Here is a 46942-nt window from a genome sequence, read left to right as displayed (position 1 = left end):
GTCATAAAGCCCGTCAAGGCAATATGATTCAGGCCCTTAGCGCGAAAAAAACATCCGTTGCGGCCTTGAAATCCTCGAAACGCTTGGCCCTGCGCTGCTCGGCTTCTTCGTCGCTTCCCCAATGCTCGATGGTCCAGTCCTCATCGAGATGGGCGAGCGACCAGGCTTCGTCTGGCGTGATCCGCTCTTCGGCAATCGCAAGCGCCAGAAGCGCCGAACCGGTTAGCGTCGTCATCGTGTGGAGAGCGGCGAGCGTGAGTGCGCTGTCATGCCGGCGCAGCGCCGAACCGAAGGCGGCGATCGCCTCGCGCGGCTGCTCGTGATGCATCACACCTTCGACGAGGATGAAGCGCGCACCGAATTCGGCGGCTGCCCAGTCGAGCACCGGATCCCAGCGCTCCGTCTGTCGCTCGACCAGCTTTTGCGGGTCGTCGGCGCGGTAGCAGAGCAGGTCGCTCGATGAAAAGCGCAGAATATCCTCGAAGACGGCCTGCGTGTCGGTCGCAACGCCGTCGATCGCCGTGTTGACAAGACGCGTCATCGGCATCAGCGAGGGATCGATGACCTCACTCTGTGCGTCCCATTCGGCAGCGACGAGCTTTGCCAGCGCTTCGCTCGGCACTGCCAGTATCTGGCGGGCCGGCGTGCGCACGAGTTTGCCGTCCAGCTCGATCGCGAAACCATCTTCGTGTGGTGCAGTGGAAACCGCCTGATAGAAGCGCTTCGGCAGCGGCTTCTTCATCTGGATCTGCGCACGGCGGATCGGATCGGGATGGCTCAGGTCTTCGGAAAGGTCGTTCAGCAGGTCGCGCATGGGCTCACCTCAGGAAAAATGGCGCAAAATCTCATTCGGATGATAGGCGATCGCATCGGCGCCATTGGCGATCAGTTCATCCACGCTGGCATAGCCCCAGGCAACACCGATCGCCTTGGCGCCGGCAGCCTTTGCCATCTGCATATCGTAAATCGCATCACCGATGACAATGGTGTCGGCGGCAACGATGCCGGTTTCATCGCAGCATTCGCTCACCATGGCCGGATGCGGCTTGGAGGGGCAATCGTCGGCGGTGCGCGATACGATGAAGTTGAAACCATGCGTTTCCGCCACAAGCTTTAGCCCGCGCCGGGACTTGCCGGTGACGGCGCCGATCAGCAGATCCTCGCGCCCACTGATCGCATCGATCATCTCTCGAATGCCGGCAAACAGCGGCTCCCGGTAGTCGAGATCCTGCCGCACCACCGAGAACAGCGATTTGTAATGCGCCGTCATGTCGATGTCTTGCTGCTCGACATGCTGCTTGCCCTGCATGCGGGCAATGGCGATATCCAGCGACAGGCCGATAATCGCCTTGGTATCCTCAAAGCGCGGCTCTGCCTTGCCGAATTTTTCGAAGGTGCGGCGCATGGTTTCGTGGATCAGCCCGGCGCTGTCGACCAGCGTGCCGTCGCAATCAAAAAGCGCGAGTTTCATTCGTCGTCTCTCTCAGCGCCGGCAAGGTCGAGACCGAGAAGGTTCCAGGTCTGCACCATATGCGGCGGCAGCGGTGCGCTGACGCGCAGGCGCCCGCCGGCGGGATGCGGGATATCGATATGGCGTGCGTGCAGATGCAGCTTCTTCTGGATGCCTCCGGGGAAAGGCCAGTTTATATCGTCGTCGAAATATTTCGGATCGCCGATGATCGGATGGCCGATATGCAGCGCATGGACGCGCAACTGGTGAGTACGCCCCGTATAGGGTTCCATCTCCAGCCATGCGAGATTCTGCGCCGCCGTCTCCAGCACGCGGTAGAAGGAAATCGCATGATCGGCGCCGTCTTCGCCGTGCTTGGCGATGCGCATGCGGTCGCCGTCGGCCGTCGGCTCCTTGACGAGCCAGGTCGAGATTCTGTCCTCGTGCTTGCGCGGTACACCCTTGACCAGCGCCCAGTAGGTCTTCTTGGTGTCGCGTTCGCGGAAGGCGGCGGTCAGCTTCTGGGCAGCACCCCGCGTGCGGGCAATGACGAGCACGCCTGATGTATCGCGGTCGAGGCGATGCACGAGGCGCGGCTTCTCGCCCTTCGGGCTGGTCCAGGCTTCGAGCATCTGGTCGATATGTCTTGCAACACCCGAGCCGCCCTGCACCGCAAGCCCTGGCGGCTTGTTGAGGACGATGACCTTCTCGTCCTCATGTAGCACCATGCGGGATAAAAGCTCGAAATCGCTCGAATGCTTGAGATCCTTGCCGGCGATCGGCCCCTTCAGCTTGGCATCGACATCGAGCGGCGGGATGCGCACCATCTGGCCGGGCTGCACACGGGCATCCGATTTGACGCGGCCGCCGTCGACGCGCACCTGGCCGGAGCGCAGCAGCTTCTGCAGTGGGCCGAAGCCAAGCCCCGGATAATGGATCTTGAACCAGCGGTCGAGCCGCATGCCCGCTTCATCGGGCTCCACCTTGATGTGTTCTATGCCTGCCATGGATATCTTTCGGAAAATACGGGCGCGATCGAAGCCGGCGCCTCTCTTGCCGCTGCCTTTAGAGCATTTTTCACAAAACGGAAATCGGAATCGAAATCAGAGCAGTACGCGCATCAGGCCGAGGCCGGCCATGACGGCCATCATCGAAAGCCCGACGCTTGCTGCGATATAGATGCCGCCGGCAAAAACCTCGCCGCGCTCGAAGAGGGAGATCGCATCCAGCGAGAAGGCGGAGAACGTGGTGAAGCCGCCGAGGAAGCCCGTGATCAGCAGGAGACGCAGCTCCACCGATGCGTTGAAACGGCGCGCAATCATCTCGGCAAAGACACCGATGATGAAGCAGCCGACGACGTTCACGACAAGCGTTCCCCAGGGAAAGCCAGGCCCCATGAGCCGCAGGGAGCCCAGGCCGACATAATATCTCAGAAGTGAACCGATTGCGCCGCCGACGGCGACGAGCAGAGCCTGGAACATGCCCCGGTTTATTGCGATTCCGTCCTGATTCCAATCGCATCTGCAGAATTCTTACCATCCGGTAAAATGCGAATGATTTTCTTAAGCCGAACGCGAAGATCGTCCCGGTATGACAGGCGCATGACACAGCTTGTTTCCATATCCGCGAACACCGCTGCCTTCGCTTTCGATTCCCTGCGCATCCCGCAGCGAGTGGCGACGGGCACGGCCGCGCGCGAAGCTCGCAAGATTGCGGAACGCCAGCTCAGTCCGAGCGGCGACGATCGGGAAGAATCTACCAATATCATCCAGAATACCGAAGTTGCGCTCGATCTGATGACCAAGGGGTATCGCCAGCCGCAGGCCGGCTTGCAGCAGGCCCTGCAGTCTTATGAGGATGTCTGAGATTTAAGTTTTGCTGGGAGGAGCAAAGCCCGCGCATTGTCGCGGGCTTTTTTGTTTTTCACCGCTTATTTGCCCTGTGCCGACAGCACGTTCAGCACCAGGTCGACCTTGCCGGCCTTTTCGAAGGTCAGGGTAACAGGCACTTTGTCGCCCTGCCTGAAGGGCGTCTTCACCTTCTGGAACATTAGATGCAGGTTGCCGGGCGCAAGCTCGACGGTCTGGCCGGCGGGAATGGCGATTCCGTCCTTCAGTTCACGCATCCTCATGACATTGTCTTTCATGGCCATCTCGTGAAGCTGCACCTCGCCGGCATTGGGCGACGTGACCGAGACGAGACGGTCATCGGCAGAGCCATTATTCTTCACGGTGAAGAAGCCGCCGCCGACAGGCTGGCCGGGCAGCATCGCCTTGGCAAAACCGCCGGAGACTTCGAGATCGCCAGCCTTCACCACGTCACCACCTGTAGACATGCTCATGGAGCCCATGCTGCCCATATCCATGCCCTTCATGTCATGATGATCCTGTGCGAGTGCTGATCCGGCGAAGCCGCAAGCGCAAAGGAAAGCTGTAAAACCAAACGTCCTGACAATGTTCATCGAATATCTCCTCGCTTTGCGTCGCGTTAGCCAATTTTGCCCGCAAATGCAAAAGCCCATTTGCCACGCATCGCAACCGGCTTCTTTGAGCCGCGACAAAAATTTGTGCAGCTACGACATTTCGCTTGCCAAGGCCCGCCGCCCCCGGATAATTGCCGCAACCTTGTTGGGAGAAGCCGGTACGTGATGCCGGTGCCGAAGGAGCAACCGCCCCGGAAACTCTCAGGCAAAAGGACCACAAGGGGCAGACGGAACTCTGGAGAGAGGCGTTCTCGAAACGCCCGCCGAAGGGATAACAATCTCAGGCACAGGGACAGAGGGGGCTCAAGGAGACAAGGCGCAACCGCGCCTTCAGTTTTGAGCCCGCGCCCGGAATATCCGGCGCAAACCCCGGAGGCGTCGTTTGGACGATACTGCTGCCCTTAAGAAAACCCCGCTTCACGCGCTGCACCTGTCGCTCGGCGCCCGCATGGTGCCCTTCGCAGGTTATGACATGCCGGTGCAATATACTGCCGGCGTCATGAAGGAGCATCTGCAGACCCGTACTGCCGCCGGCCTCTTCGATGTCTCTCACATGGGCCAGGTCATCATCAAGGCGAAGTCCGGCACGTATGAGGATGCGGCGCTTGCGCTCGAAAGCCTCGTGCCCGTCGATATCCTCGGCCTCGCCGAGGGACGCCAGCGTTACGGCTTCTTCACCGATGAGAACGGCGGCATCCTCGACGACCTGATGATTACACATCTCGACGACCACCTCTTCGTCGTCGTCAACGCTGCCTGTAAGGAAGCCGATCTCGCGCACCTGCAGAAGCATCTCTCCGATACCTGCGAGATCACCGTCCTCGACCGCGCCTTGATCGCCCTGCAGGGCCCACGCGCCGTCGACGTGCTCGCCGAACTCTGGGCCGATGTCGCCGCCATGAAATTCATGGACGTACGCCACTGCCGCCTGCACGACGTTTCCTGTCTCGTCTCGCGCTCGGGCTATTCCGGCGAGGACGGTTTCGAAATCTCCATTCCCGCCGACAAGGCCGAGGATGTCACCAACCGGTTGCTCGAGCATCCCGATGTCGAGCTGATCGGCCTTGGAGCGCGCGACAGCCTGCGCCTCGAAGCCGGCCTCTGCCTCTATGGCAACGATATCGACACGACCACGTCGCCTGTCGAAGCCGCCATCGAGTGGGGAATGCAGAAGGCTCGCCGTACGGGCGGCGCCCGCGCCGGCGGTTTCCCCGGTGCTGAGCGCATTCTCGGCGAACTCGACAATGGCGTTTCCCGCAAGCGCGTCGGCCTGAAGCCCGAGGGCAAGGCGCCTGTGCGCGGCCATGCCAAGCTCTATGCCGATGCCGAAGGCAAGACCGAGATCGGCGAAGTCACCTCGGGTGGTTTCGGCCCTTCCGTCGAAGGCCCCGTCGCCATGGGCTACCTGCCGGTTTCCCACGCTGCAGCGGGCACGCAGGTCTATGCCGAAGTGCGCGGCAAGTACCTGCCCGTCACAGTCTCTGCCCTTCCCTTCATCACGCCGACCTACAAACGCTGACCCTTATTGCGAGAGGATTTTTCCATGCTGAAATTTACTGCTGAACATGAATGGCTGAAGCTCGAAGGCGATGTCGCGACCGTTGGCATCACCACCTATGCTGTCGAGCAGCTCGGCGACCTCGTTTTCGTGGAATTGCCTGAAGTCGGCGCTACCTTCTCCAAGGATGGCAATGCTGCGACAGTCGAATCCGTCAAGGCTGCTTCGGATGTCTATTGTCCGCTCGATGGCGAGATCGTCGAAGTCAATCCGGCCATTGTCGCCGACCCGTCGCTCGTCAATTCCGATCCTCAAGGGTCTGGCTGGTTCTTCAAGCTCAAGCTCAAGAACCTCTCCGATGCCGATGGCCTGCTCGACGAAGCAGCCTATAAGGAGCTGACTGCGTAATGACGACGCCTACCGAATTCCAGTTCACCGACTATCAGCCTTATGACTTCGCCAACCGTCGTCATATCGGCCCCTCGCCGTCTGAAATGTCGGATATGCTCGGCGTCATCGGCTACAAGAGCCTCGATGCGCTGATCGACGCAACCGTGCCGCCCGCCATCCGCCAGAAGGCGCCGCTCCTCTGGGGCGCACCGATGACGGAGCGCGAGGCGCTCGACAAGCTGCGCGAAACCGCCAACAAGAACAAGGTTCTGACCTCGCTGATCGGCCAGGGCTATTACGGCACCATCACGCCGCCGGTCATCCAGCGCAACATCCTGGAAAACCCGGCCTGGTACACGGCTTACACGCCATACCAGCCGGAAATCTCGCAAGGCCGCCTCGAAGCGCTCCTGAACTACCAGACGATGATCTGCGACCTGACCGGCCTCGATGTCGCCAACGCTTCGTTGCTCGACGAAGCGACGGCTGCTGCCGAAGGCATGGCCATGGCCGAACGCGTCTCCAAGTCGAAGGCCAAGGCATTCTTCGTCGATGCCGACTGCCACCCGCAGACGATCGAGCTGATCAAGACCCGTGCTGAGCCGCTCGGCTGGAGCGTCATCGTCGGCGACCCCTTCAAGGATCTCGATCCTGTCGATGTCTTCGGCGCGATCTTCCAGTATCCGGGCACCCATGGTCATGTGCGCGATTTCACCGGCCTGATCTCCCGCTTGCACCAGACGGGCGCCATCGCCGTCGTCGCCGCCGATATCCTGTCGCTGACGCTTCTGAAGTCACCGGGTGAAATGGGTGCCGATATCGCCATCGGCTCCTCGCAGCGCTTCGGCGTTCCGGTCGGTTACGGCGGCCCGCATGCCGCCTACATGTCGGTCAAGGATGCCATCAAGCGCTCCATGCCCGGCCGTCTCGTCGGCGTGTCCGTCGATGCCCGCGGCAACCGCGCCTACCGCCTGTCGCTGCAGACACGCGAACAGCATATCCGCCGTGAAAAGGCGACGTCGAACATCTGCACCGCGCAGGTTCTGCTCGCCGTCATGGCCTCGATGTACGCCGTCTTCCACGGCCCGAAGGGCATCAAGGCAATTGCCCAGCAGGTCCATCAGAAGGCCGTGCTGATGGCCAAGGGTCTGGAAAAGCTCGGCTACAAGGTTGAACCGGAAACCTTCTTCGACACGATCACCGTCGATGTCGGCCACATGCAGGGCCTCATCCTGCGCGCGGCCGTCGCCGAAGGCGTCAACCTGCGCAAGGTCGGCCAGACGAAGATCGGCATGTCGCTCGACGAGCGCACGCGTCCGGCAACGCTTGAGGCTGTCTGGCGTGCCTTCGGCGGCAATTTCCAGATCGCCGATTTCGAGCCGTCCTATCGCCTGCCGAAAGATCTGCTGCGCACGAGCGAATACCTGACGCATCCGATCTTCCACATGAACCGCGCCGAGAGCGAAATGACCCGCTACATCCGCCGGCTCTCCGACCGCGATCTGGCGTTGGACCGCTCGATGATCCCGCTCGGCTCCTGCACGATGAAGCTGAATGCGACAGCGGAAATGCTGCCGATCACCTGGCCGGAATTTTCCGACATCCATCCTTTCGTGCCGGCCGACCAGGCGCTGGGCTACCGCGAAATGATCGATGACCTGACGGAAAAGCTCTGCGCCGTCACCGGCTACGACGCTTTCTCCATGCAGCCGAATTCCGGCGCACAGGGCGAATATGCAGGCTTGCTGACCATCCGCAATTACCACATCGCGAACAGCCAGGGTCACCGCGACGTCTGCCTTATCCCGACCTCGGCGCATGGCACCAACCCGGCCTCGGCCCAGATGGTCGGCATGAAGGTGGTCGTCGTCAAGGTTCGCGAAAACGGCGATATCGACCTCGACGATTTCCGCGCCAAGGCCGAGCAGTATGCGGACAATCTGTCCTGCTGCATGATCACCTATCCGTCGACGCACGGCGTGTTCGAGGAAACCGTCAAGGAAATCTGCGATCTCGTGCATCAGCATGGCGGCCAGGTCTATCTTGACGGCGCCAACATGAACGCCATGGTCGGCCTGTCCCGTCCCGGTGACATTGGCTCTGACGTCTCGCACCTCAACCTGCACAAGACCTTCTGCATCCCGCATGGCGGCGGCGGTCCCGGTATGGGCCCGATCGGCGTCAAGTCTCATCTGGCGCCCCACCTGCCGGGTCATCCGGAAACGGACGGTCGTTCGGGCGCGGTTTCGGCAGCAGCCTTCGGTTCGGCCTCCATCCTGCCGATCTCCTGGAGCTACTGCCTGATGATGGGCGGCGAAGGCCTGACGCAGGCAACCAAGGTGGCGATCCTCAACGCCAACTATATCGCGGCTCGCCTGAAGGGCGCTTACGACGTGCTCTATAAGTCGGCTGCCGGCCGCGTGGCGCATGAATGCATTATCGATACCCGTCCGCTGGTCGACAGCTGCGGCGTGACCGTCGATGACGTCGCCAAGCGCCTCATCGACTGCGGCTTCCACGCGCCGACCATGAGCTGGCCGGTTGCCGGCACGCTGATGATCGAGCCGACGGAATCCGAGACCAAGGCCGAACTCGACCGCTTCTGCGAAGCGATGCTGGCGATTCGTCAGGAAGCCCGCGACATCGAAGAGGGACGTTCGGACAAGCTCAACAACCCGCTGAAGAACGCCCCGCATACGGTGGAAGACCTCGTCGGCGAATGGGATCGCCCCTATTCGCGCGAACAGGCCTGCTTCCCGCCCGGCGCCTTCCGCGTGGACAAGTACTGGTCCCCGGTCAACCGCGTCGACAACGTCTATGGCGATCGCAACCTGATCTGCACTTGCCCGCCGGTCGAGGCTTACGCCGAGGCTGCTGAGTAAAGCTCAGGCCGGACGCCCGAAGCGCAAGCAAAGGGCTGGACAATCAAAGCCCCTTCCTTCACGGGAGGGGCTTTCCTAATTCTGATAGAAATACACGAAGGAGGTCACACCATGTCTCAGGATCAAAGCGAAGCAAGAATGCAGGCGCCCTGGTCGAAGCCTGTGCTCGTCGCCCTCGAAGAGCCCGGCCAATATGAGACCATCGACAATACCCAGGCGGCTTCCTGGGCGATGATCGAGGACTGGCCGACGGAAGATGGTGCCGCACTCGACCAGGCACTGCTGGTCTGCGCCGATGTCATCAAGGGCAAGCGTACCGGTGAGGATGCGCGCAAGGCATTCATCGCCGCTGCAGTCGAAGCGGGCCTCGATATCAAGGCGTGAATTGCGGCTGTTGGCCGAGAGCCGCAGATGGATAATACGCGACGACGCATTCCCGACGATGAAAGAAAGCCGCCAGACTTTTCGGAATTTTCATTGGGAACGGTGAACCAATTTCGGTTCGCTGCGTAATCATCTTTGCTGGATACTGCAAAACCAGCAGGAGAAGGGTTGCCTGCCCCTGTACCGGGCGCCCTTCTCCTTTGTCAGTCTCATAGCAACGAGTTTGCGAACGTCATATCCGGCATAGGGAAAAGACGCTCCTGGCGCGACATGCTTTAGAAGCGCTCGCCGACCATATCCTCGCTTTTGGCCCACAATGCCCTGGCCGTCTCGAGATCGAGCGCGTAGGAACGCACGCCTTCGGAAATCGGGCTGATCGCGGCATCCGTCACTTCGGAAACGTGGCAATTCTCGCAATATCTGCCGCCGACCACATCAGCCGGAGCGACGAAACCTGCCCAGACGGAGGTAGCCGCACCCTGCGGGATCGTCTTCCACTGGAAGGGCGGCTTGCCCTCGGCGGCGAGTGCTGCATTGATCTGCGCCATCATGCCTTCGATCATGCCGGGGTCAAGGTGACGTCCGAGTTCGGTGCTGATGCCGCCGGGATGCAGCGCCACAGCACGGATGCCGCGCTCGCCGAGACGCCGGTCGAGTTCCACAGCAAAAAGAATGTTAGCCGTCTTCGACTGCGCATAGGCCGCCCAGGGTTCATAAGCCCTGTTCTCGAAATTGAGGTCGTCGAGGCTGAAGGGCGCCATGCGATGGCCTGACGATGCAACGATCACAACACGGCCGCCCGATTTGACGAGCGGTGCGATGCGGTTGACCAGCACGAAATGGCCGAGATGGTTGGTGCCGAACTGCGTTTCGAAACCGTCGGCGGTACGGCCGAAGGGGGCCGCCATCACGCCGGCATTGGCAATGACGACATCGAATGGACGGCCGTCCTTGATAAGCGCATCGGCACAGGCCCGCACGCTTGCGAGCGAAGCAAGATCGAGCTCGATGATATCAAGGCTGCCGCCATCGGCCGCATCGGCACGCACGACATCCGTGGCCGCCCTCGCCTTTTCGAGGTCGCGGGCCGTCCCCACCACCTGTGCTCCGTGGGCTGCCAGTACCCGCGCGGTCTCGACGCCGAGGCCGGCCGAAACACCGGTTACCAGAACACGCTTGCCCTTGAGATCGACGCCGGCGAGCACCTCATCCGTAGTCGATTTCGCGCCAAAAACTCCACTCATGATTATCTCCTAGATCAATGGACGCACCGCTCCGGGCTGGTGGACCATTGCCCACCGGCCTCTAATGGAATAAAAGGAGGATGCCTCCAGATAAATACGGAGGGCACCTCCGTTTATCAAGGGGACTTCTCGGAAATGGCCGGAAAAAGTGACGGGTCCACCGTCCGAAAGCCGCGTGCGGATGCCGAACGCAATCGTCTTTTGCTGATGGAAACCGCAAAGACCGTGTTTGCCGGCAAGGGTTCCGGCGCCAGTCTGGAGGAAATTGCCCGCGCAGCCGGCGTTGGCATCGGAACGCTTTATCGCCACTTTCCGACGCGCGATGCGCTGGTTTCCGCCGTCTATCGCAACGAGACGACGCAGCTTGCCGCTGCGGCCAGGAGCCTGTCTGAAACGCATCCACCTGTTGAAGCGCTCCGCCTGTGGCTGGTGCAGTTCGTTGATTATGTCGTGACGAAACACGGCATGTCCGAGCTGCTGGATTCGCTTGTTGGAGGCACGTCCGAGCTCTATGCTGATTCTGTTACCCCGATCACCGACGCCATCCATCTGCTTATCGACCGCGCTACATCAGCCGGCGAAATCCGCCTGACGATGGACCCGCTCGATCTTCTGCGGGCACTTGCCGGTGGCGCGAGCATCAGCTGTGGCCCGGCTTGGCGGGTTGCGGCACGGCAGCTTATCGATATCCTGATTGCAGGTATGAGGCCCGGTCGATGAGGCATACGTGCCGTTCCGGTACAGCCGCCGCAGGCCCCCTCGCCTTTCGCTAACCGAAACCGTTCAGCTTTCCCTAAACCCTTGCCGGTAAAACCGTGGAGGTCCGGAAACAGGGAAACGGTCGATGAGCATTTCTGCAGTCACGCATACGGCTCTTTCGGGAATGCTGGCGCAGACGACGCGCGCAAGCGCGATCGCCAACAACGTCGCCAATGCAAGCACGCCGGGCTATGGCCGCCTGAACACCAGCTTTCAGTCCGTCGAACCCTCGGGCGTTCGGGCAAGCGTTAGCGCGACGGATCAGGGCGTGGATTTTGCGACCGAGCTCACCGACCTGATCGAGACCGAACAGAGCTACAAGGCGAATGCCGCGGTCTTCGAGACCGGTGCCGATCTCTGGGACGTGCTGATGAGCATCAAGCGCGACTGATCGCACCTCACCTTTTCAAACGATCGAATAAGCCACCGAACCGAGCGCCACCGCGCCGAAGGCGATCAGCATATAGCTCGTCGCGCGGCCGACCTTGGCCGCGAAATCGGCCGACAGCCGCTCCCTCGCGAGACTGACGGCACCGCTCAAGCAGAACCACCAGAGCAGCGATCCCATGAAAACGCCCGACACGATGGCAGCCGAGCTGAAGCGCCGTGTCTCCTCGGTCAGGCCAAGCCCGGCAAACAGCGCCCCGAAGGAGAGGATTGTCGCCGGATTGGAAATGGTCAGCAGAAAGGTCGAGACGGTCGTGTGCAGGAAGTCGGCCGCATCGATCTTCGCCGCCTTCATCTTCCCTTTGTTCTTCAGTCCCCGAAAGCCGAGCCACAACAACATCAGCCCGCCGCCAAGTGCCAGCGGAATGGTGGCCATCGACATGGTTTCGGAGAAGACCGCAATCCCCGTCACTGCGACCAGTGCATAACTCGCGTCTCCCAATGCCGTCCCCAGCCCGCCGGAAAAGCCGAACCAGAAGCCCTTCTCGAGACTTCTGTTGATGCAGAGCGTTCCGATAGGCCCAAGCGGCGCTGTGATGATGACGCCCAGCAGGGCGCCTTTCAGGAACAGAAGGAGCATTGTCCGCTTTTCTTCTTCTTGGTCGCTTGTCGGTCTTTGGACAGGCTCGTCTAAATCAAAAGGCCGCCAACTATGGCGGCCATCAGGCATATTCAACGAAAAGCGGTTAGTGCTGTGCCGGCACCACGGCATCGCCGCGCGCGGCCAGCGCTGCCAGATCGGCAGGCTTCAGCTCGACAGACTCACCGCAGCCGCAGGATGAAGTCTGGTTCGGATTGGTGAAAATGAAGCCGGAGCGAAGTGTCGTTGTCTCGAAGCCGAGTTCGGTGCCGAGCAGGTAGAGAACGGCCGATGGCTCAATCCAGACTTTCGCGCCGTCGCGCTCCATCAGGTCGTCCTTGGCATTGGGCTCCGTCACCATGTCGATGGTATATTCCATCCCGGCGCAACCACCCTTCTTGATGCCGACGCGAATGCCCTTGGCATCCGGGCCGCCGTTGCTGACGAGCGCCTTCACGCGCTCTGCGGCGGCTTCCGTCATGCTCATTACTGCAAAGCCCATGGGCTCAATCTCCTTCCACAACCGGGGTCAAGATCCGGCGCTTCATGAATCAATGTAAGGTGATCACCTTAATCGATCAATACCAGCCGGTCAGTACCAGCCAACTGCGACCTGCGCCTCCTCGGACATACGTTCCGGCGTCCACGGCGGATCGAAGGTCATTGAAACCTCGACGCCCAAAACGCCTTCGACAGCGCCGACGGCATTTTCCACCCAGCCCGGCATTTCGCCGGCAACCGGGCAGCCGGGTGCGGTCAGCGTCATCATGATCTTTACCATCCGGTCGTCTTCGATATCGATCTTGTAGATGAGGCCGAGCTCGAAGATGTCAGCCGGAATCTCCGGATCGTAGACGGTCTTGAGAGCGCCGATCACGTCGTCGCTGAGACGCGCCAGCTCCTCTTGGGGAATGCTGGAATGCACGATGCCTTCGCGCACGTCGATCTTCTCTTCATTCAGGCTCATGGCTTCTTCCTCAAGCAAAGAACTTGCGCGCATAGTCGAGCGCATCTGCAAGCGCATCCACCTCGGCGCGGGTATTATACATGCCGAAGGATGCACGGCATGTGGAGGTCACGCCGAAGCGTTTCAAGAGCGGCATGGCGCAATGCGTGCCGGCCCGCACGGCAACGCCCTGGCGATCGATCACCATCGAGACGTCATGGGCGTGAATACCGGCCAATTCGAAGGAGAAGATGGCGCCCTTGCCGGGAGCATTGCCGAAGACGCGCAGCGAATTGACCGCCTTCAGCCGCTCTTCTGCGTAAGCCGTCAGATCCGCCTCATGGGCTGCGATATTCTCGCGGCCGATCTTGTCCATATAGTCGAGCGCATAACCGAGCCCGATCGCCTGCACGATCGGCGGCGTGCCGGCCTCGAAACGATGTGGCGGATCATTATAGGTGACGATATCCTCGCTCACTTCGAAGATCATTTCGCCACCGCCCTGGAACGGCCGCATCTCCTTCAGCCGGTCCTTCTTGCCGTAGAGCACGCCGATGCCCGACGGGCCATAGAGTTTGTGACCGGTCATGACGTACCAGTCGCAATCGATATCCTGCACGTCGACGGGCAGATGCACGGCACCCTGCGAACCGTCGATCAGAACGGGAATGCCGCGCTCATGGGCGATGCGGCAGACTTCCTTGACCGGAACGATGGTGCCGAGCGCATTCGACATATGGGTGATGGCGACGAGCTTGGTCTTGTCGGTCAGGCTCTTTTCGAAATCCTCGATATGGAAGGCGCCTTCGTCATCGACGGGCACCCAGACAAGCTTGGCACCCTGTCTCTCGCGAATGAAATGCCAGGGCACGATATTGGAGTGATGCTCCATGATCGTCAGCACGATCTCGTCGCCTTCGCCGATCTTGGGCATGCCCCAACCGTAGGCAACTGTGTTGATCGCCTCGGTGGAATTCTTGGTGAAGACGATATCATCAACCGAAGGTGCGTTCAGGAAACGGCGAACCTTTTCGCGCGACGCTTCATAGGCTTCCGTGGCCGCATTGGAGAGGTAGTGAAGGCCGCGATGCACATTGGCATATTCATGGCTGTAGGCATGCGAGATCGCGTCGATCACCGCTTGCGGCTTCTGGGCGGAGGCGCCGTTGTCCAGATAGACCAGCGGCTTACCGTGCACCTTCTCCGCAAGGATCGGGAAATCCCTGCGGATGGCTTCGACATCATAGGTGGTTGCCGGCACGATCTTGTCCATGGCGCTATCCGATCAGGCGTGCTTTTCCAGCCAGGCCGAAATGACGCCTTCCAGCGCCTCGACCAGGGCTTCGTCTTCCATTTCCTCAACGATCTCGGCAACGAAGGCGTTGACGAGCATGGCGCGCGCCTTGTTCTCCGGAATGCCGCGAGCCATCAGGTAATAGAGATGGTTGTGGTCGATATCGGCGACCGTCGCACCATGGCCGCACTGCACGTCGTCGGCGAAGATTTCGAGCTCAGGCTTGACCGAGAATTCGGCATCGTCGGACATCAGCAGCGTGTTGCAGGCCATCTTGGCATCGGTCTTCTGGGCATCGGGCGCAACCCGGATCATGCCCTGGAAGACGCCTCTGGCGCGATCGAAGACGACGTTGCGGATCACTTCCGTCGAGCCGGTATGCGGCACGTCATGGCCGAGCACCATCGTCACATCGGTATGTGTCTCGCCGCCGAGCAGGTTGATGCCGCGCAGCGTCAGATCGGCGCCCTCGCCCGTTACCTTGATATTCAGCTCCTGGCGCACCAGCTTGCCGCCGGCATTGATGACGAAGAGCTTCAGCTTGGCGTCAGCGCCGAGATCGATGCGGATCTGGCCGAGATGCGTATCTTCGCCACCCTGCTGCTGCAGAATGATCCAGGTGAGCTCCGTGCCCTCACCCACCGTGATGTCGCTGACATGCGACACGAGCGCGGCGTCACCCGTCACCGACTGGTGACGCTCGATGACGACACCCTTCACATTGGCGCCGAAGGTTACAGGCAGGCGGGTATGAATGTCGCCGCCGGCATGCACGAACTGGATTTCCAGTGGCTCTTCGAGCTCCGTGCCATCGGGCACGTCGACGACATAGCCATCCTTGACGAAGCTGCCATTGATGCGGCCGACAGCGTCGTCGCGACCGAGCGCATCGAGATTGGCAGCGGCCGAACCGTCGGTCAGCTTTTCGGAATAGACCGAAACCGAGAGATCTCCGATTGCGGCCTTGTTGGCGGCCCTGCCCTGAATGACGGCAAGCACCGGAGAACCCTCAACCAGCGGCGGCAGCGCTTCCGAGCCGGCGTCACCCGCCTGCGCCGGAACGCTGCGCAGCAGGTTCTTGAGATCGGTATAGTGCCAGGCCTCGACGCGGCGCGTCGGCAGGCCTTCCTTCTTCAGGTCGTCGAGCAGCCGGTCGCGCAACGCGGTGACCGCGCCATTGCCCGGCAATTCGCCGATCTGGTGGTTGAACGCTTCAATCAGCGCCGATTCGGCCGCGGTCAGGCGGCTCGTCGTTTGCATGTTCATGGACGTCGTCCTTTCCGCCACGCTCAGGCTGCGGCGCCGATGATATCGGCGTAACCGTTGGCTTCCAGCTCATGGGCGAGCGTCTTGTCGCCGGACTTGATGACCTGGCCCTTGTAGAGAACGTGGACCGTATCCGGCACGATGTAATCGAGCAGGCGCTGGTAATGGGTGATGACGACGACGGCACGATCGGGCGACCGCAGCGCGTTGACGCCGTCGGCCACGATCTTCAGCGCGTCGATGTCGAGGCCGGAATCGGTTTCGTCGAGCACGCAGAGCTTCGGCTCGAGCAGCGCCATCTGCAGGATTTCGGCACGCTTCTTCTCGCCGCCGGAGAAACCAACGTTCAGCGGGCGCTTCAGCATCTCGGTGTTGATCTGCAGCTTGCCCGCAGCGTCCTTGACGCGGCGCATGAAGTCGGGCGTCGTCAGTTCGGCTTCGCCGCGTGCCTTGCGCTGCTCGTTCATCGCCACCTTCAGGAACTGCATGGTCGCAACGCCGGGGATCTCGACAGGGTACTGGAAGGCCAGGAAGATACCCTTGGTGGCGCGCTCGGCAGCGTCGAGCTCGAGGATGCTCTCGCCGTTGTAGAGGATATCGCCCTCGGTCACTTCGTAATCTTCGCGGCCGGAGAGGATGTAGGAGAGTGTCGACTTGCCGGAGCCGTTCGGGCCCATGATGGCGGCAACTTCGCCAGCCTTCACGGTGAGGTTCAGGCCACGGATGATTTCGGTGCCGTCTTCGGCGATGCGGGCATGGAGGTTCTTGATTTCAAGCATCTTTGGTTCCTGCGTTTTCTCTGCGTAGCTCATCGGAGCCTCGCGTAATTTCTAAGGGCATTGACACGTTGTGCTCTGTGCTATGGCCAGAAGAAACGAATGACACGGACAAACGCGACCACGATGAGCCAAGGCCATTTGAGAAATTCCGGGATATCCGGAAACATCTTTGCCGATTTTTCCATGCGCTGCCGGAGAAACACATAGGGCTGCTCCGGCGGCATCTCCGTCTCGTATCTTTGCTCGCGGGGGCCTATCTTCGACAGGATCTCTCCGCGCATATTCGTCAGGCGTTCAAGAATTCGCTTCTTGTCCGCCTCGCTCATGTCAGCCGACTGAGCCTTCCAGCGAGATGCTGATCAGCTTCTGCGCCTCGACGGCGAATTCCATCGGCAGCTCCTGCAGCACTTCCTTGACGAAGCCGTTGACGATCAGCGCGATCGCCGCCTCGGTCGGAATGCCACGCTGCAGGCAGTAGAACAGCTGGTCTTCGGAAATCTTCGAGGTGGTCGCTTCGTGTTCAAATTGCGCCGTCGAATTCTTCGCTTCGATGTAAGGCACCGTATGGGCGCCGCACTTGTCGCCGATCAGCAGCGAGTCGCACTGCGTGAAGTTGCGGGCGTTGGACGCCTTGCGGTGGGCCGAGACCTGGCCACGATAGGTGTTCTGCGAAACGCCGGCGGCAATGCCCTTGGAGACGATGCGGCTCGACGTGTTCTTGCCGAGATGGATCATCTTGGTGCCGCTGTCGATCTGCTGATGGCCGTTGGAAACGGCGATTGAGTAGAACTCGCCGCGGCTATCATCACCGCGCAGGATGCAGGACGGGTACTTCCAGGTGATGGCAGAGCCCGTTTCGACCTGCGTCCAGGAGATCTTCGAACGGTCGCCACGGCAATCGCCGCGCTTGGTAACGAAGTTGTAAATGCCGCCCTTGCCGTTCTTGTCGCCCGGATACCAGTTCTGGACCGTCGAATATTTGATTTCGGCATCGTCGAGGGCAACGAGCTCGACCACGGCGGCGTGCAGCTGGTTTTCATCGCGCTGCGGTGCGGTGCAGCCTTCGAGGTAGGAGACGTAAGCGCCTTCCTCGGCGATGATCAGGGTGCGCTCGAACTGGCCGGTATTCTTCTCGTTGATGCGGAAATAGGTGGAAAGCTCCATCGGGCATCGCACGCCCTTCGGCACGAAGACGAAGGAACCGTCGGTAAAGACAGCGGAGTTCAGCGTCGCATAATAGTTGTCGGTGGTCGGAACGACCGAGCCGAGGTATTTCTGTACCAGCTCGGGATATTCGCGGATCGCTTCCGAGATCGACATGAAGATCACGCCGGCCTTTTTCAGCTCTTCCTTGAAGGTCGTGACGACGGAAACGGAATCGAACACCGCATCGACCGCGATCTTCGGCTTCTGCACGCCGGCCAGGATTTCCTGCTCCTTCAGCGGAATGCCGAGCTTCTCGTAGACCTTGAGGATTTCAGGATCGACGTCTTCGATCGACTTCGGACCCGGCGTGCTCTTCGGCGCCGCGTAATAGTGGATCGCGTTGAAATCGATCTTCGGATAGTCGACGCGGGCCCAGGTGGGCTCGTCCATCGTCAGCCAGCGCTTGTAGGCTTCGAGGCGCCATTCGAGCATCCATTCCGGTTCCTGCTTCTTGGAGGAGATCAGGCGGATGATGTCTTCGGAAAGGCCCTTGGGTGCCTTGTCCATCTCGATGACTGTTTCGAAGCCGTATTTATACTGGTCCACGTCGATCTGGCGGACGCGATCGACGGTTTCCTGGACAGCAGGCATGTCGTTCTCCAATCTTGCCGGAGAAAAGGTCCGGCAGCTTGTCGTGCGGGCAATTTTCTTTTGCCCCTGATATAAGCGGCCAAAAGGGACTTTTCAGCCCTGTTGGCAAGTAGAAATTTGCGTTTCCGCAAGTTTGTGAGGCGGTCAGGCCGCCTCGCCCGCCAGCTTTCGCCGGGAGGCAATTTTCGTAAAGGTGGCAATCGCCCTGTCCACGTCATCAGCCGTCGTCGAAAACCCGAGCGAGATGCGCAGAGCGCCGAGCTTCGGATCGCGGCCCATCGCCGTCAGCACATGGCTTTCACCGACCCGGCCTGAAGAACAAGCCGAGCCCGCTGAAAGGGCTAAGCCTTCGAGATCGAAGGCGATCTGCCCGGTCTCCGCCTTCATGCAAGGCAGGGTGAAGAAGATGGTATTGGCGACGCGCGGGCCACCGGCGCCGTGGATGATGACATCGGGCGCCGCAACGCGCATGCCGGCTTCCAGCCTGTCGCGCAGCACGGCAATGCCGGCATTGCGTTCCTCAAGATTCTGCAGCACGGCTTCCGCCGCCGCCCCGAAGCCGATCAATGCCAGCGAGTTCTGTGTCCCCGAGCGGTGACCCTTCTCTTGGCCGCCGCCGCGGATCAGCGCCTTCGGCATCAGCGCTTCGCCACGGGCAATCAGTGCGCCCGCACCCTTCGGCCCACCGATCTTGTGCGACGAAATGATCATGAAATCCGCGCCGATCCGATCGATCTCGGTCGGCAGGCGGCCGGCCGCCTGGACGGCATCGACGACGAAGAGCCCGCCATGGGCGCGCACGATCCTGCCCGCCTCTTCGACCGGCTGGACGATGCCCGTCTCGTTGTTGACGAACATGATCGCCACCATCGGCAGGCCTGTCGCCTTGTCGTGGGCATCGAGAAGTTCGGAGAGCGCCTTCAGATCGACGATGCCGGCATCGGTCACCGGGATCTCGGTCGTCTTGTCTTTCGGGAAGCGGCCGCCCTCGCGGACCGCCAGATGCTCGACGGCGGAATGATACAGACGGCCAAGCTTCATCGGCGTGCGGCCCATGCTGAATTCCGCCGTCAGTACCATATTGGCAGCTTCCGTGGCGCCACTGGTAAAGATAACATTGGAGGGATCGGCACCGGTCAGCAGTGCGATCTTGCGGCGCGCGCCCTCGATGGCCGCACGGGCAGCACGGCCTTCGCCGTGAACGGAATTAGGATTGCCGAAGATGTCCATGGCGCGCATGATCGCTTCACGCGCTGCAGGGTGCATCGGCGATGTTGCGTTCCAATCGAGATAAAGGCGTGGCGGCGCCATTGTCTTCGGTCCTGCGCTTGACGAGCTTGCTCAGGCGCGGCGGCGCATTTTTCTTGAAATTTCCGCCGGGCTTGCCTTATGACACATTCCACGCTGCGTGGATCGCCATGCAAGTTTCGAATTGTTCTAAACTGCGTTTTAGAAAAGCTGACAACAATCGTCAAGTCATGTTGTCACCAAACGTAGCGTGAACGCGAAATAAAACCCGGAGTACCGATGCCCGAAGTTATTTTCAACGGCCCAGCCGGCCGTCTTGAAGGCCGCTACCAGCCCTCCAAGGAAAAAAGCGCACCGATCGCCGTCATTCTGCACCCGCATCCGCAGTTTGGTGGCACGATGAACAACCAGATCGTCTACCAGCTCTTCTACATGTTCCAGAAGCGCGGTTTTACGACACTGCGCTTCAATTTCCGGGGCATCGGCCGCAGCCAGGGCGAATTCGACCATGGCGCGGGTGAGCTTTCGGATGCGGCTTCCGCGCTCGACTGGGTGCAGAGCCTCCATCCCGATTCGAAGACCTGTTGGGTCGCCGGTTACTCCTTCGGCTCCTGGATAGGCATGCAGCTTCTGATGCGCCGCCCGGAAATCGAAGGCTTCATGTCGATCGCGCCGCAGCCGAACACCTACGACTTCTCTTTCCTTGCCCCCTGCCCGTCCTCCGGCCTGATCATCAATGGCGAGGCGGACAAGGTGGCACCTGAAAAGGACGTCAACGGTCTCGTCGAGAAGCTCAAGACCCAGAAGGGCATTCTCATCACCCACCGCACCGTGCCGGGCGCCAACCACTTCTTCAACGGTCAGGTCGACACGCTGATGGCCGAGTGCGAGGATTATCTCGACCGCCGCCTCAACGGCGAGCTGGTGCCGGAACCGGCAGCCAAGCGGATCAGGTAACGGCCTGCCGCACGGCGGCCGTCATCTCGAATTCAACGCCCTTGATACCTTCGATAAAGATCGGCCCGCGCACCCGCATGCCGATCTTTTTCAATACGTGCTGCGAGGCGAGATTGTCCGGGTGCGTGAAGGCGATGAAATGCGGCGGAAAATCCCTGGAAAAGAACCAGTCGGCAAGGCTTCCGGCAATTTCCGTCGCATATCCCTTGCCCCATTCGCGAGCGTAAAGGGCATAGCCCATCTCATATTCGCCGGTGTGGTAGAGCGAGATCCCGGCACGGCCGATGAAGCGGCCATCCTCGCGGCCGACGATCTTGTATTTCGTCGTGCCGTCGCGCCCCTGCTCGGCAAGATATGTCGCCAACCGCTCTTCGCATTTTTCTCGCGACCAAGGGGCGGCGCCAGACATGTATCGCGTCGTTTCGATCGTCGAATGCAGGTCGAAAATCAGGCCCGCATCACCGTCGTCCCACATTTTCGCGATGAGGCGCGGCGTTTCGAAGATAATCCCGTCCGTCATCTCGCCGGCTCCGCCAACACGCCGCCGGTCACTGGCTGGCTGACGCCCGTCGTGCCGGGATAGGTGAGCGGTAGCCCCTCCAGCGAGCGTACCGCCAGATAGGCCCACGCCTCTGCCTCCATCGCATCGCCATCGAAACCCGCCTGTTCGGCGCTCATGACTGCCGAGCCCCTCTCGCCGGCCATGTCGGCGAATTCCGCCATGATGGTGCCGTTCAGCCGGCCGCCGCCGCAGACGATATAGACGGAGGGGCTTTCCGGCAGATAGCCGGCCGATTTGACGATCGAGGCGGCGGCGACATGCGCAAGCGTGCGCGCGCCGTCCTCAAGGCTCGCCTCGCCATCGACAAGCGGCTTGAAATCGCCGCGGTCGAGCGAGCGGCGGATATTGCCTTGGAAGAAAGGGCTGCCGAGATAACGGGCGGCGATATCAGCCACCACCTGCCCGCGCCCGGCGATCTCTCCGCCGGGATCGTAAGTCTTGCCGGTTTGCATCTCAACCCACTGGTCGATCAGCGTATTGCCGGGGCCGCTGTCGAAGGCTGCGATGCGCCCATCCACGCCGATATAGGTGAGGTTCGAAATGCCGCCGATATTGACGAAGCAGACCGTCTGTCCCTCTTGCTGGAAGCGGCCGGCAAGGGCTGCATGATAGGCCGGCACCAGCGGCGCACCCTGCCCGCCATGCACCATATCGTTGGCGCGCATGTCGTAGACGACGGGAATGCCGGTGCGTTCCGCCAGCAACTCTCCATCGCCGATCTGGATCGTCAGCGCATCGCCTGGTCGGTGCAGCACGGTCTGGCCGTGGAAGCCGAGCACGTCGATATCGCCGCTAGCGAGCCCGAATTTCTGGAGAAATGCCGTAACGGCATCTTCATTACGTAGGGTGAGTTCAATTTCGATCTCACGAAGTTCATTGGGCCGTGCGCTGCGATCGCTCAGCGGCCGCGCCAGGTCGAGCGCACGCTTCAGCCGCTCGCGAAAACCGGCATCATAGGCCACACCCAGGAACGGACCGCGCTCGATGAAGCCTCGCCCGTCGGTTCTGAGCAGTGCCACATCGATGCCGTCCATCGAGGTGCCGCTCATCAAGCCGATCGCAGTCCTGACGATATCCATTGCGCCGCGCGCCTTTCATGCGATTCCCGGATGCACTTTTGGAAAAACAGTGCTAAACGCGCCGCGACGGTTCAACAAGCGTCAATCCCATTCCTGTTCGACGTTCAAGAGACGAAGCCCATGCCCGAGTTCAAGTCCGATTTCCTCCGCACGCTACAAGAGCGCGGCTTCATTCATCAGATTTCCGATGAAAGCGGCCTCGACGATCTCTTCGCCAAGGAAACCGTGACGGCTTATATCGGCTTCGATCCGACCGCACCCAGCCTGCACGCCGGATCGCTCATCCAGATCATGATGCTGCACTGGATGCAGAAGACCGGCCATCGCGCCATCTCGCTGATGGGCGGCGGCACCGGCATGGTCGGCGACCCCTCCTTCAAGGAAGAGGCCCGCCAGCTGATGACCGTCGATACGATCGAAGGCAACATCGCCTCCATCAAGCGCGTCTTCTCGAACTACCTTGATTACGGCGACGGTCCGAAGGACGCGCTGATGATCAACAATGCCGAATGGCTGCGCTCGCTGAACTACCTCGAGTTCCTGCGCGATGTCGGCAGGCATTTCTCGGTCAACCGCATGCTGGCCTTCGACAGCGTCAAGACCCGCCTCGACCGTGAGCAGTCGCTCTCCTTCCTGGAATTCAACTACATGATCCTCCAGGCCTATGACTTCGTCGAGCTTGCCAAGCGCTACGATTGCCGCCTGCAGATGGGCGGTTCGGACCAGTGGGGCAACATCGTCAACGGCATCGACCTCGGTCACCGCATGGGGACGAAGCAGCTCTATGCGCTGACCTCGCCGCTGTTGACCACATCTTCGGGCGCCAAGATGGGCAAGTCTGCGACCGGCGCGATCTGGCTGAACGCCGACATGCTCTCGGCCTATGATTTCTGGCAGTACTGGCGCAACACCGAGGACGCCGACGTCGAGCGCTTCCTCAAGCTCTACACGACGCTGCCGATGGACGAGATCGCCCGCCTTTCCGCACTCGGCGGCTCCGAGATCAACGAGGTCAAGAAGATCCTGGCGACCGAGGTCACCGCGATCCTGCACGGCCGCGAAGCTGCCGAACAGGCAGCCGAGACGGCACGCAAGACCTTCGAGGAAGGCGGCCTCTCCGACAACCTGCCGTCCGTCGAGGTTCCCGCCTCCGAGCTCGACGCCGGCATCGGCCTTCTGTCGTTGATCGTCCGTGCCGGCCTCGCCGCGTCGAACGGTGAAGCCCGCCGTCACGTGCAGGGTGGCGCCGTGCGCATCAACGACCAGGCCGTCAGTGACGAGCGCCGGATGATCGGCAGCGGGGAAATCACCGCCGATGGCGTCATCAAGCTGTCGCTCGGCAAGAAGAAGCACATCCTGATCCGCCGTGCAGCGTAAACCGCGCAAGCGATAGGATCCAAAAAGCCGGCTTTCGCGCCGGCTTTTTCTTTGCAGACAAACTTCGTCTTTTCCTCAGCAGATCCTCGGGACAAGCCCGAGCATGACGAAAGAGGAGTTGGCCGATCTTGTCAGCAGTTTGAAGCGGGCGCCTGTCTCGGCTTTCCAATTCCTTACTGGAATTCGAAGATCTGGCGGAAGACCCCGGGCGCAATCACCGACAGTGGGTTAATCTGCAGGTTCGGCTGGTCGAACTTACCGGTCAGCTTGAAGGTAATGCCGATCAGGCCGCGGTCCGAGCCGTTGCCGAGGATGATGCCGATCAGCGGCAACTCGGCAAAGAGACGGTTGAGGCCATAGGCCGGCATGAAGGTGCCGGTCATGTCCATGTTGCCCTTGGCATTGCGCACCACGCCCTGGAAGGTCGCGCCGATCTGGTCGCCGCGCAGCACGCCGTTTTCGATGGAGATCGCCCCGCCGCGCGAGACGACACGGGCAAAGCCGCGCTGGAAGCGCTGCGAGGAGGTATCGATATCGCGTTTGACGGCTTCGTTCAGCGTGCGCTGGTCCGAACCGACAGGTGTGGAAACGATCGAGCGCAGGCGCTGCTCGTTGACGATCGAGAAACGGCGTACATCGACCGAACCATCCCAGCCGCCGCCTGCATTGAGGCGGACCGCCAGATTGAGCAGGCCGCCCTGCATATGCTGGTAGAGATCGGCAAAGCGCGACACCGAGCCGGCATCGCCGCTGGTGACGTTGATGACGCCGCCACCCTGCATCTGGCTGACGACAGCCTCGCCGCTGTCGGTGATCCCGGAGAAATTCAATGATTGCAGCCGGCTGCCGCTCAAGCCGATCTGCGCCTGGAAATTACTGATTTTCTCGTCGTTGAAGCCGATGATGTTCTGCAGCTTCGCCCGCACGCTCACGCCAGTGGCATCGCCGCCGTCACCATCGCCCCCGGAGTCCGATTTCAGCCGGTCGATGATCGGCCGCACGTCGGCGCTGGCGCCGGAGACGGAGATATCGTAGCTGCCCTTCCCGCGCTTCAGCGACAGCGCGAAATCATCGACGGAGGAAAGCTTCACGCTGTCGAAATCCGCCGACATCAGGCCGCTTTTGCCGATCACGAGTGCGCCCGTTGCCCCGAAGCCATCACCCTTCAGGCGGAAATTCCTGACTTGCGTATTGTCAGGCGGGCCGGAAACCTCGAATTCGGCATTGGCGGGAATGCCGCTGCCCTTCGACCAGCCGATCCAGGGCAGTTCGAGCGATGCCTTGCCGAGATCGAGCTGCACGTCCTGACGATCCTCGTCGAGGCGCGTCAGGACCAGCTTGACGCTGCCGCCAAGGATGCCGGACAGGCCAGGCAACAGCCTGTCGCGCTGGTCGCCGTTCAGTGTTGCCGTAATCACGCGCTGCGGCTCGATGCCGGAAGATTTGTCGACGGGCTCCAGCATATCGATATCGGCGGATACGCCGTCGATGTCGGCCTTGCCCTTGACCTTCACCTGCTGCGGATCGGCGTCGAGCGTACCGTCGAGATTGGTGATGATGCGTCCCGAGAACGGTTTGGCAAGCGCAATGTCGGTGAGCTTCATCTGCGCCGTCCACTCAGGCGGCAGCGGATTTTGCGAGGACAGAAGCCCGAACTGCGCCTGCACATGCGCGTCGATATTGCCCTTGAGGTCGTCGGGCACGAAGCCCGCGCGCTGCAGCACCTTGATCGGCTTGTAGGTCAGAAGCTCGCCCACCGCATCGGCAGAACCTGAAACGGAAATGTCCGCAACGGCCATCAGCGGCTTGTCATAGACCGACGGCAGCACGAAGGTGCCCGGCTGTACCGCCACTGAACGCCCGGACGGGAAATAGGAGGTGCCGCTCTTGAGCGAGATCGCCGCCCGCCCGCCTGTCAGGTCGAAATGCGCCGCCGTATCGCGTATCGGGGGGATTTCGCCGGCGACATTCATGCGCGTCCCGGCGATGTCGAAGGCGATGCGGAGCTGGTTTTCGTCGAGCCGCAGGCCGCGTCCTCTCGCAGCCTCATCCAGCCGGCCCGGCGGAATGAAGACGGAAATGGAAGCGTCGGTCACCACGCCGCCGAAGAGGTTTGCAAGCACCCATACCCGCGCTTTGGACGCCATCCAATAGGGCCAGAGCTGTTTGATCGCTGTCGTCTGCATCTGCTGCGACTGGCCGACAAAGCTGATTTCGGGCGATTTGTCGTTCAGCCGAAGATGCAGAGCGCCGTAGAGCGAACCGAGCGGCGAGGAAGCCACCATGTTGGAAAACTGGAACTCGCGGCCGGCGACGAGATAGCGCCCGGTCGCCTGCAGGTCGAAGGACAGCGGCTGCTCGCCGGAGTTTGGCGCCGCCGTGCCGCCACTGATAAGCGCATCGATGCCGAACCCCTTGCCTGCATTGGGATCGAGCTTGTCGAGGTCGATCACTGCACCGCTGATCGGCAGCACGGTCGGGCCGAGATGCAACCGCGACTTGGCGATCTCCAGTGTCTGCCTGTCGAAGTCATAGGCAAGATTGAACTGGCCGTCCGTCAGTTCCTGCGAATCGCCATCGACATAGATCAGGCCGGGGTCGAGATTGAGCGCTGCATTGAGCGTCGGCTTGACGCCATCGGCGGCCCGCACGGCGGACAGGGTGAGGTTGCCGAATGAGTTGAGGCCCTGGCGGATATCCCCCTGCTCGTTGCGCTTCAGCGCAAAAGGCGCCAGGTCGACATGCGTCAGCGTGGCGACGAGCCGCGATGCATGGCCGCCCGCCTCCTCGGTGATGACGTTGAGATCGGCGGTCTCGCCATTGATCGAGATCTGTCCGCTCAGCTGCAGCGAGCTCGGCCCGGCATGTTCAAAGGCGAGGTTGTCGACCACCAGCGAGACCGGCCCGTTTGCCGTGTCTGCGAGCTTTATGTCGATACCCGAGATGCGCACCGAGTCCGTGCCGCCGCGCTCGACGAAGGTCCGGAACATGTCGAGATGCGAAAAGATCGCCTCCATTGCCGCCGGAATCGCATCCACACGCAGATTGTCGAGCTTTACCGGATCGCCCGAGGGAAGCAGTGAGGTGTCGAGCGCGATATCGTCCGCCTCGACCGACGTCACGGCGATGCGGCCGCGGAAGAGCTGCAGCGGATCCAGCGCCATGCGCATCGACGATGTGGTGGAAAGATGCTGGCCGCTCTGCTGGTCGATCATATTGACGTCGCGCGCTTCGAGCGCCAACCGCAGGCCGGAGGTGAAGCGGATGACGGTGGAGCCGACTTCGGCCCGGTAGCGCGGCCCCAGTGCACCGTTCAGCGCCGCTTGCGCCTGCTGTGACAGCGGCGCGTCGATAATTCCGCTTTCGATGGTGAAGACGATCGCCGCCAGGATGAACAGGATCACTGCGCAGAAGCCGCTGGCGGCTTTTGCGGTGCCGCGCATGCGTGAGCGCGGCGGCGGGCAATGCACGATGAGGGGATCCTCCGCTTGCGCGGAAGGCAGGTTGTGCAAGGCGACGATATCCTTCTTGCGAAACGTGACTTTTTCGCCGCGGATGGCTGACATGCGCCTTGGGAAACTCCTGGATCTGATTTGAATCACTCTGGGCGGGACACCGTTTCGTCCACTATATAACCCGTCTGATATAGTATCTCTCCTAAACCCGGCAAAAGAAAGTTTTGAGAATGACTGCTCCCGGTATTGGTTCTGCTGCTCCCGATTTCAGCCTCCCGCGCGATGGCGGCGGCCGCATTTCACTCTCGGATTTTCAGGGAAAGCCGGTGGTCCTGTTCTTCTACCCCAAGGATGACACCACGGGCTGCACCACCGAATCACTTGATTTCACAGCACTTGCCGATGAGTTCGCGGCTGCCGGAGTTATCGTCGTCGGCATGTCGCCCGATTCGGCGACGTGCCACGACCGCTTCGTCAAGAAGCACAAGCTGACGGTTGCCCTTGCCTCCGACGAGGACAGGACGACGCTGCAGGCCTATGGTGTGTGGAAGGAAAAGAAGATGTATGGCCGCACCTTCATGGGCGTCGAGCGTACGACCTTCCTGATCCGCAGGGACGGCACCATCGCCACCATCTGGCAGAAGGTGAAGGTCGCGGGCCATGCCGAAACGGTGCTGGCAGCCGTCAGGAATCTTGCCGCGTGACGACCATCACTTCGCTGCGCGGCGGCGCGATCGATGCGATCCGCTCCGCCGATCTCGATCGCAAGACCGATCTGGCGCAGGAAAGCGCTAACAGGTGGTTCGCGCGGCGCATCTCGCTGCGCTCGCCGCTCGACGCACCCCTTCCGGAACGTCCCGGCCGGCCGGAAAAGCCGCTGCTGGTGCCGCCGACCCAGGTTGGAAAACGCTCGCTCCATACCGTGCATGGCCGCGTCGCCCTGTTGCACGCGATCGCCCATATCGAACTCAACGCTGTCGATCTGGCGCTCGATATCGTTGCGCGATTCGCCTCGGCACATGTGCCGAACTCCTTCTTCGATGGCTGGATGCAGGTGGCCTTCGAAGAGGCCAAGCACTTTCGCTTGGTGCGCAAGCGGCTGAATGATCTCGGCGCCGATTATGGCGATCTTCCCGCCCATGACGGTCTTTGGCAGGCGGCACATTCGACCCGCAACGACCTGACGGCCCGGCTTGCCGTCGTGCCCCTGATTCTCGAAGCGCGCGGCCTTGATGTGACGCCTGCACTGCAGGCCAAGATGCGCGAGACCGGCGACCTCGAAAGTGCTGCCGTTCTCGACGTCATCTACAACGACGAGAAAGGTCATGTCGCCGTCGGCGCAAAATGGTTCCGCTTCCTCTGCGCCCGGGAAAAGCGCGATCCGGCAAGGACGTTTCAGGAGCTGGTGCGGGCTAATTTCCGCGGTCCGCTGAAGGCGCCGTTCAACGATGTGGCGCGCGCCGAAGCCGGGCTGACGCCCTCCTTTTATCGCGCGCTGACATCGACGAGCCAAAGCTGAACGGCAAAGTTCCCTAACGTTGCGTAAACCACTTATTAACCATAACTATATGTAATTAATCCCAATGACGCGGGCGCTGGAACCGCGCATCTTTGGGGGGCCCTCCGTGACGAGCGGACATCACAGTCGGGTATTCGGCAAGAGGGCACAAGAACACATCCTCATTCTCGCAAGTGGCGACAGAGTGCGCCACATGACGGTGAAGCCGTGGATGGCTGCCGTCGCCTTCTGCTTCGTCGGTGTCTTTTCCATAGGCTATTTGCTTGCCACCTCCTACCTCGTGCTGCGCGACGATCTGATTGGCGCGACCATGGCCCGCCAGGCCCGCATGCAGCATGATTATGAAGACCGCATCGCAGCGCTCCGCGCACAGGTCGACCGCATCACCTCCCGCCAGCTTCTCGACCAGCAGGTCGTCGAGGACAAGGTTGACAAGCTGATGGAGCAGCAGATGGCGCTGACCTCGCGTCACGGAAAGCTCGACAACCTGCTCGACCGTGCTGAAAGCTCCGGTCTGACCGGCAAGGATGCGCCCGCCGCGGACGTGCCTGCACAATCCTATGCGCCTGATATCAAGGACAAGCGCGCTTCGCTGACCGGCGGCGCACAAGCAATTGAAAAGCTTCTGGCGGGCGATAATCAGCCAGCCGATGCCGGGGCACCCGATAATTCCACCCTCGCCTATGTTCCATCGGAGGAAACCGTCGGCGACCGCGCCGACCGTGTCTTTTCCAAGGTCACACTCTCGCTGAAGACCGTCGAGCAGGACCAGAAGAGCCGCATCGAGCAGCTGACGAGCGATGCCGGCAATGCCGCCGATACGATCAAAGGCGTGCTCGATCGTTTCCATATCGAAATCCCGGCAGAGACCATTGCCGCCAAGGAAGACGAGGACAGCGCCGTCGGCGGTCCTTATGTGGAACCTGAAAGCAACGACGACTTCAACAATTCGCTCGTCCAGCTTGATGGCGCGCTGACGCGTCTGGAAGCCGTGCGCAGCACCGCCGAAGCCCTGCCCTTCCGTAACCCGGCCATAGGCAAGGAAGTCACCAGCCCCTTCGGCAACCGGCGCGATCCGTTCCTCGGCCGGCTTGCCCTTCATTCCGGCATCGACTTCCGCTTCTCGCCCGGCGAGAGGATCCGCCCCACCGCGCCCGGCAAGGTGGTCGCGGCCGGCTGGACCGGCGGTTATGGCAACATGGTCGAGGTCGATCACGGCAACGGCATTTCGACACGCTACGGCCATATGTCCGAGATTCTGGTGAAGGTCGGCGACACGGTCGACCGCAACGATGTCATAGGTTTGGCCGGCAGCACGGGCCGCTCCACAGGCACGCACCTGCATTATGAGGTGCGTCAGGATGGGCATGCCGTCGACCCGATCTATTTCATGAATGCCGGCCTTAAACTTGCCACTTATATAAAATAGCCGATCTGGGTAACGAACACTTCACCTCAACCCCGGGGTGAAGCCGCTATTCCTTGACTTGCCGGCCGTTTCGGACTATGTCGCGCAGCATTGCGGCATGCAATCCCGCCGACTCGCCAGAGACCGGCCGAACGGAACGGAAACAGTTTTCCCTTTGACGACATTTGCTGATCTTGGTTTGAGCCCCAAAGTGCTCTCCGCTGTTACCGATGCGGGCTACACGATCCCCACTCCCATTCAGGCTGGGGCAATCCCCTTCGCGCTTGAACGTCGTGACATCTGCGGCATCGCGCAGACCGGCACCGGCAAGACGGCCTCCTTCGTTCTTCCCATGCTGTCGCTTCTGGAAAAGGGCCGCGCCCGGGCCCGCATGCCCCGCACGCTGATCCTGGAACCGACCCGTGAACTGGCCGCCCAGGTTGCCGAAAACTTCGAGAAATACGGCAAGAATCATCGTCTCAACGTCGCCCTTCTCATCGGCGGCGTATCCTTTGAAGACCAGGACCGCAAGCTGGAGCGCGGCGCAGATGTATTGATCTGCACCCCCGGCCGCCTTCTCGACCATTTCGAGCGCGGCAAGCTCCTGATGAGCGGCGTGGAAATCCTCGTCATCGACGAGGCCGACCGCATGCTCGACATGGGCTTCATTCCGGATATCGAGCGCATCGCCAAGCTGATCCCCTTCACCCGCCAGACCCTGTTCTTCTCGGCCACCATGCCGCCGGAAATCCAGAAGCTCGCGGACCGCTTCCTGCAGAACCCGGAGCGGATCGAAGTTTCCAAGCCGGCTTCGGCATCGGTCACCATCACGCAGCGTTTTGTCGCCTCTCACGACAAGGATTACGAGAAGCGCGCTACATTGCGTGACCTCGTCCGCGCTCAGACCGATCTGAAGAACGCGATCATCTTCTGCAACCGCAAGAAGGATGTCGCTGATCTCTTCCGTTCGCTGGAGCGTCATGGCTTCTCGGTCGGCGCCCTGCATGGTGACATGGACCAGCGCTCGCGCATGGCCATGCTTGCCAACTTCAAGGACGGCAACATCCAACTGCTCGTCGCTTCCGACGTCGCCGCCCGCGGCCTCGATATTCCCGATGTCAGCCACGTCTTCAATTTCGACGTGCCGATCCACGCGGAAGACTATGTTCATCGTATCGGCCGCACCGGCCGCGCCGGTCGCTCGGGTGCTTCCTTCACCATCGTCACCCGCCGCGACCAGAAACATGCCGACGCGATCGAAAAGCTGATCGGCGAAAAGGTCGAATGGCAGAGTGGCGATCTGTCCTCTCTGCCGCCGGCCGAAGAAAGCCGCGACAGCGAGCGGTCTCCCCGCCGCGGCAAGGGCCGTGAACGGGACAAGGATCGTGGCCGCGAGCGTGAACGCCGGCCTGCGAGTCATAAATCTGATATCAATGCCGAAGATAATGGCATTGAAGTCGTGGAAGCAGCACCAGCAAGACCAGCAAGGGCCGAAACCGTGAAGAACGAGCGCAAAGCAGAACCGAAGCCGCAGAACAACGCGCGCAACGCTCGGCAGTATCCGGCGAACGATGACAATCGCGAGCGCCGTCGCCATCGTGACCACGATGATGGCCCAACGCCGGTTGGCTTTGGTGACGATATTCCCGCTTTCATGCTGATCGCCGGCTACGCAAAGGCCTGATTGCCCGATGGGCACGCCCGGCATCGATTTCCCAGGCCTCGGTGTAGGCCTGGTGATTTTGCGCGACGGCAAAATCCTCCTCTACAAGCGTATGCGTCCACCTGAAGCCGGCTACTGGAATATTGTCGGCGGCAAGGTCGATCATATGGAGCCGGCTGAGGAAGCCGCGCGCCGCGAGGCGGAAGAAGAAACGGGGCTCACCATCGGTCGCATCGAACGAATCGGCTCGACTGAGCAGATCATCGAAGCCGACCGCCAGCACTGGATTTCCCTTCTCTATATCGCCCGTGACGTGACGGGCGAGCCGCAGCTCACGGAACCGGACAAGCTGTCGGAATTCGGCTGGTTCGGCCTTGCCGATCTGCCGGAGCCGCTGTCAGCGTTTACCAGGGTTGCGATATCATCTCTTCCGGCCGGGCAATTGCGCTGATCATTCAGCCCGCAATGCGGCTTCATAGGCAAGCCGCACCCAGCGCGCCATGACGTCAGGGTCATCATAGGCCTCTTCAGGAATGCTCCAGTAAGGCATCTTCACCGGCGCACCCTTCTTGCCCTCGTAGAACCATTGGCTGGCGCCGGCCGCCGTAAATTCCGCCGCGCTCTTCTCGTCGGCCTTCAGCAGGATCTCGTCGCGCACTTCCAGTGCCAGGATCCGGCCGAGGTGGTAGATGCCCTTGCCGCCGAACATGGGCTTGATGGTGACAGGCCCAAGCGACTGAAACATTTCCTCGATGCCGGCATTGTCCATGGCCTGTCGCTCCTCTTGCGTGGCGAGCCAGCTAAATCGAATGATAGCCGCGGTTCAAATAGAGAAGCGCCGGGTGGATCTCGGTGAAACGAACGGCGGCGACCTCGCCGAAGATGACGTTATGGGTCGGCATTTCCTTGATGTCGGTCACTCGGCAGTCGAAGACGGCAAGCGCATCGGCAAGCACCGGGGCGCCCGTTGCCAGCGTTTCGAAGCGGGCGCTCGAGAAACGATCCTCGTTTTCCAGATGCGTACGGCCTGAAAAAGCATCGGCAACGGCCTGATGATGGGCGCCGAGTGAGTTCAACGCGAAGATGCCGCTGCGGAAGAAGATCTCGTTCTTCGCATTGGTATTGTTGAGACAGACGAGGACGGAAGCCGGATGGTCGGATACCGAGCAGGCGGCCGTGATGGTGACGCCGCGGCGGGCCTCACCCATGGCCGTCGTCACGAGTTGCACGTGGCCGGCATAGCGGCTCATGGCGTCGCGATAGAGGCCGGGATCGATATGCTGCCTGTTCAACACATGCTTCTCCGCGTTCGGTGTCTTGTTCTTGTTATTTCACCAATATGGCGGGCATCGGTTACCTTTTCTACAATGGCACCCGCGAAAAGCTGCGGAACCTGCTTGTTTTTCTTTGACGATTGTCGCCGTGCGGATAAAAGGGCATGGACAAGACGAGAGACCTGCACCTTTCATGACGACCCTGCGTGTCATAGCCGCCCTTCTGTCGCTGATGGCGTTGACGGCCGAAAGCCGTGCGGCCGGCGTGACGATCGGAGTCGTGGCGCCGCAGGGGGGCACTTTTGCCTCGCTCGGCGCCCAGATCTTCGCAGGAGCGAATTTCCAGATCCAGCAGGCGGGCGATACGGTCGTCCCTATCAACGAGACCTGCCAGGACAATAGCGGCCAGGCGATCGCCGATGCGCTGATCGCTGCCAAGGTCCAGATCGCGATCGGCTTCCTGTGCAGCGAGACGCTGGAAGGCGCCCTGCCGAAGCTGAAGGACGCCAGTATCCCTGCCATCACCGTATCAGTACGCTCACGCATCCTGATGGAAGATTCGCTGAAAAACGGCTGGCCCCTCTTCCGCCTCGGCCCGCAGGATAGTGATGAAGCTGCCAAGATCATCCAGATCATCCTGCAGCAATGGACGGCTTCTCCGATCGCCCTCATCGAAGATGGTACGATCCACGGCCGTGAACTGACGGAAGCCGTGCGCAACGCGCTGGAAGAAAATGGCCTGAAGCCCGTTTTCACCGACACCTACCGGCCGGGGCAGGAACAGCAGATCGGCCTCGTGCGCCGCCTTAAGCGGGCCGGTGCCACCAAGGTTTTCATCGGCGGTGACAGGAACGATGTCGCCACCATCGCCCGTGACGCGAGGGCCGAAAACATCCCGCTCGACATCCTGAGCGGCGATGCGATGCGCGCTGCAAACCAGCCGCTCGCGCTGGCGGATGGCGTGCGCGCCGTTGCCATCCCCGAATATGCGCTTCTACCGGATACGGCTGCGACCGTCGCGGCCCTGCGCGCGGCTGGAATCGAGCCGGAAGGCTATGTCCTGCCGGCAGCGGCCGCCGCGCTGATTGCCAGCCAGGCCGTGCAGGCGGCGATGGCCGAAGGCAAGCCGGTTGCCGAAAAGCTGATCAGCACGGAATTCCACACGCCCATCGGACCGGTCACCTTCACGCCGGCCCATGAGCTTTCGCAAAATCCCTATCGTCTTCTCGAATGGCGCGGCGATGCTTTCGTCCCGCCTGCCGACGGGACAGACTGACCTATTGACAATGCCGGGAGGCGGCTTGCCCGCTGCCGGTTGAGATGGAGACCGAGACCCATGACGACACTGCCCATCCGCATCGCGCCGTCGATCCTGGCGGCAGATTTTGCAAAGCTCGGCGAGGAAGTACGCAACGTCACCGCAGCCGGCGCCGACTGGATCCATCTCGACGTCATGGACGGGCATTTCGTGCCGAACATTTCCTTCGGCCCTGACGTTATCAAGTCGCTGCGCTCCTATACGGATGCGACCTTCGACTGCCATCTGATGATCTCGCCGGCCGACCCCTATCTGGAGGCTTTCGCCAAGGCCGGCTGCGACCGCATCACCGTGCACGCAGAGGCAGGACCGCATCTGCACCGCTCGCTGCAGACGATCCGCCATCTTGGCAAGAAGGTCGGTGTCACGCTCAATCCGGCAACGCCGCTTTCTGTGGTCGAGAACGTGCTTGACGATGTCGACCTCATTCTCATTATGTCCGTCAACCCCGGTTTCGGCGGCCAGAAATTCATTCCGGCAATGGCAGACAAGATCGCAGCAGCGAAGTCACTCATCGGTGATCGCCCGATCGAGCTTGAGGTGGACGGTGGTGTGACGGTCGATACCGCGCCCACCGTGGCAAAGGCCGGCGGCAACGTGCTCGTCGCCGGATCGGCAATTTTCAAGGGCGGCTCGGTCGAGTCCTATCGCCAGGCCATCACCGCCCTTCGCAACGCGGCTGAGGGAGCTCGCTAATGACGAAGCGCATGTTTATGGGCGGGTTTTTCGCCGCCCTGCTGACCGGCATGGCCGCGACGGCCTCGGCCGGCGACATTGCCAATATGCAGCCGGTCGGTTTCTCGGCCGATGGCAAGATCTTTGCCTTCCAGGAATTCGGCATGAAGGATGGAAAGGTGCCCTATTCGGATACCTTTTTTATCGACACCGAAACCGGTGAAAACCTTGAAGGCACGCCCTTCCATCTAGAGCTGACAGACAAGGACGCTGATCTTTCCAAGGCGCGTCGACAGAACCTGACGGCTGCCCGTAAGCAGATGGACAAATACGACCTTCTGACCAATCCGGGCCTGATCGCCGCCTTCAACCCGCCGACCGAACTCGGCTCGCCAATGAAGACGATCCGCTACACGACGCTTGCCAACGATGGCCCGCCGCGCGGCGCCTATACGCTGCTGCTCGGTGACGCCGATGTCGCAAAGCCGGATAGCTGCAAGGACGTCAACCGCGTCACCGGCTTTACGCTGCAACTCATCGAAAAGGACGGCGCGCCGCATCGCCAGCTGGTGCATGAAGACAAGTCGCTGCCGGATGATCGGGGCTGCACGGTCGAATATCGCATGGGCGGCGCCCTCGTCTACCAGCCGGAATCGGCAAAGCCTGTTCACATCGCCCTCATTCTGGCACTGAGCGCCGCGCCGGACGGCCGTAACGGCCGCTGGATCGCCGTTCCGGTTCACCCCTGAGAATGAACCGTCTGCGGGCGGCATGGCCGTCCTTTCCAGATTTTTTCATTGGCGCCCCGCTCTGGGGCGTCCAGATGCTGCTCTCGGTCATGGTTGGCCTCTACCTGCGTAATGGATGGGAAACGAGCCACGTGCTCGATCTCTCCATCCTCTATTTTAGCGGCGGGCTGCTCTCCTGGCCCTTCAACCTGCTTGTGGGGCGCTATTTCGCTCTGGGCCATAAGGTGGAGACGCGTTTCGCCGCTTTCTTCCTGGCGTTGACGACCGGCACGGTCCTGATGACAGCCTTTCTCTTCGCCATGGACTACCGGATTTTCTATGCCCGCTGGCATGCGCCGTTCGGCTCTGTCATCTGGATGTTCCAGTTTGTCTTTACCGGCGCCAGCGCCGTTTATCAGTTCCTCGTTATCGGTCTGGGGCTATTTCTGCCCCTTGGACTGGTCTGTCTTTTCGCCACCAGCCTGGCTCTTGCCAAACGCATGCGTTGAGATTGCCGGCCGTCTTTGCTACAGGGGCCGCAGCTACTGTCACGAAATGAAGGCGCTCGCACATGATCCCTCGTTATTCCCGGCCCGAGATGGTCGCCATCTGGTCTCCCGAAACCAAGTTCCGCATCTGGTTCGAGATCGAGGCCCATGCCTGCGACGCGCTGGCGGACCTCGGCGTGATCCCGAAGTCGGCGGCTGCCACCATCTGGGAAAAGGGCGGCAAGGCGACCTTCGACGTCGCCCGCATCGATGAGATCGAGGCCGTCACCAAGCATGACGTTATCGCCTTCCTGACCCACCTTGCCGAAATCGTCGGCCCGGACGCCCGCTTCGTCCATCAGGGCATGACCTCGTCCGACGTGCTCGACACCACGTTCAACATCCAGCTCGTGCGCGCCGCCGATATTCTTCTTGCCGGCATGGACCGCGTTCTCACAGCGCTGAAGACGCGTGCCTTCGAGCACAAGGATACGATCCGCATCGGCCGCAGCCACGGCATCCATGCCGAGCCGACGACGATGGGCCTGACTTTCGCGCGCTTCTATGCCGAGATGAGCCGCAACCGCGCCCGTCTGGTCGCTGCCCGTGCCGAAATCGCCACGGGTGCCATCTCCGGCGCCGTCGGCACCTTCGCCAATATCGATCCGGTTGTCGAAGAGCATGTCTGCGCAGCCCTCGGCCTCGTTCCCGAGCCCGTCTCCACGCAGGTCATTCCGCGTGACCGCCATGCGATGTTCTTCGCCACCCTCGGTGTCATCGGCTCGTCGATCGAAAACGTCGCGACCGAAATTCGCCACATGCAGCGCACCGAAGTGCTGGAAGCGGAAGAATACTTCTCGCCGGGCCAGAAGGGCTCGTCGGCCATGCCGCACAAGCGCAACCCGGTTCTCACCGAAAACCTCACTGGCCTTGCCCGCCTTGTGCGCATGTCGGTGGTGCCGGCCATGGAAAACGTGGCGCTCTGGCATGAGCGCGACATCAGCCATTCGAGCGTCGAGCGCGCTATCGGCCCCGACACGACTGTTACCCTCGATTTCGCGCTGAACCGTCTGGCCGGCGTGGTCGAAAAGCTCGTAGTCTATCCCGAGAACATGGAAAAGAACCTCAACAAGTTCCGTGGCCTCGTCCATTCGCAGCGCGTTCTCCTGGCGCTGACCCAGGCCGGCGTCTCCCGCGAGGACGCCTACCGCCTCGTCCAGCGCAACGCCATGAAGGTCTGGGAACAGGGCAAGGATTTTCTGGAAGAACTGCTCGCCGATGCCGAGGTCCGCGCCGCGCTTTCTGAAGAAGACATTCGGGAGAAGTTCGACCTTGGCTATCATACGAAGCATGTCGACACGATCTTCCGCCGCGTCTTCGGCGAAGCGTAATCGCTGCAAGATATCCCTTGAAACGGCGCCCATGAGGCGCCGTTTTCATTTCCGCTTGCGCTGCGTGGAGGCCACCGGCGTCTTGCGCTTTCTCGACTCGCGTTTTGCAGGTGATGTATCGGCCGGCTCATCCGATATCTCGCAGGCCTCTGTCTCACCCTTGCCTTTAGCCGCTTTGGCCACCAGTTGGTCGAGATGCTTGAGGTCTTCTTCATCGAGATTTTCGATGCCGATGAAGCGGTTCTCCGCATGGCTGGTCAGGATGATCTCATTGAGCTTTGCCTGGATGGCCCGCGTATCGCGTGTCTGCGCATTCTGCAGCACGAAGACCATCAGGAAGGTGATGATCGTCGTGCCGGTATTGATCACCAGTTGCCAGGTTTCCGAGTAGTCGAAGACAGGGCCGAGAGCAGCCCAGATGATCACGGCGATGAGCGCCAGAATGAACGTCACCGGCTTGCCCGCCCACTCCGATATCTTGGTCGCGAAGTGGGCAAACACGTGGCGTATGGTCACCTTGAAATCCTCCTCAGAAGTCGGCGCAAGACAAACTCCATGCAAGGTTCCGAGGTTCCAGAGTGCAGTGAATTTCCGGGGGGCATCGTGGAAATTCGCGATACCCCCGGGAGTGCTGCCGTCACATGGCTTCGCGGGCAATCAGCTTCCGGTAGAGATGCCAGGTCGCATGGCCGAGGATGGGAATGACGAGTGCGAGGCCGACAAAGAGCGGGATTGTGCCGATGACGAGCGATGCGGCAACGATCAGGCCCCAGAGCAATACCGGTACCGGATTGATGAAGGTTGCGCGGATCGAGGCGACCATCGCGGCCACCGCCCCGCAATCCCTGTCGAGCAGCATCGGGAAGGTCACGACGGTGATCGCCAGAACGACGAAAGCAAAGCCGAGGCCGACCAGATTGCCCCACAGGATGAGCTGCATGCCTTCCGGCGTACTGAACACTTGCTGCAGGAAGAGCGACATGGAGCGCGGGAAGACTTCGCCGAGAAGCCCCGCATAGATGGTTTGCGCCGTGACCAGCCAGACGGTGAAGATCCCGAACAGCAGGAGGCCAACGGCGATGATGGACGGCAAAGCCGGCGAGTGGCGCACGTCGAGTGCATGCGTCCAGGAGGAATCGAGTCCGGCTTCGCGCCGGCGGCTGATTTCGTAGAGGCCGATCGCGGCGATCGGGCCGATCAGCACGAAGCCCGACATAAGCGGAAAGATCATCGGTGCAAGATTGGCGCCCGAACTCAGCATCGTCAGGAAGATGCCGGCGATCGGATACATGAGACACAGGAAAACATAATGCGAAGGCTTCTCGCGGAAATCCTCGAAACCGAGCCTGAGCGCGTCGAAGACGTCGGCTATGCTGATCTTATTGACCACGGGCCGTGCGAAGCTCTCGCCAGCGCCCGTCATGACATGAAATGTCGTCATGGCTTTCTCCTCCTCAGCCAAGATGAGCCGGAGGCGATGTGTCGGCAACAAGGGGCCGACACGAGAACGCAACCGGCAGACAGCCACTGTAGCAAATTTTTTGAGCTAAGTCGCTCTTTCCCTTGACATCGCGGTTACGCTTTCTCACATCGGCGGCACCATGAAAGCTTCAGACGCAGATATCCTCATCATTCCCGGCTATACCAATTCCGGTCCCGACCATTGGCAGACCCGCTGGGAAGCAAAACTCAGCACGGCGCGGCGCGTCGAGCAGGCGGAATGGTCGAAGCCCGTGCGCGACGACTGGACCGCCCGCATCGCCGAAGCGGTGAATGCCAGCACACGCCCCGTCGTGCTCATCGCCCATTCCCTTGGCGTGCCCTCGGTGATCCATGCCATCCCGCTGTTTCAGAAGCGCGTTGCCGGCGCCTTCTTCGTGGCGCCCCCCGATGTAGCCAATCCTGATATCCGCCCGAAGCATCTGATGACCTTCGGCCCCTACCCGCGCGATCCGCTGCCCTTCCCCTCGATTACGGTTGCCAGCCGCAACGATCCCTTCGGCACCTATGAGCATGCCGACGATATCGCCAACAGCTGGGGTTCCTTCCTGGTGGATGCCGGCGAGTCCGGTCACATCAACTCGGAATCCGGTCACGGCCCGTGGCCGGAGGGCACGATGGTCTTTGCCCAGTTTCTCAGTCGCCTGCCCGGCTGAGAAACCGGAATATCGGGGGTTTCCAGAGAATTAAGCGATCGCTTTCTAAGTATTTCTTAATGGAAAGACCGCAGACTGCGCACACGCCAGAATAGCGAGAGCGCCCGTGAAGCAAAGCCAGCCGCCCAAAACCGCCGCCGATATCAGTCGCGACGAACCGGCGGCCGATGGGTTCGCAAGCTACACCGATGATTCCGACATCGCCGAGCGTGAAAGCCGCTGGAACTATGCGCTGGTCGGTTCCGGCCTCGGTGTCTGGGATCACAATTATCGCCTCGACAAGAAATATTATTCCCAGACATGGAAGAACATCCGCGGCATGGCCCCGCATGAGGAAGCGGATGGCGACTACGAAGCCTGGCTGCAGCTCGTACATCCTGATGACCGTGATTTTGTCGTCGAGGCGATAGAGCGCCAGAACGCCGGCGATCCGAATTGTCACGTCTTCCAGTATCGCGAGCGCCATAAGGACGGACATTGGGTCTGGATCGAATGCCGAGGGGCGCCTGTCGAATGGGATGAGAATGGCGCTGCACAGCGCGTCGTGGGCACGGATACCGATATTACCATCCGAAAGGAGACCGAGGAGATGCTGTCTCAGCTCTCCCGCCGTCTCGATCTTGCTCTGCAGATCAGCGATATCGGCGTCTTCGAAGCCGATATCGATCATCGCACCGTCGAATGGGACGATCGCCTCATCGCGATCTACGGCATGAAGGGCCTCGATCGCCACGCTGCCGCCGCTGCGTGGCCGGATGCGATCCATCCCGACGATCGCGAGCGCGTGCTCGGCACCGTCGAGAGCAATGTCCGAGACGAGATGCCCTTTCACCAGGAATTCCGAATCATCCGGGGGGATGGCGCCGAGCGCATCATCCGCGCCCGCGCTGCCTTCTTCGTCGATGGCAACGGTTGCCGGCGGTTGATCGGCGCCAACTGGGACGTAACGGACGAAGTGGCGTTGCGCAACGAACTGCAGCGAGCCAAGGATCTCGCCGAAGCACGCAACAGGCAGCTCGAAGCCGCCAAGGAAAGCATCGAGCATCTGGCGTTCCATGATTATCTGACCGGCCTGCCGAACCGCCGCTATCTCGACAAGATGCTGGAGGAGCGCTCCACCCAGTGCCGCGAGGAAGGCCTGGCGCTCGCCATCCTTCATATCGATCTCGACCGTTTCAAGCAGATCAATGATACGCTCGGCCACCGCGCCGGCGACCATATGCTGAAACATGCCGCCCGGGTATTGCGCGACTCCATTCGCGCCACTGATTTCGTCGCGCGCATCGGCGGCGATGAATTCGTCGTCCTCTGCATCGTCGACACCGCCTCGAAGAAGATCGCCACCGTCGCCGAGCGCATCATCCGCGAGCTGCGCAAACCCATCAAATATGAGGGGCATGATTGCCGCTTCGGCGCCAGCATCGGCATCGCCATCGACAGCGGCCCGAAGCTCGATGAAAAACAGCTTCTCCTTAATGCCGATATCGCGCTCTACCGGGCCAAGGGCTCCGGCCGCAACCGCCACGAATTCTTCTCCAATGCCGCGCGCCGCACGATCCTGACGGCCAAGCGCCTAGCGGACGAAATCCTGATCGGCCTGGAGCGAAGCGAATTCGTGCCCTTCTATCAGCCGCAATTCGATGCCCGCACGCTCGATATCGCCGGCATCGAGACGCTGGCCCGCTGGCAGCATCCCGAACACGGCCTGCTGGCCCCGGATCGTTTTCTCGACATTGCCGAAGACCTCGACGTGGTCTCGACCATCGATGCCTTGATCCTCGAACGGGCGATCGCCGATCGGAAGGTCTGGGTCCGCGAAGGCTTCGCCATTCCCCGCATCTCGGTCAATGTCTCCGGCCGGAGACTGTCCGATCCGCAGCTCGGCAAGAAGCTGCGTTCGCTGAAGATCGAGCCCGGCACGATCTCATTCGAGCTTCTGGAATCCATCTCGCTCGACGATTGCGACGAGGCGGTGACCGCAAATCTGAAGAAGCTGAAGAAGCTCGGCATCGACATCGAAGTCGATGATTTCGGCACCGGCCATGCTTCGATCGTCAGCCTGCTGCGGCTGAGCCCGAAGACGCCGAAGATCGATCGCGAATTGATCAGCCGGCTGCCGCAATCGGCCGAGCAGCGCAAGCTCGTGCGCTCCATCATCGAAATAGGCCGCTCGCTGAACATTCTCGTCACCGCCGAAGGTGTGGAGACCACCGATCACGTCCGTATCCTGCAGGAGCTTGGTTGCGACATGCTGCAGGGCTATGCTCTCGCCCGGCCGATGCCTGCCATGCAGATCCCCGCGTTCATCCGCAGCGGAAGCTGGCGGCAGCCGGAGGGTGCGGCCCGCGCGCTGCAGACGGATCTGCGACTTTCCGTCGACCGGCCCATCTCCAAAACAGCCTCCAGATAAACACCTGTATAACCCCTCCGAGATTTTGCCTTCATTTCACCGTAAACAAAAAGGCGGTAGTCTTCCCTTGCGAAGACATTCGATTCTCTTTGCGGTTTTCCGCGCAGGGCCGGAAACCGGGGAAGGAGTGACAGGCGGATTGTGAAACTCTCTCTTTTCCTTTAAGGGGACGCCACGAGATCGATCCACGCGCGCTATCCCAAGAGCGCCAACAGCAGAGAATAACGACTATGAACCGTCGCCGCCGTATCTACGAGGGCAAGGCAAAGATTCTGTATGAAGGGCCTGAACCGGGTACGCTGATCCAGTTCTTCAAGGACGATGCCACTGCTTTCAACAAGAAGAAGCACGAAGTCATTGATGGCAAGGGCGTCCTCAACAACCGTATTTCTGAATATATTTTCAGCCATCTGAACAACATCGGCATTCCCACCCACTTCATCCGCCGGCTCAACATGCGCGAGCAGCTGATCAAGGAAGTGGAGATGATCCCGCTTGAGATCGTCGTGCGCAATGTCGCCGCCGGCTCGCTCGCCAAGCGCCTCGGCATCGAGGAAGGCGTGGTCCTGCCGCGTTCGATCATCGAATTCTATTACAAGTCCGATACGCTCGAGGACCCGATGGTCTCCGAAGAGCATATCACCGCTTTCGGCTGGGCCAACCCGGCGGAACTCGACGACATCATGGCGCTCGCCATCCGTGTCAACGACTTCATGACCGGTCTTTTCCTCGGCGTCGGGATCCAGCTCGTCGATTTCAAGATCGAATGCGGCCGCCTCTTCGAGGGCGACATGATGCGCATCATCCTGGCCGACGAAATCTCGCCGGATAGCTGCCGTCTCTGGGATATCGAGACCCGCAAGAAGATGGACAAGGACCTCTTCCGCCGCGATCTCGGCGGATTGCTGGAAGCCTATTCGGAAGTCGCGCGCCGTCTCGGCATCATCAATGAAAACGAGCCCGTGCGCGGCACGGGTCCCGTTCTGGTCAAGTAAAAGCAGGGAAAACAAGTGATCAAGGCTCGCGTCACCGTCACGCTGAAAAACGGCGTTCTCGATCCTCAGGGCAAGGCTATCGAAGGCGCGCTTGGCGCCCTCGGCTTCGGCGGCGTCGGCCATGTCCGCCAGGGCAAGGTCTTCGACCTGGAACTTGATGGTTCCGACAAGGCCAAGGCCGAGACGGAACTCAAGGCCATGTGCGAGAAACTCCTCGCAAACACGGTCATCGAGAACTACGCGATCGCGATCGACTGACGATCACAGGCCCGCCGTCCGGCGGGCTTTCAGGATTAGGCGTCATGATGGAAACAAAGCTGGAGACGGAAGTCTCGAAATTCATGAGCTATGTTTTGCGCCATGCGCCGGAAGCCGCAGGCCTGACGCTTGATGCCGAAGGTTGGGTCCCCTTCGATGTGTTCGAGAAGGCGTTGATGTCGAGATACGACGTCTCTCGCGCCGATATTATCGAAATCATCGAGAACAGTCCGAAGAAGCGCTTCGCCCTGGTCGATGACAGAATTCGCGCCAACCAGGGCCATAGCATCGGTGCCGATCTGGCATTGAAGGCGGTCGAGCCGCCGGCAGTCCTTTTTCATGGCACGTCGCTGGTGAACTGGCCCCTGATCGAGCGCGAAGGCCTGAAGAAGATGGAACGGCACCACGTTCATCTCTCTGATGATGTCGAAACGGCGAAGATCGTCGCAACGCGCCGCAAGGGCGACTATATCATCCTGCGTGTAGACGCAGCCCGCATGTTTTCAGAGGGCCATTCTTTCTTTGTCTCGGACAATGGAGTATGGCTCGCCGAAAGCGTTCCAGTTCAATATCTTTCGCCAACCGCGGGGACCTTATGAAATCAGCCGTCGTTCAACTTCCGGGCCTCAACCGCGATCGCGACATGATCGCCGCTCTCACCAAGATCTCCGGTCAGCAGCCGGTGACGATCTGGCAGACGGAAACGGAAATCCCTGACGTCGACCTGATCGTCATTCCCGGCGGGTTCTCCTATGGCGATTACCTGCGCTGCGGCGCGATTGCCGCGCGCATGCCGGTCATGCAGGCGATCATCGAAAAGGCAAACCAGGGCGTGAAGGTTCTGGGTGTCTGCAACGGCTTCCAGATCCTCGTCGAGGCGGGCCTGCTGCCGGGCGCCCTGATGCGCAATGCCTCGCTGAAATTCGTCTGCCGCGAGATCAAGCTCGAAGTCGTCAACGCCGAGACGGATTTCTCCCGTGCCTATGAAAAGGGCCAGATCATCCGCTGCCCGGTCGCCCATCATGACGGCAACTACTTTGCCGATGCCGAGACGCTCGCTGCCATCGAGGGCAACGGCCAGGTCGTCTTCCGCTATGCTGAAGGCACCAATCCGAATGGTTCGGTCAACGACATTGCCGGCATCGTGAATGCCAAGGGCAATGTGCTCGGCATGATGCCGCATCCGGAAAATCTTATCGAAGCCGCCCATGGCGGTTCGGATGGCCGCGGCCTCTTCGCCTCGGCGCTCGACGTCATCGCTGCCTGATTAGGCGGCCCGTTCGCCGGACCACTGGAGCAAGCTGAATGCGCCCTCGCCTTTTCGCCGCCGTTGCCAACGCTGCGGCCTTTGCCGGCCTCGCGGCATTCGTCGCTGCCTGCCAGTCTCCGGCTCCTGTAAGGGGACCGGATCGCAGTGCGCTGTCGACGATGGAGCGTGTGGCGCTCGGCGCCAATAGCTGCTGGTTCAAGTCGGGCGATCCGGCTTTCGCGGCTTACAAGCTCGCGCCGGAACTCAATTCCTTCTCCGGCCGTCCGCGCATTCTGGTCGTGCACAAGGGCAGCCCGGAAAGCCGGCCGCTGCTTGTGGTGCAGGCCGAAGGCAGCCCAGCCAAGATGCAGGCTTTCGGACCGATGATGTCCGAGCCGGTTTCCGGCCGTATCGCCGCCGATGTCACCCGCTGGTCGGGCGGTAACCGCGCCTGCAGCTAGGGCAATTCCAGCAAAAGTGCGCAGCGGTTTTGCGTCCGCAATTGCGTGAAAACAGAGAGACAGAGCATTTCCCGTGTTTCGCAGAAAAGCGGAAATGCTCTAAGCTTCAGTCCCAGAAAAATGACTTGCTGACTTCGCGTGCGGCATCGGACTGCGACAGGCCGATATCCTTGAGTTGATCCGCTGTCAGTCCGCGCAACGCCAGGCGCCCCTCCCGCTTCTGTTGCCATAGCAGGAAGACTGCCCGCAGACGCCCCAGCTGAGTCGTGGCCGGCGCCTGCGTCGGGAGGACAATTTCGTGCGGGCTATCGATAGAGACAATCGATACAATATCGCTCTTTATTGGAGGTACAACGGACATCCTTGGCTCCTGTTGTTCTGCTCTTGTGATTGTCACATAGTCTTGACAGAGAGAGGGTGACAATCTATTCATTGTCACCATGACAAATTGGCTTCCTGATCTTTCGCAGGGCTCTGGCCCGGTCTATATGCGGCTTGCGGACAATATCGAATCCGCCATTGCTTCCGGCACCTTGCCGGCGGGCGCCAAGCTGCCGCCGCAGCGCAATCTTGCCTATGATATCGGGGTGACAATCGGAACAATCGGCCGGGCCTATGCGCTGGTTCATGAGCGCGGGCTCGTCGCCGGCGAAGTTGGCCGCGGCACCTATGTGCTTGACCGCGCCGATACGCCGCCCAGCGAGCAGGTGGACCCTGTCACCCTTTCGCTGAGTGGCACGCGTGTTGCCGAGGCCCCGCCGAACAAGCTTCGCTTCGATACGACCGCTGCCCCGGATCTCGGTCAGGGCAAGATCATCGCCGGCATCATGGCCGAGATCGGCGAACAGCATCTGGCGGAAATCTCTTCCTACTCCCGCAGCTTCCCACCGAACTGGTTCGAGGCCGGCCGTCTGTGGCTGGCGCGCAACGGCTGGTCGCCGGAGGCTGAAAACGTTGTGCCGACGCTCGGCGCGCATGCGGCGGCCATCTCCGTCATCGCAGCCGTGTCAGCACCCGGTGACAAGATCGTCTTCGAAAACCTCACCTATACGCAGGTGAGCCGCAGCGTCCGCCTGCTCGGCCGGCGTACATTGACAGTCGAGTCCGATGAAAACGGCATCATTCCCGAGGATTTCGAGCGGCTCTGCCAGCAGCAGCATCCGAAGCTCGTCTTTACGATGCCGACGGTCCACAATCCGACACTCGCCATCATGCCCTATGAGCGGCGCGTCGCGATCGCCGAAATTGCCAGACGGCACGGTGTGTGGATCATCGAGGACGATCTCTATGGTGGCATGGCCAATGACGCTACGCCACTGCTTGCCGCAATCGCGCCCGATCGCACCTTCCTGGTCAATGGCCTGTCGAAATCGGTTGCTGCCGGCGTGCGTGGCGGCTGGGTCGCCTGCCCGCCGCATTTCGCCCAGCGCATCAAGGTCACGCACAAGATGGTTACGGGCGGCCTGCCCTTCATCCTGGCGGAAACCTGCGCGCGCCTTGTCCTGAGCGGCAAGGCGCATGAGATCCGCGACGCGAGCGTTTTGGAACTGTCGGCCCGCGTGAGTCTCGCCCGTGAGGTCATGCAGGGCTTTGATTTCGAATCCCACCCGCATGCGCCCTTCCTGTGGCTGAAACTGCCGGAACCCTGGCTGTCCGGCACCTTCAAGAATGCCGCCTTTCGCGATGGCGTGCTTGTCGACGACGAGGATGAGTTCAAGGCGGCGCGTGGCGACAAAGTCTATCACCGCGTGCGCATCGGCTTCTCTTCACCGAAGGATAGAAACGAGCTGGTGTCCGGCCTTATGATATTGAAACGACTGCTGGAAAATGGCGGCTCCGCCTACGACGGGGAAATCTGAACTGTTGCAAATTGGTGTCAGGATTGTGGAAAAAGCCATGATCCGGACACCAGCGCTTTACCGTCTAACTCTGCGTGTTACCTCTTTCACATTCCGCTGTTTAAGCGAGAATCAAGGGACAGCAGATGAAATTCGATTTCCGTTTGAGCCTGCTACGCCTGTCGAGTATCGCGTTGGTCGCACTCATTGCCAGCAGCCTGGGAATGTCATCAAC

General features: G+C 60.9%; 50 protein-coding genes, 1 pseudogene and 1 riboswitch. Of the genes and pseudogenes, 28 read left to right on the top strand and 23 right to left on the bottom strand.

Features of this window, described 5'->3' with window-relative positions; translation table 11 throughout:
• Positions 1-28 precede the first annotated feature (28 nt).
• The 4 genes from AC1DNW_RS32475 to crcB all read right to left on the bottom strand — a co-directional run bounded on the left by AC1DNW_RS32475 (position 29) and on the right by crcB (position 2931).
• Positions 29-814: an ATP12 family chaperone protein gene (locus tag AC1DNW_RS32475; protein ID WP_113310635.1), complete on the bottom strand. Its 786-nt coding sequence runs from the start codon at positions 812-814 to the stop codon at positions 29-31.
• A 9-nt stretch (positions 815-823) separates the two neighbouring features.
• Positions 824-1471: an HAD-IA family hydrolase gene (locus AC1DNW_RS32470; RefSeq protein WP_113310636.1), complete on the bottom strand. Its 648-nt coding sequence runs from the start codon at positions 1469-1471 to the stop codon at positions 824-826.
• Positions 1468-2457, bottom strand: coding sequence for an RluA family pseudouridine synthase (locus AC1DNW_RS32465; RefSeq protein WP_113299397.1), 990 nt, complete (start codon positions 2455-2457; stop codon positions 1468-1470). Before AC1DNW_RS32465 ends, AC1DNW_RS32470 begins: the two co-directional genes overlap by 4 nt.
• A gap of 96 nt (positions 2458-2553) precedes the next feature.
• Entirely contained in the window at positions 2554-2931 is a 378-nt protein-coding gene (gene crcB, locus AC1DNW_RS32460) for a fluoride efflux transporter CrcB (RefSeq protein ID WP_113310637.1), read from the bottom strand.
• A 120-nt stretch (positions 2932-3051) separates the two neighbouring features.
• Between crcB and AC1DNW_RS32455 the strand changes: the two genes are divergently transcribed.
• Positions 3052-3315, top strand: coding sequence for a hypothetical protein (locus AC1DNW_RS32455; RefSeq protein ID WP_113310638.1), 264 nt, complete (start codon positions 3052-3054; stop codon positions 3313-3315).
• Between the two features lie 65 nt (positions 3316-3380).
• Here AC1DNW_RS32455 and AC1DNW_RS32450 read toward each other — a convergent pair.
• Positions 3381-3836, bottom strand: a pseudogene (locus AC1DNW_RS32450) (copper chaperone PCu(A)C); the annotation flags it as partial.
• Positions 3837-4067: 231 nt separating this feature from the next.
• A riboswitch (glycine riboswitch) is annotated at positions 4068-4159 on the top strand.
• 155 nt (positions 4160-4314) lie between these two features.
• On the opposite strand from AC1DNW_RS32450, the gene gcvT reads away from it, so the two are divergent.
• From gcvT to AC1DNW_RS32430, 4 genes are all read left to right on the top strand, one after another.
• Positions 4315-5451 (top strand): glycine cleavage system aminomethyltransferase GcvT, encoded by a 1137-nt coding sequence (gcvT, locus tag AC1DNW_RS32445; protein WP_113310639.1) that lies wholly within the window; start codon positions 4315-4317, stop codon positions 5449-5451.
• 24 nt (positions 5452-5475) lie between these two features.
• Positions 5476-5838, top strand: coding sequence for a glycine cleavage system protein GcvH (gene gcvH / locus AC1DNW_RS32440; protein WP_113310640.1), 363 nt, complete (start codon positions 5476-5478; stop codon positions 5836-5838).
• Complete coding sequence (gcvP, locus tag AC1DNW_RS32435; protein WP_113310641.1) at positions 5838-8702, top strand: aminomethyl-transferring glycine dehydrogenase; 2865 nt, start codon at positions 5838-5840, stop codon at positions 8700-8702. Before gcvH ends, gcvP begins: the two co-directional genes overlap by 1 nt.
• A gap of 138 nt (positions 8703-8840) precedes the next feature.
• Positions 8841-9086 carry a DUF982 domain-containing protein gene (locus tag AC1DNW_RS32430; protein ID WP_477836044.1) on the top strand — a complete coding sequence of 82 codons (246 nt, stop codon included), beginning with the start codon at positions 8841-8843 and terminating at the stop codon, positions 9084-9086.
• A 275-nt stretch (positions 9087-9361) separates the two neighbouring features.
• Here the strand turns inward: AC1DNW_RS32430 and AC1DNW_RS32425 are convergent, their stop codons facing one another.
• A complete protein-coding gene (locus tag AC1DNW_RS32425) occupies positions 9362-10330 on the bottom strand; it encodes an SDR family NAD(P)-dependent oxidoreductase (protein WP_113310642.1) in 969 nt (322 codons plus the stop codon).
• Positions 10331-10465: 135 nt separating this feature from the next.
• Between AC1DNW_RS32425 and AC1DNW_RS32420 the strand changes: the two genes are divergently transcribed.
• Positions 10466-11050: a TetR/AcrR family transcriptional regulator gene (locus AC1DNW_RS32420; protein ID WP_113310643.1), complete on the top strand. Its 585-nt coding sequence runs from the start codon at positions 10466-10468 to the stop codon at positions 11048-11050.
• Positions 11051-11174: 124 nt separating this feature from the next.
• A complete protein-coding gene (locus AC1DNW_RS32415) occupies positions 11175-11480 on the top strand; it encodes a flagellar basal body protein (protein WP_113310644.1) in 306 nt (101 codons plus the stop codon).
• A 15-nt stretch (positions 11481-11495) separates the two neighbouring features.
• On the opposite strand, the gene AC1DNW_RS32410 is transcribed toward AC1DNW_RS32415, so the two are convergent.
• The 9 genes from AC1DNW_RS32410 to AC1DNW_RS32370 all read right to left on the bottom strand — a co-directional run bounded on the left by AC1DNW_RS32410 (position 11496) and on the right by AC1DNW_RS32370 (position 19509).
• Positions 11496-12116: a LysE family transporter gene (locus tag AC1DNW_RS32410; RefSeq protein ID WP_113310645.1), complete on the bottom strand. Its 621-nt coding sequence runs from the start codon at positions 12114-12116 to the stop codon at positions 11496-11498.
• 106 nt (positions 12117-12222) lie between these two features.
• On the bottom strand, positions 12223-12618 hold the full coding sequence (sufA, locus tag AC1DNW_RS32405) for a Fe-S cluster assembly scaffold SufA (protein ID WP_113310646.1): 396 nt from the start codon (positions 12616-12618) through the stop codon (positions 12223-12225).
• 90 nt (positions 12619-12708) lie between these two features.
• On the bottom strand, positions 12709-13083 hold the full coding sequence (locus tag AC1DNW_RS32400) for an SUF system Fe-S cluster assembly protein (protein ID WP_113310647.1): 375 nt from the start codon (positions 13081-13083) through the stop codon (positions 12709-12711).
• 10 nt (positions 13084-13093) lie between these two features.
• On the bottom strand, positions 13094-14335 hold the full coding sequence (locus AC1DNW_RS32395; protein WP_113310648.1) for a cysteine desulfurase: 1242 nt from the start codon (positions 14333-14335) through the stop codon (positions 13094-13096).
• A 12-nt stretch (positions 14336-14347) separates the two neighbouring features.
• The gene (gene sufD, locus AC1DNW_RS32390; protein ID WP_113310649.1) at positions 14348-15622 is read right to left on the bottom strand and encodes a Fe-S cluster assembly protein SufD; all 1275 of its coding nucleotides are present in this window, start codon (positions 15620-15622) and stop codon (positions 14348-14350) included.
• Between the two features lie 23 nt (positions 15623-15645).
• Entirely contained in the window at positions 15646-16401 is a 756-nt protein-coding gene (sufC, locus tag AC1DNW_RS32385; protein ID WP_113310690.1) for a Fe-S cluster assembly ATPase SufC, read from the bottom strand.
• A gap of 80 nt (positions 16402-16481) precedes the next feature.
• Positions 16482-16727 (bottom strand): hypothetical protein, encoded by a 246-nt coding sequence (locus AC1DNW_RS32380; RefSeq protein WP_113299413.1) that lies wholly within the window; start codon positions 16725-16727, stop codon positions 16482-16484.
• A 1-nt stretch (position 16728) separates the two neighbouring features.
• Positions 16729-18198 carry a Fe-S cluster assembly protein SufB gene (gene sufB / locus AC1DNW_RS32375; RefSeq protein ID WP_113310650.1) on the bottom strand — a complete coding sequence of 490 codons (1470 nt, stop codon included), beginning with the start codon at positions 18196-18198 and terminating at the stop codon, positions 16729-16731.
• Between the two features lie 144 nt (positions 18199-18342).
• Complete coding sequence (locus AC1DNW_RS32370; protein ID WP_113310651.1) at positions 18343-19509, bottom strand: cysteine desulfurase family protein; 1167 nt, start codon at positions 19507-19509, stop codon at positions 18343-18345.
• A 216-nt stretch (positions 19510-19725) separates the two neighbouring features.
• On the opposite strand from AC1DNW_RS32370, the gene AC1DNW_RS32365 reads away from it, so the two are divergent.
• On the top strand, positions 19726-20403 hold the full coding sequence (locus AC1DNW_RS32365) for an alpha/beta hydrolase (RefSeq protein WP_025668882.1): 678 nt from the start codon (positions 19726-19728) through the stop codon (positions 20401-20403).
• Here AC1DNW_RS32365 and AC1DNW_RS32360 read toward each other — a convergent pair.
• Positions 20396-20923, bottom strand: coding sequence for a GNAT family N-acetyltransferase (locus tag AC1DNW_RS32360; RefSeq protein WP_113310652.1), 528 nt, complete (start codon positions 20921-20923; stop codon positions 20396-20398). The two genes, AC1DNW_RS32365 and AC1DNW_RS32360, sit on opposite strands and share 8 nt — an antisense overlap.
• The gene (locus AC1DNW_RS32355; protein ID WP_113310653.1) at positions 20920-22044 is read right to left on the bottom strand and encodes an anhydro-N-acetylmuramic acid kinase; all 1125 of its coding nucleotides are present in this window, start codon (positions 22042-22044) and stop codon (positions 20920-20922) included. Before AC1DNW_RS32355 ends, AC1DNW_RS32360 begins: the two co-directional genes overlap by 4 nt.
• Positions 22045-22164: 120 nt before the next feature.
• Between AC1DNW_RS32355 and tyrS the strand changes: the two genes are divergently transcribed.
• Positions 22165-23421 (top strand): tyrosine--tRNA ligase, encoded by a 1257-nt coding sequence (gene tyrS / locus AC1DNW_RS32350; RefSeq protein ID WP_113310654.1) that lies wholly within the window; start codon positions 22165-22167, stop codon positions 23419-23421.
• Between the two features lie 173 nt (positions 23422-23594).
• On the opposite strand, the gene AC1DNW_RS32345 is transcribed toward tyrS, so the two are convergent.
• Entirely contained in the window at positions 23595-26987 is a 3393-nt protein-coding gene (locus AC1DNW_RS32345; RefSeq protein ID WP_477855457.1) for a hypothetical protein, read from the bottom strand.
• A 119-nt stretch (positions 26988-27106) separates the two neighbouring features.
• Here AC1DNW_RS32345 and AC1DNW_RS32340 point away from each other — a divergent pair, with 119 nt between their 5' ends.
• From AC1DNW_RS32340 to AC1DNW_RS32320, 5 genes are all read left to right on the top strand, one after another.
• Positions 27107-27580, top strand: a complete 474-nt coding sequence (locus tag AC1DNW_RS32340) for a peroxiredoxin family protein (protein ID WP_113310656.1) — start codon at positions 27107-27109, stop codon at positions 27578-27580.
• Entirely contained in the window at positions 27577-28395 is an 819-nt protein-coding gene (locus AC1DNW_RS32335; protein ID WP_113310657.1) for a ferritin-like domain-containing protein, read from the top strand. Before AC1DNW_RS32340 ends, AC1DNW_RS32335 begins: the two co-directional genes overlap by 4 nt.
• Positions 28396-28501: 106 nt before the next feature.
• Positions 28502-29824 (top strand): peptidoglycan DD-metalloendopeptidase family protein, encoded by a 1323-nt coding sequence (locus tag AC1DNW_RS32330; protein ID WP_113310691.1) that lies wholly within the window; start codon positions 28502-28504, stop codon positions 29822-29824.
• 97 nt (positions 29825-29921) lie between these two features.
• The gene (locus AC1DNW_RS32325; RefSeq protein ID WP_477855456.1) at positions 29922-31487 is read left to right on the top strand and encodes a DEAD/DEAH box helicase; all 1566 of its coding nucleotides are present in this window, start codon (positions 29922-29924) and stop codon (positions 31485-31487) included.
• Positions 31488-31494: 7 nt separating this feature from the next.
• On the top strand, positions 31495-31917 hold the full coding sequence (locus tag AC1DNW_RS32320) for an NUDIX domain-containing protein (protein WP_113299423.1): 423 nt from the start codon (positions 31495-31497) through the stop codon (positions 31915-31917).
• Here the strand turns inward: AC1DNW_RS32320 and AC1DNW_RS32315 are convergent, their stop codons facing one another.
• Together AC1DNW_RS32315 and AC1DNW_RS32310 are read right to left on the bottom strand one after the other, a co-directional pair.
• Positions 31918-32235, bottom strand: coding sequence for a TfoX/Sxy family protein (locus AC1DNW_RS32315; RefSeq protein WP_113310659.1), 318 nt, complete (start codon positions 32233-32235; stop codon positions 31918-31920).
• A 31-nt stretch (positions 32236-32266) separates the two neighbouring features.
• A complete protein-coding gene (locus AC1DNW_RS32310) occupies positions 32267-32761 on the bottom strand; it encodes a flavin reductase (protein ID WP_113310660.1) in 495 nt (164 codons plus the stop codon).
• A gap of 172 nt (positions 32762-32933) precedes the next feature.
• On the opposite strand from AC1DNW_RS32310, the gene AC1DNW_RS32305 reads away from it, so the two are divergent.
• The 5 genes from AC1DNW_RS32305 (at position 32934) to purB (ending at position 37340) form a co-directional block, all read left to right on the top strand.
• Positions 32934-34016: an ABC transporter substrate-binding protein gene (locus AC1DNW_RS32305; RefSeq protein WP_113310661.1), complete on the top strand. Its 1083-nt coding sequence runs from the start codon at positions 32934-32936 to the stop codon at positions 34014-34016.
• A 60-nt stretch (positions 34017-34076) separates the two neighbouring features.
• On the top strand, positions 34077-34754 hold the full coding sequence (gene rpe / locus AC1DNW_RS32300) for a ribulose-phosphate 3-epimerase (protein ID WP_113299427.1): 678 nt from the start codon (positions 34077-34079) through the stop codon (positions 34752-34754).
• On the top strand, positions 34754-35482 hold the full coding sequence (locus AC1DNW_RS32295) for a DUF2259 domain-containing protein (protein WP_113299428.1): 729 nt from the start codon (positions 34754-34756) through the stop codon (positions 35480-35482). Before rpe ends, AC1DNW_RS32295 begins: the two co-directional genes overlap by 1 nt.
• Before the next feature lie 2 nt (positions 35483-35484).
• Positions 35485-35970 carry a hypothetical protein gene (locus AC1DNW_RS32290; protein ID WP_113310662.1) on the top strand — a complete coding sequence of 162 codons (486 nt, stop codon included), beginning with the start codon at positions 35485-35487 and terminating at the stop codon, positions 35968-35970.
• A 62-nt stretch (positions 35971-36032) separates the two neighbouring features.
• Positions 36033-37340, top strand: a complete 1308-nt coding sequence (gene purB / locus AC1DNW_RS32285) for an adenylosuccinate lyase (RefSeq protein WP_113299430.1) — start codon at positions 36033-36035, stop codon at positions 37338-37340.
• Between the two features lie 45 nt (positions 37341-37385).
• Here purB and AC1DNW_RS32280 read toward each other — a convergent pair whose 3' ends face one another.
• Together AC1DNW_RS32280 and AC1DNW_RS32275 are read right to left on the bottom strand one after the other, a co-directional pair.
• A complete protein-coding gene (locus AC1DNW_RS32280; RefSeq protein ID WP_113299478.1) occupies positions 37386-37850 on the bottom strand; it encodes a low affinity iron permease family protein in 465 nt (154 codons plus the stop codon).
• A 127-nt stretch (positions 37851-37977) separates the two neighbouring features.
• The gene (locus AC1DNW_RS32275) at positions 37978-38781 is read right to left on the bottom strand and encodes a DUF2189 domain-containing protein (protein ID WP_113310663.1); all 804 of its coding nucleotides are present in this window, start codon (positions 38779-38781) and stop codon (positions 37978-37980) included.
• Positions 38782-38941: 160 nt separating this feature from the next.
• On the opposite strand from AC1DNW_RS32275, the gene AC1DNW_RS32270 reads away from it, so the two are divergent.
• The 7 genes from AC1DNW_RS32270 to AC1DNW_RS32240 all read left to right on the top strand — a co-directional run bounded on the left by AC1DNW_RS32270 (position 38942) and on the right by AC1DNW_RS32240 (position 44869).
• Positions 38942-39496: an RBBP9/YdeN family alpha/beta hydrolase gene (locus AC1DNW_RS32270; RefSeq protein WP_113299432.1), complete on the top strand. Its 555-nt coding sequence runs from the start codon at positions 38942-38944 to the stop codon at positions 39494-39496.
• A 106-nt stretch (positions 39497-39602) separates the two neighbouring features.
• On the top strand, positions 39603-41906 hold the full coding sequence (locus AC1DNW_RS32265; RefSeq protein ID WP_477855455.1) for a bifunctional diguanylate cyclase/phosphodiesterase: 2304 nt from the start codon (positions 39603-39605) through the stop codon (positions 41904-41906).
• Positions 41907-42136: 230 nt separating this feature from the next.
• Complete coding sequence (gene purC, locus AC1DNW_RS32260) at positions 42137-42901, top strand: phosphoribosylaminoimidazolesuccinocarboxamide synthase (protein WP_113299434.1); 765 nt, start codon at positions 42137-42139, stop codon at positions 42899-42901.
• Between the two features lie 15 nt (positions 42902-42916).
• Positions 42917-43159 carry a phosphoribosylformylglycinamidine synthase subunit PurS gene (purS, locus tag AC1DNW_RS32255; RefSeq protein WP_113299435.1) on the top strand — a complete coding sequence of 81 codons (243 nt, stop codon included), beginning with the start codon at positions 42917-42919 and terminating at the stop codon, positions 43157-43159.
• A 44-nt stretch (positions 43160-43203) separates the two neighbouring features.
• A complete protein-coding gene (locus AC1DNW_RS32250; RefSeq protein WP_113310665.1) occupies positions 43204-43758 on the top strand; it encodes an RNA 2'-phosphotransferase in 555 nt (184 codons plus the stop codon).
• A complete protein-coding gene (gene purQ, locus AC1DNW_RS32245) occupies positions 43755-44426 on the top strand; it encodes a phosphoribosylformylglycinamidine synthase subunit PurQ (protein WP_113299437.1) in 672 nt (223 codons plus the stop codon). The genes AC1DNW_RS32250 and purQ overlap by 4 nt, the downstream gene beginning before the upstream one ends.
• Positions 44427-44464: 38 nt before the next feature.
• Entirely contained in the window at positions 44465-44869 is a 405-nt protein-coding gene (locus AC1DNW_RS32240) for a hypothetical protein (RefSeq protein WP_113299438.1), read from the top strand.
• 106 nt (positions 44870-44975) lie between these two features.
• Here the strand turns inward: AC1DNW_RS32240 and AC1DNW_RS32235 are convergent, their stop codons facing one another.
• Entirely contained in the window at positions 44976-45230 is a 255-nt protein-coding gene (locus AC1DNW_RS32235; protein WP_113310692.1) for a DUF1127 domain-containing protein, read from the bottom strand.
• 79 nt (positions 45231-45309) lie between these two features.
• Between AC1DNW_RS32235 and AC1DNW_RS32230 the strand changes: the two genes are divergently transcribed.
• Positions 45310-46728 (top strand): aminotransferase-like domain-containing protein, encoded by a 1419-nt coding sequence (locus tag AC1DNW_RS32230; RefSeq protein WP_113310666.1) that lies wholly within the window; start codon positions 45310-45312, stop codon positions 46726-46728.
• A 4-nt stretch (positions 46729-46732) separates the two neighbouring features.
• Positions 46733-46942: hypothetical protein (locus AC1DNW_RS32225; protein ID WP_477855454.1), on the top strand; the 210-nt coding region annotated here is incomplete at its 3' end.

The sequence above is a fragment of the Rhizobium sp. 05L429 genome, from assembly GCF_056397645.1.
This window is presented reverse-complemented; position numbering and strand designations above follow the sequence as displayed.

Coding starts and splice junctions, on each gene's coding strand:
- AC1DNW_RS32420 (WP_113310643.1), top strand. CDS start 10,466: ATGGCCGGAAAAAGTGACGGGTCCACCGTCCGAAAGCCGCGTGCGGAT.
- gcvP (WP_113310641.1), top strand. CDS start 5,838: ATGACGACGCCTACCGAATTCCAGTTCACCGACTATCAGCCTTATGAC.
- AC1DNW_RS32315 (WP_113310659.1), bottom strand. CDS start 32,235: ATGGACAATGCCGGCATCGAGGAAATGTTTCAGTCGCTTGGGCCTGTC.
- AC1DNW_RS32340 (WP_113310656.1), top strand. CDS start 27,107: ATGACTGCTCCCGGTATTGGTTCTGCTGCTCCCGATTTCAGCCTCCCG.
- AC1DNW_RS32395 (WP_113310648.1), bottom strand. CDS start 14,335: ATGGACAAGATCGTGCCGGCAACCACCTATGATGTCGAAGCCATCCGC.
- AC1DNW_RS32370 (WP_113310651.1), bottom strand. CDS start 19,509: ATGGCGCCGCCACGCCTTTATCTCGATTGGAACGCAACATCGCCGATG.
- AC1DNW_RS32305 (WP_113310661.1), top strand. CDS start 32,934: ATGACGACCCTGCGTGTCATAGCCGCCCTTCTGTCGCTGATGGCGTTG.
- AC1DNW_RS32290 (WP_113310662.1), top strand. CDS start 35,485: ATGAACCGTCTGCGGGCGGCATGGCCGTCCTTTCCAGATTTTTTCATT.
- crcB (WP_113310637.1), bottom strand. CDS start 2,931: ATGTTCCAGGCTCTGCTCGTCGCCGTCGGCGGCGCAATCGGTTCACTT.
- AC1DNW_RS32275 (WP_113310663.1), bottom strand. CDS start 38,781: ATGACGACATTTCATGTCATGACGGGCGCTGGCGAGAGCTTCGCACGG.
- purC (WP_113299434.1), top strand. CDS start 42,137: ATGAACCGTCGCCGCCGTATCTACGAGGGCAAGGCAAAGATTCTGTAT.
- AC1DNW_RS32355 (WP_113310653.1), bottom strand. CDS start 22,044: ATGGATATCGTCAGGACTGCGATCGGCTTGATGAGCGGCACCTCGATG.
- purQ (WP_113299437.1), top strand. CDS start 43,755: ATGAAATCAGCCGTCGTTCAACTTCCGGGCCTCAACCGCGATCGCGAC.
- AC1DNW_RS32470 (WP_113310636.1), bottom strand. CDS start 1,471: ATGAAACTCGCGCTTTTTGATTGCGACGGCACGCTGGTCGACAGCGCC.
- AC1DNW_RS32365 (WP_025668882.1), top strand. CDS start 19,726: ATGCCCGAAGTTATTTTCAACGGCCCAGCCGGCCGTCTTGAAGGCCGC.
- AC1DNW_RS32325 (WP_477855456.1), top strand. CDS start 29,922: ATGCAATCCCGCCGACTCGCCAGAGACCGGCCGAACGGAACGGAAACA.
- sufD (WP_113310649.1), bottom strand. CDS start 15,622: ATGAACATGCAAACGACGAGCCGCCTGACCGCGGCCGAATCGGCGCTG.
- AC1DNW_RS32415 (WP_113310644.1), top strand. CDS start 11,175: ATGAGCATTTCTGCAGTCACGCATACGGCTCTTTCGGGAATGCTGGCG.
- AC1DNW_RS32410 (WP_113310645.1), bottom strand. CDS start 12,116: ATGCTCCTTCTGTTCCTGAAAGGCGCCCTGCTGGGCGTCATCATCACA.
- AC1DNW_RS32360 (WP_113310652.1), bottom strand. CDS start 20,923: ATGACGGACGGGATTATCTTCGAAACGCCGCGCCTCATCGCGAAAATG.
- AC1DNW_RS32455 (WP_113310638.1), top strand. CDS start 3,052: ATGACACAGCTTGTTTCCATATCCGCGAACACCGCTGCCTTCGCTTTC.
- sufA (WP_113310646.1), bottom strand. CDS start 12,618: ATGGGCTTTGCAGTAATGAGCATGACGGAAGCCGCCGCAGAGCGCGTG.
- AC1DNW_RS32230 (WP_113310666.1), top strand. CDS start 45,310: ATGACAAATTGGCTTCCTGATCTTTCGCAGGGCTCTGGCCCGGTCTAT.
- AC1DNW_RS32250 (WP_113310665.1), top strand. CDS start 43,204: ATGATGGAAACAAAGCTGGAGACGGAAGTCTCGAAATTCATGAGCTAT.
- AC1DNW_RS32430 (WP_477836044.1), top strand. CDS start 8,841: ATGCAGGCGCCCTGGTCGAAGCCTGTGCTCGTCGCCCTCGAAGAGCCC.
- AC1DNW_RS32345 (WP_477855457.1), bottom strand. CDS start 26,987: ATGTCAGCCATCCGCGGCGAAAAAGTCACGTTTCGCAAGAAGGATATC.
- AC1DNW_RS32400 (WP_113310647.1), bottom strand. CDS start 13,083: ATGAGCCTGAATGAAGAGAAGATCGACGTGCGCGAAGGCATCGTGCAT.
- gcvH (WP_113310640.1), top strand. CDS start 5,476: ATGCTGAAATTTACTGCTGAACATGAATGGCTGAAGCTCGAAGGCGAT.
- AC1DNW_RS32270 (WP_113299432.1), top strand. CDS start 38,942: ATGAAAGCTTCAGACGCAGATATCCTCATCATTCCCGGCTATACCAAT.
- purB (WP_113299430.1), top strand. CDS start 36,033: ATGATCCCTCGTTATTCCCGGCCCGAGATGGTCGCCATCTGGTCTCCC.
- AC1DNW_RS32240 (WP_113299438.1), top strand. CDS start 44,465: ATGCGCCCTCGCCTTTTCGCCGCCGTTGCCAACGCTGCGGCCTTTGCC.
- AC1DNW_RS32465 (WP_113299397.1), bottom strand. CDS start 2,457: ATGGCAGGCATAGAACACATCAAGGTGGAGCCCGATGAAGCGGGCATG.
- sufB (WP_113310650.1), bottom strand. CDS start 18,198: ATGCCTGCTGTCCAGGAAACCGTCGATCGCGTCCGCCAGATCGACGTG.
- AC1DNW_RS32380 (WP_113299413.1), bottom strand. CDS start 16,727: ATGAGCGAGGCGGACAAGAAGCGAATTCTTGAACGCCTGACGAATATG.
- sufC (WP_113310690.1), bottom strand. CDS start 16,401: ATGCTTGAAATCAAGAACCTCCATGCCCGCATCGCCGAAGACGGCACC.
- AC1DNW_RS32425 (WP_113310642.1), bottom strand. CDS start 10,330: ATGAGTGGAGTTTTTGGCGCGAAATCGACTACGGATGAGGTGCTCGCC.
- tyrS (WP_113310654.1), top strand. CDS start 22,165: ATGCCCGAGTTCAAGTCCGATTTCCTCCGCACGCTACAAGAGCGCGGC.
- AC1DNW_RS32235 (WP_113310692.1), bottom strand. CDS start 45,230: ATGTCCGTTGTACCTCCAATAAAGAGCGATATTGTATCGATTGTCTCT.
- AC1DNW_RS32295 (WP_113299428.1), top strand. CDS start 34,754: ATGACGAAGCGCATGTTTATGGGCGGGTTTTTCGCCGCCCTGCTGACC.
- rpe (WP_113299427.1), top strand. CDS start 34,077: ATGACGACACTGCCCATCCGCATCGCGCCGTCGATCCTGGCGGCAGAT.
- AC1DNW_RS32475 (WP_113310635.1), bottom strand. CDS start 814: ATGCGCGACCTGCTGAACGACCTTTCCGAAGACCTGAGCCATCCCGAT.
- AC1DNW_RS32320 (WP_113299423.1), top strand. CDS start 31,495: ATGGGCACGCCCGGCATCGATTTCCCAGGCCTCGGTGTAGGCCTGGTG.